The organism is Streptomyces sp. NBC_01176, from assembly GCF_045039825.1.
Taxonomy (GTDB): domain Bacteria; phylum Actinomycetota; class Actinomycetes; order Streptomycetales; family Streptomycetaceae; genus Streptomyces.
Genome location: NZ_CP108600.1, coordinates 3,901,092 through 3,957,220, shown reverse-complemented (window position 1 = coordinate 3,957,220; position 56,129 = coordinate 3,901,092). Strand labels below are relative to the sequence as shown.

The 56,129-nt window shown below is 70.4% G+C and carries 54 protein-coding genes and 2 pseudogenes (2 of these 56 cut by a window edge); 32 read left to right on the top strand and 24 right to left on the bottom strand.

Annotated features, from left to right (window positions below):
• The 13 genes from OG199_RS16870 to OG199_RS16810 all read left to right on the top strand — a co-directional run.
• Positions 1–263, top strand: the 3' end of a protein-coding gene (locus tag OG199_RS16870; RefSeq protein WP_356799755.1) for a DUF5936 domain-containing protein. It extends 628 nt beyond the left edge of the window; the window shows 263 of its 891 coding nt (coding positions 629–891); the start codon falls outside the window, past its left edge; it ends in the stop codon at positions 261–263.
• On the top strand, positions 263–1,849 hold the full coding sequence (locus OG199_RS16865) for a sensor histidine kinase (protein ID WP_405830109.1): 1,587 nt from the start codon (positions 263–265) through the stop codon (positions 1,847–1,849). Before OG199_RS16870 ends, OG199_RS16865 begins: the two co-directional genes overlap by 1 nt.
• Positions 1,842–2,573 (top strand): response regulator, encoded by a 732-nt coding sequence (locus tag OG199_RS16860; RefSeq protein ID WP_405830108.1) that lies wholly within the window; start codon positions 1,842–1,844, stop codon positions 2,571–2,573. Before OG199_RS16865 ends, OG199_RS16860 begins: the two co-directional genes overlap by 8 nt.
• Positions 2,574–2,675: 102 nt before the next feature.
• Positions 2,676–2,879, top strand: coding sequence for a hypothetical protein (locus tag OG199_RS16855; RefSeq protein WP_401799323.1), 204 nt, complete (start codon positions 2,676–2,678; stop codon positions 2,877–2,879).
• Positions 2,876–3,484, top strand: a complete 609-nt coding sequence (locus OG199_RS16850) for a pilus assembly protein TadG-related protein (RefSeq protein WP_405834567.1) — start codon at positions 2,876–2,878, stop codon at positions 3,482–3,484. The genes OG199_RS16855 and OG199_RS16850 overlap by 4 nt, the downstream gene beginning before the upstream one ends.
• A 15-nt stretch (positions 3,485–3,499) precedes the next feature.
• Positions 3,500–4,093 (top strand): hypothetical protein, encoded by a 594-nt coding sequence (locus tag OG199_RS16845; protein WP_401799325.1) that lies wholly within the window; start codon positions 3,500–3,502, stop codon positions 4,091–4,093.
• A 2-nt stretch (positions 4,094–4,095) separates the two neighbouring features.
• A complete protein-coding gene (locus tag OG199_RS16840) occupies positions 4,096–4,749 on the top strand; it encodes an OmpA family protein (RefSeq protein ID WP_329290109.1) in 654 nt (217 codons plus the stop codon).
• A 12-nt stretch (positions 4,750–4,761) separates the two neighbouring features.
• Positions 4,762–5,331 (top strand): dihydrofolate reductase family protein, encoded by a 570-nt coding sequence (locus tag OG199_RS16835; protein WP_405830106.1) that lies wholly within the window; start codon positions 4,762–4,764, stop codon positions 5,329–5,331.
• A gap of 189 nt (positions 5,332–5,520) precedes the next feature.
• A complete protein-coding gene (locus OG199_RS16830; protein ID WP_356799745.1) occupies positions 5,521–5,994 on the top strand; it encodes a hypothetical protein in 474 nt (157 codons plus the stop codon).
• 10 nt (positions 5,995–6,004) lie between these two features.
• Entirely contained in the window at positions 6,005–8,311 is a 2,307-nt protein-coding gene (locus OG199_RS16825; protein WP_356799743.1) for a hypothetical protein, read from the top strand.
• A complete protein-coding gene (locus tag OG199_RS16820) occupies positions 8,308–8,838 on the top strand; it encodes a hypothetical protein (RefSeq protein ID WP_405830104.1) in 531 nt (176 codons plus the stop codon). Before OG199_RS16825 ends, OG199_RS16820 begins: the two co-directional genes overlap by 4 nt.
• Positions 8,835–9,707: an LLM class flavin-dependent oxidoreductase gene (locus OG199_RS16815; protein ID WP_405830102.1), complete on the top strand. Its 873-nt coding sequence runs from the start codon at positions 8,835–8,837 to the stop codon at positions 9,705–9,707. The genes OG199_RS16820 and OG199_RS16815 overlap by 4 nt, the downstream gene beginning before the upstream one ends.
• 78 nt (positions 9,708–9,785) lie before the next feature.
• Positions 9,786–10,289: a GNAT family N-acetyltransferase gene (locus OG199_RS16810; RefSeq protein ID WP_401799337.1), complete on the top strand. Its 504-nt coding sequence runs from the start codon at positions 9,786–9,788 to the stop codon at positions 10,287–10,289.
• Between the two features lie 42 nt (positions 10,290–10,331).
• Here the strand turns inward: OG199_RS16810 and OG199_RS16805 are convergent, their stop codons facing one another.
• A complete protein-coding gene (locus OG199_RS16805) occupies positions 10,332–10,844 on the bottom strand; it encodes a DinB family protein (RefSeq protein WP_401799339.1) in 513 nt (170 codons plus the stop codon).
• An 86-nt stretch (positions 10,845–10,930) separates the two neighbouring features.
• Between OG199_RS16805 and OG199_RS16800 the strand changes: the two genes are divergently transcribed.
• A complete protein-coding gene (locus OG199_RS16800; RefSeq protein WP_405830100.1) occupies positions 10,931–11,707 on the top strand; it encodes a class I SAM-dependent methyltransferase in 777 nt (258 codons plus the stop codon).
• Positions 11,708–12,032: 325 nt separating this feature from the next.
• Here OG199_RS16800 and OG199_RS16795 read toward each other — a convergent pair whose 3' ends face one another.
• Both OG199_RS16795 and mgrA read right to left on the bottom strand, forming a co-directional pair.
• Positions 12,033–12,368 (bottom strand): DUF192 domain-containing protein, encoded by a 336-nt coding sequence (locus OG199_RS16795; protein WP_356799731.1) that lies wholly within the window; start codon positions 12,366–12,368, stop codon positions 12,033–12,035.
• Between the two features lie 427 nt (positions 12,369–12,795).
• On the bottom strand, positions 12,796–13,833 hold the full coding sequence (gene mgrA, locus OG199_RS16790; protein WP_405830098.1) for an L-glyceraldehyde 3-phosphate reductase: 1,038 nt from the start codon (positions 13,831–13,833) through the stop codon (positions 12,796–12,798).
• Positions 13,834–14,020: 187 nt separating this feature from the next.
• On the opposite strand from mgrA, the gene OG199_RS16785 reads away from it, so the two are divergent.
• The 4 genes from OG199_RS16785 to OG199_RS16770 all read left to right on the top strand — a co-directional run bounded on the left by OG199_RS16785 (position 14,021) and on the right by OG199_RS16770 (position 19,183).
• Entirely contained in the window at positions 14,021–14,794 is a 774-nt protein-coding gene (locus tag OG199_RS16785) for an isoprenyl transferase (RefSeq protein WP_266701122.1), read from the top strand.
• A 312-nt stretch (positions 14,795–15,106) separates the two neighbouring features.
• Positions 15,107–16,432, top strand: a complete 1,326-nt coding sequence (locus OG199_RS16780) for a PhoH family protein (RefSeq protein WP_168530006.1) — start codon at positions 15,107–15,109, stop codon at positions 16,430–16,432.
• Between the two features lie 428 nt (positions 16,433–16,860).
• Positions 16,861–17,577 carry a transglycosylase SLT domain-containing protein gene (locus tag OG199_RS16775; protein ID WP_266701123.1) on the top strand — a complete coding sequence of 239 codons (717 nt, stop codon included), beginning with the start codon at positions 16,861–16,863 and terminating at the stop codon, positions 17,575–17,577.
• Positions 17,578–17,713: 136 nt separating this feature from the next.
• A complete protein-coding gene (locus tag OG199_RS16770) occupies positions 17,714–19,183 on the top strand; it encodes an AI-2E family transporter (RefSeq protein ID WP_405830097.1) in 1,470 nt (489 codons plus the stop codon).
• Positions 19,184–19,460: 277 nt separating this feature from the next.
• On the opposite strand, the gene OG199_RS16765 is transcribed toward OG199_RS16770, so the two are convergent.
• Together OG199_RS16765 and OG199_RS16760 are read right to left on the bottom strand one after the other, a co-directional pair.
• On the bottom strand, positions 19,461–19,994 hold the full coding sequence (locus tag OG199_RS16765; protein ID WP_356799725.1) for an alkyl hydroperoxide reductase: 534 nt from the start codon (positions 19,992–19,994) through the stop codon (positions 19,461–19,463).
• A gap of 6 nt (positions 19,995–20,000) precedes the next feature.
• Positions 20,001–20,555 (bottom strand): peroxiredoxin, encoded by a 555-nt coding sequence (locus OG199_RS16760; protein ID WP_351715807.1) that lies wholly within the window; start codon positions 20,553–20,555, stop codon positions 20,001–20,003.
• A gap of 159 nt (positions 20,556–20,714) precedes the next feature.
• On the opposite strand from OG199_RS16760, the gene OG199_RS16755 reads away from it, so the two are divergent.
• On the top strand, positions 20,715–21,710 hold the full coding sequence (locus OG199_RS16755; RefSeq protein WP_356799723.1) for a LysR substrate-binding domain-containing protein: 996 nt from the start codon (positions 20,715–20,717) through the stop codon (positions 21,708–21,710).
• Between the two features lie 119 nt (positions 21,711–21,829).
• Here the strand turns inward: OG199_RS16755 and OG199_RS16750 are convergent, their stop codons facing one another.
• The 5 genes from OG199_RS16750 to OG199_RS16730 form a co-directional block, all read right to left on the bottom strand.
• A complete protein-coding gene (locus OG199_RS16750) occupies positions 21,830–24,166 on the bottom strand; it encodes an ABC transporter permease (protein ID WP_405830094.1) in 2,337 nt (778 codons plus the stop codon).
• Positions 24,163–24,852, bottom strand: a complete 690-nt coding sequence (locus OG199_RS16745) for an ABC transporter ATP-binding protein (RefSeq protein ID WP_356799719.1) — start codon at positions 24,850–24,852, stop codon at positions 24,163–24,165. Before OG199_RS16745 ends, OG199_RS16750 begins: the two co-directional genes overlap by 4 nt.
• A complete protein-coding gene (locus tag OG199_RS16740) occupies positions 24,849–25,376 on the bottom strand; it encodes a PadR family transcriptional regulator (protein ID WP_266701130.1) in 528 nt (175 codons plus the stop codon). The genes OG199_RS16745 and OG199_RS16740 overlap by 4 nt, the downstream gene beginning before the upstream one ends.
• A gap of 358 nt (positions 25,377–25,734) precedes the next feature.
• On the bottom strand, positions 25,735–25,986 hold the full coding sequence (locus OG199_RS16735; protein ID WP_356809512.1) for a hypothetical protein: 252 nt from the start codon (positions 25,984–25,986) through the stop codon (positions 25,735–25,737).
• Positions 25,983–26,954, bottom strand: coding sequence for an SPFH domain-containing protein (locus tag OG199_RS16730; RefSeq protein ID WP_356809513.1), 972 nt, complete (start codon positions 26,952–26,954; stop codon positions 25,983–25,985). Before OG199_RS16730 ends, OG199_RS16735 begins: the two co-directional genes overlap by 4 nt.
• A gap of 315 nt (positions 26,955–27,269) precedes the next feature.
• Here OG199_RS16730 and OG199_RS16725 point away from each other — a divergent pair, with 315 nt between their 5' ends.
• A complete protein-coding gene (locus OG199_RS16725) occupies positions 27,270–29,573 on the top strand; it encodes a transglycosylase domain-containing protein (RefSeq protein ID WP_405830091.1) in 2,304 nt (767 codons plus the stop codon).
• A gap of 130 nt (positions 29,574–29,703) precedes the next feature.
• On the opposite strand, the gene OG199_RS16720 is transcribed toward OG199_RS16725, so the two are convergent.
• From OG199_RS16720 to OG199_RS16690, 7 genes are all read right to left on the bottom strand, one after another.
• Positions 29,704–31,167, bottom strand: coding sequence for a catalase (locus tag OG199_RS16720; RefSeq protein ID WP_356806753.1), 1,464 nt, complete (start codon positions 31,165–31,167; stop codon positions 29,704–29,706).
• Positions 31,168–31,335: 168 nt separating this feature from the next.
• The gene (locus tag OG199_RS16715) at positions 31,336–33,486 is read right to left on the bottom strand and encodes a SpoIIE family protein phosphatase (protein WP_356806754.1); all 2,151 of its coding nucleotides are present in this window, start codon (positions 33,484–33,486) and stop codon (positions 31,336–31,338) included.
• Between the two features lie 316 nt (positions 33,487–33,802).
• Positions 33,803–34,495: a DUF402 domain-containing protein gene (locus OG199_RS16710; protein ID WP_356806756.1), complete on the bottom strand. Its 693-nt coding sequence runs from the start codon at positions 34,493–34,495 to the stop codon at positions 33,803–33,805.
• 115 nt (positions 34,496–34,610) lie between these two features.
• On the bottom strand, positions 34,611–36,014 hold the full coding sequence (locus OG199_RS16705) for a class II fumarate hydratase (RefSeq protein WP_405830089.1): 1,404 nt from the start codon (positions 36,012–36,014) through the stop codon (positions 34,611–34,613).
• Between the two features lie 227 nt (positions 36,015–36,241).
• Positions 36,242–37,081 carry a DUF2690 domain-containing protein gene (locus OG199_RS16700; RefSeq protein WP_401799359.1) on the bottom strand — a complete coding sequence of 280 codons (840 nt, stop codon included), beginning with the start codon at positions 37,079–37,081 and terminating at the stop codon, positions 36,242–36,244.
• Between the two features lie 245 nt (positions 37,082–37,326).
• Entirely contained in the window at positions 37,327–37,815 is a 489-nt protein-coding gene (locus OG199_RS16695) for an SH3 domain-containing protein (protein ID WP_401799361.1), read from the bottom strand.
• Positions 37,816–38,122: 307 nt separating this feature from the next.
• Positions 38,123–39,790: a fumarate hydratase gene (locus OG199_RS16690; protein WP_405830088.1), complete on the bottom strand. Its 1,668-nt coding sequence runs from the start codon at positions 39,788–39,790 to the stop codon at positions 38,123–38,125.
• 232 nt (positions 39,791–40,022) lie between these two features.
• Here OG199_RS16690 and OG199_RS16685 point away from each other — a divergent pair, with 232 nt between their 5' ends.
• Both OG199_RS16685 and OG199_RS16680 read left to right on the top strand, forming a co-directional pair.
• Positions 40,023–40,715: a DUF1707 domain-containing protein gene (locus OG199_RS16685; RefSeq protein ID WP_351715785.1), complete on the top strand. Its 693-nt coding sequence runs from the start codon at positions 40,023–40,025 to the stop codon at positions 40,713–40,715.
• Positions 40,716–40,915: 200 nt separating this feature from the next.
• Complete coding sequence (locus tag OG199_RS16680) at positions 40,916–41,287, top strand: WhiB family transcriptional regulator (RefSeq protein WP_148010269.1); 372 nt, start codon at positions 40,916–40,918, stop codon at positions 41,285–41,287.
• Positions 41,288–41,451: 164 nt separating this feature from the next.
• On the opposite strand, the gene glpX is transcribed toward OG199_RS16680, so the two are convergent.
• Positions 41,452–42,483, bottom strand: coding sequence for a class II fructose-bisphosphatase (gene glpX, locus OG199_RS16675; protein ID WP_153288832.1), 1,032 nt, complete (start codon positions 42,481–42,483; stop codon positions 41,452–41,454).
• A 125-nt stretch (positions 42,484–42,608) separates the two neighbouring features.
• On the opposite strand from glpX, the gene OG199_RS16670 reads away from it, so the two are divergent.
• Positions 42,609–43,127: a DUF4245 domain-containing protein gene (locus tag OG199_RS16670; RefSeq protein WP_401799369.1), complete on the top strand. Its 519-nt coding sequence runs from the start codon at positions 42,609–42,611 to the stop codon at positions 43,125–43,127.
• A gap of 148 nt (positions 43,128–43,275) precedes the next feature.
• Here the strand turns inward: OG199_RS16670 and OG199_RS16665 are convergent, their stop codons facing one another.
• From OG199_RS16665 to xseA, 3 genes are all read right to left on the bottom strand, one after another.
• A complete protein-coding gene (locus tag OG199_RS16665) occupies positions 43,276–43,866 on the bottom strand; it encodes a malonic semialdehyde reductase (protein ID WP_356801905.1) in 591 nt (196 codons plus the stop codon).
• Between the two features lie 627 nt (positions 43,867–44,493).
• On the bottom strand, positions 44,494–44,727 hold the full coding sequence (locus OG199_RS16660; RefSeq protein WP_266701144.1) for an exodeoxyribonuclease VII small subunit: 234 nt from the start codon (positions 44,725–44,727) through the stop codon (positions 44,494–44,496).
• A 9-nt stretch (positions 44,728–44,736) separates the two neighbouring features.
• Positions 44,737–45,945 (bottom strand): exodeoxyribonuclease VII large subunit, encoded by a 1,209-nt coding sequence (gene xseA, locus OG199_RS16655; protein WP_356801909.1) that lies wholly within the window; start codon positions 45,943–45,945, stop codon positions 44,737–44,739.
• A 238-nt stretch (positions 45,946–46,183) separates the two neighbouring features.
• Here xseA and OG199_RS16650 point away from each other — a divergent pair, with 238 nt between their 5' ends.
• Complete coding sequence (locus OG199_RS16650) at positions 46,184–47,233, top strand: 4-hydroxy-3-methylbut-2-enyl diphosphate reductase (RefSeq protein ID WP_356801910.1); 1,050 nt, start codon at positions 46,184–46,186, stop codon at positions 47,231–47,233.
• 29 nt (positions 47,234–47,262) lie between these two features.
• A complete protein-coding gene (gene ppgK / locus OG199_RS16645) occupies positions 47,263–48,012 on the top strand; it encodes a polyphosphate--glucose phosphotransferase (protein WP_356801912.1) in 750 nt (249 codons plus the stop codon).
• Positions 48,013–48,140: 128 nt separating this feature from the next.
• Here ppgK and OG199_RS16640 read toward each other — a convergent pair whose 3' ends face one another.
• Positions 48,141–48,752 (bottom strand): DUF6542 domain-containing protein, encoded by a 612-nt coding sequence (locus OG199_RS16640; protein ID WP_401799381.1) that lies wholly within the window; start codon positions 48,750–48,752, stop codon positions 48,141–48,143.
• Positions 48,753–48,927: 175 nt separating this feature from the next.
• On the opposite strand from OG199_RS16640, the gene ychF reads away from it, so the two are divergent.
• The 3 genes and pseudogenes from ychF to OG199_RS16625 all read left to right on the top strand — a co-directional run.
• Complete coding sequence (gene ychF / locus OG199_RS16635; protein WP_356801916.1) at positions 48,928–50,016, top strand: redox-regulated ATPase YchF; 1,089 nt, start codon at positions 48,928–48,930, stop codon at positions 50,014–50,016.
• Between the two features lie 191 nt (positions 50,017–50,207).
• Positions 50,208–50,487, top strand: a pseudogene (locus tag OG199_RS16630) (type II toxin-antitoxin system Phd/YefM family antitoxin).
• Positions 50,484–50,735, top strand: a pseudogene (locus OG199_RS16625) (Txe/YoeB family addiction module toxin); the annotation flags it as partial. The pseudogenes OG199_RS16630 and OG199_RS16625, both read left to right, overlap by 4 nt.
• 23 nt (positions 50,736–50,758) lie before the next feature.
• On the opposite strand, the gene OG199_RS16620 reads toward OG199_RS16625, so the two are convergent.
• Together OG199_RS16620 and OG199_RS16615 are read right to left on the bottom strand one after the other, a co-directional pair.
• Positions 50,759–51,868, bottom strand: coding sequence for a pyridoxal-phosphate dependent enzyme (locus tag OG199_RS16620; protein ID WP_405830084.1), 1,110 nt, complete (start codon positions 51,866–51,868; stop codon positions 50,759–50,761).
• Positions 51,869–51,898: 30 nt separating this feature from the next.
• Positions 51,899–53,107: a serpin family protein gene (locus OG199_RS16615; RefSeq protein ID WP_405830083.1), complete on the bottom strand. Its 1,209-nt coding sequence runs from the start codon at positions 53,105–53,107 to the stop codon at positions 51,899–51,901.
• A gap of 195 nt (positions 53,108–53,302) precedes the next feature.
• Here OG199_RS16615 and OG199_RS16610 point away from each other — a divergent pair, with 195 nt between their 5' ends.
• From OG199_RS16610 to OG199_RS16595, 4 genes are all read left to right on the top strand, one after another.
• On the top strand, positions 53,303–54,490 hold the full coding sequence (locus OG199_RS16610) for a DUF4190 domain-containing protein (RefSeq protein WP_405830082.1): 1,188 nt from the start codon (positions 53,303–53,305) through the stop codon (positions 54,488–54,490).
• Positions 54,491–54,637: 147 nt separating this feature from the next.
• Positions 54,638–55,390 (top strand): GntR family transcriptional regulator, encoded by a 753-nt coding sequence (locus OG199_RS16605; protein WP_405830081.1) that lies wholly within the window; start codon positions 54,638–54,640, stop codon positions 55,388–55,390.
• A 418-nt stretch (positions 55,391–55,808) separates the two neighbouring features.
• Positions 55,809–55,991: an SPOR domain-containing protein gene (locus tag OG199_RS16600; RefSeq protein ID WP_028804678.1), complete on the top strand. Its 183-nt coding sequence runs from the start codon at positions 55,809–55,811 to the stop codon at positions 55,989–55,991.
• Between the two features lie 65 nt (positions 55,992–56,056).
• On the top strand, positions 56,057–56,129 hold the 5' end (the start) of the coding sequence (locus tag OG199_RS16595) for a (deoxy)nucleoside triphosphate pyrophosphohydrolase (RefSeq protein ID WP_356801926.1). It continues 371 nt past the right edge of the window; only the first 73 of its 444 coding nucleotides appear in the window; it begins with the start codon at positions 56,057–56,059; its stop codon lies off the right edge, out of view.

Here is a 56,129-nt window from a genome sequence, read left to right as displayed (position 1 = left end):
ACTCCTCCGAACAGGTCGCCCAGTTCGTGTCGGCATTGCAGCAGGGCGAGGAACTCGGCTCCCCGATCGCCGAGACCCTGATCCAGCTGGCCACGGACATGCGCCGGACGGACGCCCAGAACGCCCGCCGCCGCGCGGCCAAGACCATCCCCAAGGCGACGATGGTCACCCTCGTCTTCATGCTCCCGGCGACGATGATCCTGATCGCCACGGGAATGTTCCTGGGGTCGGGCACGAACTTCGGCTCGATCCTGGGCCGCTGATGAACACCCGCCGTACGCCGCCACCCTGGCTGCCGCCCGCCGCGCCGCGACTGTCCCGGCCGGGTGCGCGGCGAGGCCTTCCGGGGTGCTCGCATGGCCACCCGTGGGCCCCGCCCGGCCGGCTGTGGGCCCGGCTGGTCCGGACGTGGGCACCCGAGCACTCCACGAGCCCCGCCGGGCACCCGGAGGCAGGGGGAGAGGACGCGGCAGAGCGAACAAGGGGAGCCGAGGCATCGGCGGAACGTGGGTGGGCGGGGGAAGCCGGGGAGGCGGCGGCATCGAGCTGGCCCGAGGGCGCGGGACCCGGCTACCTGGCCGACGACGCCCCCGCCCCCGGCAACGTCCGTCTCCAGCTCAACGCCCTCCAGGCCCTCTGCCGCCAGGCCTTCGCCGTCCGCCTCGCCGCGATCGCGATCGGCGCCCCCTTCGCGATGGCCAACGCGACCGACGGCCTGTCCCGCTACACGGTCCTGGCCGCCGCCGTCCTCGGCGTCATGGGCTCGTACGCCATGCTCAGGGACTGGGACCGTTTCGGCCCCCGCCTCCTCGCGCACCCCACCCTGATGGCCGTGGACCTGACCTTCGGCGCGGTGCTGCTCCTGACGGCGTCCCCCGCGTCCCCCCTCGCCTACGCGACGGTCTGCACCCCGCTGCTGGCGGGCCTGCTGTACGGCTGGCGCGGCTCGGGTGTCTTCACGGGCCTGCAGCTGATCGTCCTGGTGACGGTGTACCGGGCCTGGCAGCACCACCCGGGGGCCGGCGCCAACACCCTTCTGATCGCCGGGTTCTGCGTCGGCGCGGGCATCATCGGCGTCACCCTGCGCAACCTGATGTTCCGCTTCGGCACGGCGAGCCAGGCACTGTCCGAGGCGAACTCCCGCCTGGCCGTCGCCGAGGCCGTCGAGTCGGAACGGGCCCGCCTGGCACGCGAGATGCACGACTCGGTGGCGAAGACGCTGCACGGGCTGGCCCTGGCGGCGGAGGCGCTGGCCGCCTCGGCCTCGGCGGACGGTGCGGATCCGGGCACGCTGAAGCGCCAGGCGACGACGGTCGCGGGGGCGGCCCGCCGGGCGGCGGCGGAGTCCCGGGACCTTCTGTCGGACCTGCGCCGTCATACGAACCTCACCACCCCGGAAACGGACGTCCTGGCCGAACTCGCCCGGCAGGTCCTGGCGTTCGAGGCGCGCACCCAACTCCCCACAGACCTCCGCCACCGGGGCGAGCGCCCGGTCCTGCCCTGCGCGACCGCCCGCCACGTCCTCGCGATCGTGTCCGAGGCGCTGGAGAACACGCACCGGCACGCGCACGCGAAGGCGGTGACGGTGGAAGTGGAAGTGAACACCAGCGAAGCCGAGTTCGCGGTACGGGTGCGGGACGACGGGGTGGGCCCTCCGCCCGGCGCCACCCTCGGCGACCTGACCAGAACCGGCCACTTCGGCCTGCTCGGCATGGCGGAGCGCGCCGCCTCCCTGGGCGGCCGCATCGACCTGACCCGACCCGAGCAAGGAGGGGCCGAGGTCCATCTGGCCCTTCCCCTCGCCCCCACTCCTCCCCACACCCCCCAAGAGGAGGCCGCACATGCCTGACCAGGCAGTCATCGGCCCGCCCCTCCGTGTACTGGTGGCCGACGACAACCCCGTCGTCCGGGCCGGACTGGCCGCGCTTCTCGGTGGCCATCCGGACATCGAGGTCGTCGCCGAGGCCGCGAACGGCGAGGACGCCGTGACCGCGGCGACCGCCCATCCCCCGGACGTCGTCCTCCTCGACGTGCGCATGCCCGGCACGGACGGGCTCACCGCCCTGCCCGACCTGGCCCGGCTCGCCCCCGTGATGATGCTGACGTACAGCCGCGAACCCGAGGTCGTGGCCGAGGCGTCACGCCGGGGCGCGGTCGGTTACCTCGTCCACGGCGAGTTCACGACGGCCGAACTGATCAGCGCGGTACGGGATGTGGGGCGCGGCCCTCGTGTTCTCCCGGATTCGCTCGGTGTTTCGTACGAACCGAACGAAATCTCTTCGCATCTGCAATCGTTTGTGGGACAGTCGTCAAAGGCTCGCCCCGGTCGTGGAGCAGGGCTCCGCCGCCGTCTGCCCGACCGGCTCGACTTCGACCTGAGTGCGAGGGAGGTGGAGGTGATGGACCTCATCGCCGCCGGCATGAACAACCGTCAGATCGCCGCCGCCTGCTTCATCAGTGAGAAGACCGTCAAGAACCACATCAACCGCATCTTCGCGAAGCTGCACAGTTCCTCGCGCAGCGAGGCGATCGCGCGCTGGTTGGGGACGGCGCGGGAGGGGTGGAGCCGGTGACTCCAGCGCGCGGAAGTTGGGCCCCTGGGCCCACTCGGAGTAGGCGGGTTCTCACGTACGGTGCCCGGGTTGGTGTTGGTGTCGCGTGGGAGGACAGTGACGATGGGCAAGCTCGACAGCTGGAAGCGGACTGTCGTCTCCCGGATGCGGGGCGAACGGCGGGATGCGGGGGCCGGGTTCGTGGAGTACGCGGGCCTGATGATCATTATTGCGGGGATCTTCACGTTGATCGACCAGATCGGTCTGGACGGGTTGATCTCGGGCGCGATCCGGACCGCCGTCACCCAGGTGACCGGCGGTGGCTGAGCCGCTCTTTCCGCGGTGACCGAGGGCAGACACTCCCCATCTACATCTGGCTGACGGGGATTCTGCTCTTCGCCGCGTTGGCCTTCTTCGTGTTCGCTCAGGCAGCGTCCGCCCGCAATGGAGCTCAAACCGCGGCGGACGCTGCTGCGTTGGCGGCGGCCCAGGACGCCCGTGACGAGCTGAAGGACAAACTCGGGGCAGTCATCGGCCAGGACGACGACTGGCTCGACTGGCTCGACGGAGTGCAGTCCCCGGAGGGTACGGGGGCCACCGCCGCGGCCCAGCAGTTGGCCGCAGAGAACCGCTCGACCGTCCTAGGTGGTGCCCAACCCACCGAAGTGGACGGCCATCCCGGATACCGGGTCGACATCGAGACCACCTACACCGTCGGCGCGTCGATCATCCCCGGTACGGAGAACCAGCGGGCCAAGGCGCATGCAGTCGCCGTCATCCAGCCGCGCTGTGATTTCGATCCGGCTGCGGATCCCAAGAAGCCCGTCGAGCTGAACTGCGACGGCGAGACCCTGAACATCGACCCCGGAGATTTCGATCCGGTCGACCTTCCGGACGCGTCCGTGCTGTTCTCTGTGCATCTGGCCGAGTGAGAGGAAGCCGTACCGATGGACTTTCGGCACACCATGAAGGGCCGCAGGGCGCTGAGCGCGGTGGCGATCACGACTGGGTTGCTCCTCACGGTGGCCGGTTGCGGCGGGGGAGGTGACGGTAAGTCCGACAAGGGCTCGTCGTCCGCGTCAGCCTCCGCGACGAGCGGCGGCGGCGGTACGCCGTCAACGAAGGCGCCGGAGACGGCTCCGGCACTCGCCGAGGTGAAGGGCGGCGACATCACGCTCACCATCACGTCGGCAGTTCGTGACCAAGGTGATTTCGTGACCGTCAGCGGCAAGGTGACCAACGGGGGTGGCCAGTTCTGGATCGCTTCGAACTGGCGCGGTGACGAGCGCGAGTTGAGTGGTAACGGCGCCTCTATGGCCGGAGCGGCTCTGGTCGACAGCAAGGGCAAGAAGAAGTACCTGGTTCTCCGCGACACCCAGGGGCGATGCCTCTGCACGAAGTTCGACGGAGGTGGTGTCGAGGCCGGCCAATCGGCCGACTGGTTCGCCCAGTTCCCCGCTCCACCCACCGGCAGCGACAATGTCGATTTCCAGGTCGGCTCCATGCCCCCCGCCTCCATCCAGATCTCCGAGGGCGAGTAGCCATGGCCCTCCCGCCCCGCTCCGCCGCGACGACACTCACGGCCCTCGCCGTACTCGTCGCCCTCGGTCTCCCCGGACCGGCGTACGCCGACGGCACCGACCCCAGCGTGCCCCCGGGCAGCGTCACCACCTCGCCGCCTCCTTCGGTGGACGCCACCAGCCCCGGCCTCAAACTCGCCGACGGCGCCACCCTCGCCCCCGCCAAGGTGCTGGACATCAAGTCGGTGGTGGAGGACCTCGGTGGGGAGGAGCGGCGTGAGGACACCAACTCGGACGTGACGTTCGCGCTGCAGGCCGAAGTCCTCTTCCCCAAGGACAGTTCGAAACTGAATCCGGACGCCCGCGCCCGCATCGACGCGATCGCGGACGAGATCAAGGCCCAGAAGGCGACGACGGTCAGGGTCTTCGGGTTCACCGACAACCTCGGCTCGTACGCCCACGGCCTGACACTCTCCAAGAAGCGCGCGGAGATCGTCCACGACGAGTTGGCGGCGGCGCTCGGTTCGACGGACGTCACCTTCGAGGTGCGTGGCTACAGCGAGGACTACCCGATCGCGGACAACACCTCGGAACAGGGCCGCCGCAAGAACCGCCGCGTCGAGGTGACCTTCCCGCGCGGCGCGTCGAGCGGTACCTCGTCGGGGACCCAGAGCTGAGAGCGTGCTGTCATGAGAAAGATCGTGCTGATGATGTCGGTGTCCCTGGACGGGTACATCGAGGGACCGCACCGCGAGATCGACTGGCACCGGGTCGACGAGGAACTGCACCGGCACTTCAACGAGGAGATCAGCCGCTTCGGTGCTCTGCTGGACGGCCGGGTGACGCACGAGCTGATGGCCGCGTACTGGCCGACCGCCGACCAGGATCCCGCGAGCACTCCCCCCGAGGCCGAGTTCGCCGGGATCTGGCGGGACATCCCGAAGATCGTGTACTCACGGACGCTGGAGCGGGCCGACTGGAACACCACCGTGGTACGGGACGTCGTACCGGAGGAGGTCCGGGCGCTCAAGGAGCAGCCGGGCGGGGACCTGGGCCTGGGCGGCGCCGACCTCGCCGCCTCGTTCCTGCGGCACGACCTGGTCGACGAGTTCCGGATCTACGTCCACCCGGTGCTGATCGGCGGCGGAAAACCCCTGTTCCCGCAGGCGGACGCCCTGACCGCGCTCCGGCTCACCGGGACCCGCACCTTCGGCAACGGGGTCGTACTCCTGCGGTACGAGCGAGTGCCGGCGCGGTAAGTGTGAAGCATTGATGTGAGGTCTCTTTCGAGTGATCGACGCTCACGGCACCATTGCTACGGTAAGGACGTGGTAAGGGGGACGGCCGCTCATGGGCCGCTACCGGCTGCCGCAGCACAGGGATCACGGGGATCACGGGGATCACGGGGATCACGGGGACCGTAGGGATCGCGGGAGGGCACGGGTCGTATGGCCTGGGACGAGTGGGAGAAGCTGAAGGCCGACGCGGCCCGGCGGAGCACGACGCACATGCGGCTGAACCAGCTGCCCGCCGACCCGGGCGGTGGTGGCGGCGCCGATCTGGTGGTCAACCAGGACGACCTGGGCGCCGTGGGCCACGAAGCGTTCATCCTCTACGGAGAGCTCCACAAGAAGACGGACATCGCGGGGGCCGGCGCCGACAAGGCGGGCGCGGGCTCGACCATGCAGTCCGCCGCCGCCCTGAAATCCCACGGCTTCGAGATGGGTGGTGCCCTGGAGCTGACGGTCTCGGTGTGGACCTCCCAGGCCAAGTCGGTGCTCCAGGCGTGCGCGCACATCTCCAACCACCTCGACTTCAGCAAGAAGCTGCACGCGGAGCAGGACGCCGAGATCGCGGCCGTGCTCCAGGGCCGGGACGGCTCGGCGGAGTCGGTGTCCGAACTCGACAAGTACTTCAAGTAGGGGCGCCCGGATGGCACTCACGTTCACGGACCTCGTCGAGGTCGACCTGGGCAGGCTCGACACCGCCGTCACCGACTGGAAGAACACCGTCGACGGTCTGAAGACCCAGGCGGAGAACGCCCGCAAGGGCATGCAGGCCAAGTCCGACGCCGCCCGGTGGGCCGGGGTGAACGCCACCGTGACAAGGGAGTTCGTCGCCAAGACGACCAAGGAGATAGCCGACCTCCACACTGAGGCCAACAGCATCTACCAGGTCCTGGACGACGCCCACACGGAACTCGCGGCCCTCCAGAAGCAGATCAGGACCGCGGTCCAGACGGACGCCCCCGCTCTCGGCATCCGCGTGGAGGACATCGGCGACGGCAAGGTCCGCTGCTTCTTCCCGCACATCCGGGGCGACACGGACGAACGGACGCAGGAACAGCTCGACGCCAGGCAGGAGTTGGAGGGCCGTATCAACGGGCTCCTCGCCCACGCCTCGGAGATCGACGCCTCGGTGGCTCGCGCCCTGCGCAAGAGTCACGGCGGCGATGCGCACAACGCGGGGCACAGCGCGTACGAGTCCCTGAACGACGCCCAGGTCGAACGCGCGCTGGAACTCGCCCACAAGGGCGACAAGATGACCGACCAGGAACTGGCCGAACTCAACCGGCTGATCCGCTACAACGGGCGCGAGAAGGACGGCGAGTTCGCCACCGAGTTCTACGAGGGTCTCGGCGGGCCGGAGAAGACGCTGGAGTTCTACGCCGAGATGTCCATCGACGGGACCGGCGATGACGCGTCCAAGGTCCGGTTGGACGGCGTACGCGACCTCCAGAAGAACATGGGCTTCGCGCTGGCCAACGCCACCGACCCGGACACCGCACACCACCTGCCGGGCAGTTGGGGCGCCGACTTCCGCCGCCTCGGCACCCAGGAGATCGGCTGGGAAAAGGGCCAGTGGAACAAGCCGTACGGGTACCAGGTGCTCGGCGGACTCCTCCGGTACGGGAACTACGACGCCCGCTTCATCAACCCGATCGCGGAGCACATCACCCAGCTCCACAAGGAAGACCCCTACCGCTTCCTGAACAACAAGCCCATGGGCAGCGAGGACATCTACGGCTTCAATCCCTCCGGCAAGCTCGGCACCGGCAACGACCCGCTCAACAGCGTCCTGGAGGCGCTCGGCCACAGCCCGGAGGCCTCGGAGAAGTTCTTCACCGACCCGCCCACCGCGTACAACGAGGACGGCACGGTCAAGACGGGCGGCAAGGTCGACTTCAAGTCGTACCTGGACGTGTTCACCGACAAGGACTTCGAGTGGACCGTCGACACGAACGACACCAACATCCTGGCCGACGAGGACAAGACGAAGAAGGCGCTGGGCTACGGCCCGGAGGCCCTCGGCCACGCCCTCGAATCGGCGACGACCGGACGCCCGTACGACAGCGACGACACGGCGGACGCGATCCGGCACACTCCTGAGCGGGCCAAACTCGTCAATGACATCGTCGACAAGTTCGGCACGAACCCGGAACTGATCCGGCACAACGAGAACGGTGACGTCGACGGGGACTCAGGACCTCTCTACGCCCTGCGGGGCAGCCTGGGGGACATCACCGCGGAGTACATGGGCGACTTCCAGCGGGCCATGTACGAGGAGGGCGGCTCCAGCACGTTGTTCCCCACCTTTGGAGCCGAGGTGGGTCTCGATCCGGGCCACGCGCAGCGCTTCCTGGGCGAGGTGGGGCAGGACCCCGACGCCTATGCGGCCATCACCACGGCCCAGCAGGCCTACACGGCGGACGCGGTCGACCACGTGATCAACGGGGGCGGCTCCTCGGCCACTTCCATGGACGGTCAGTTGCGTGACGCGGTGGCGCCCGGCGCGGCCATCGCGGGCATCATGAGCGACTCCCGCGCGGACGCCATCTACGCCTACCACACGGCCTCCGACACCGACTTCAACGAGGCGGCGGCGGAGAAGCAGAAGTGGGTGGACCGAATCCTCGGCATGGGCATGGACAAGGCCGCCGAGCGCGTGCCGGTTCTCGGAGCTCCGCTGGGGTGGGCTTCCGAGGACATCCAGGAATCCATCATGAAGAGCATCGAGCAGGACACGACGACGGACGCGGAGCGAGAAGCGGGGGGCGAGTACTCCAACGGGCGCTCGCAGTCCATCCGCTCGGCCGAGGACGCGGTCTCGCGCGCGCTCGTCAACCATCAGGACATCAACCCGGACACCGCGGAAGCGCTCAAGCGCGCGGCTCGTACGGCTGCGGGCATCAGCCACTCGGACGGGGCCCAATGGAATTCGGAGAGTGACGCGAATTGACGCACGGATGGCGCGGGGTCTGTCTGTCGGTGGGCGCGATGACGATCGCGGTGGCCGGCTGCTCCGAGGAGCAGAAACGGGAGTACACGCTCCCGAAGAGTCTGTGCGGCGTCCCGGCCCCGTCGCAGGCTCTCTCCCGGCTGTTGCCGGCGGGCAAGCACCTGGCCCTCGACGAGGCCACCCCGGTGGCCGACGCGATCACGACGTGCAAGGCGACGGTCGACGGTGACCTGGTGCTCTCCCTGGAGCGGGAGAGCCGGGAGGCGGGTGCTTCGGCACGTGACATCGCGGTGAACCAACTCGGCGTCAAGCAGCCGATGTCCGCGGAACGGAACAGCGTCGCGTACGCGGACTGGGCCGCCGTGTCGGTGGTCGAGTGCCGTGGGGGAGGCACCGGCGACAAGGACATCTCCGTCGCCGTCAAGGTCCTCAAGCCGGGACACCGGGACGAGTCGGCGATGAAGGAGCTGATCGTGGAGTACACGTCCGCCTTCAAGAAGCAGCAGCCCTGCATGGAGACCCCATGACCACTCTCGGCGCGGTCCTCCGCCCCCAACTGCCCCCGGAACGCCTCCGTGACGTCGCCCGGCTCGCGGACGACGTGGGGCTGGAGGAGCTGTGGCTGTGGGAGGACTGTTTCCGGGAGGGCGGGATCTCGGCGGCAGCCGCCGCGCTCGCCTGGACGGAGCGCCTGCGCGTCGGGGTCGGCCTGCTTCCCGTACCCCTGCGCAACGTGGCGCTCGTCGCCATGGAGGCCGCCACCCTGGACCGGATGTTCCAGGGCCGGGCGGTGCTCGGTGTCGGGCACGGCGTGCAGGAGTGGATGGGGCAGGTCGGAGCGCGGCCCGAGTCGCCGCTGACCCTGCTGCGCGAGCATCTCGACGCGCTGCGCGCACTGCTCCGGGGCGAGCGCCTCACCACGCGCGGGCGGTACGTGACCCTGGACGACGTCGCCCTCGACTGGCCCCCGGCCGCCCCCGTGCCCGTCCTCGCCGGCGCCACCGGGCCGCGTACGCTGCGGCTCGCCGGGGAGGCGGCCGACGGCACCGTCCTCACCGCGTCGACCACGCCGGCCGGCGTACGGCGCGCACGCAGGCTCATCGACGAGGGACGCGCGTCCGCCGGCCGCAGCGACCCGCACCGGGTCGTCGTGTATCTCCTGACCGCCACCGGACCCGGCGCCGAAGCCCGACTCAAGGCCGAGTTCGCGTCGGAGGGCCTCGGCTCGGTCCCTGACCTCGGTGTCGCGGGAGAGGCGGGCGCCGTCGCCGAGGCCGTGGGGCGGCTCGTGGAGGCCGGGGCCGACGCGGTGATCCTCCAGCCGACGGGCGACGAACCGGATCCCGAGGGCTTCGTGCGGTTCGCGGCCGAGGAGGTGCGGGCGCTCGTTCCATAGGCCGAGCACACGACCAGCGGGCCGCAGGCCCGTCCTGCGGCAGGCCCGTTGTCAGTGCCGGGTGCCAGACTCGCGCGTATGACAACAGAGGTCAGCGTGCGGTTGCGGGACGTCGTGGAGGCCGACCTGGAGGCCTTCCTCGCGTACGAGCACGAGCCCGAGGCCCTGCGGCGTTCGAGGTTCACGCCACGGCCGCGGGACGCCTTCATGCGGCACTGGAAGGAGCGCATCCTCGGCGACGCGACCTGCCTGGTGCAGGCGGTCGTCGTGGACGAGGAGGTGGCGGGCAGCATCGTCGCCTGGTGGGAGGACGACCGGCGGTTCATCGGCTACTGGCTCGGCCGCCCGTACTGGGGCCGTGGCATCGGCGGCAGAGCCCTCGGCCTGTTCCTCGGCATCGAAAGGAACCGGCCCCTGTACGCCGACCCCTTCACCGAGAACACCGCGTCGGTCCGCCTGCTGGAGAAGCACGGCTTCCGGCACACCGGGACGGTGCGCCACGGCGCGGACGAACACGCCCTGCTCGTCCTCCCCGAGGAGCCCCGGCCGACTGCGGGGGACGCGTCGCCCGAGCACCTCTGACTGACGTCCGTGGCCGCCGGCGCGGGGGAACCGGTGTCCGTCTCAGTCCGGCCGGTGGCCCCCGGTGCTGCCGTCGATCAGCTCCCGCACGATGTCCATGTGCCCCGCGTGCCGGGCCGTCTCCTCGACCATGCGGATGAGGACCCAGCGCAGGGAGACCGTCGTGCCGTTCCACGACGTGCCCACGTCGTCGAGCGACAGCTCGGCGATCGTGCGGTCGGCGGCTGCGCGGGCGCGGCCGTAGAACTCCACGATCCGCGCCGTCGTCTCGCCCGGGCCCGCGCTCATGTCCTCCTCGGAGGCCGGGTCGAACCAGAGCGGCTCGGTCGCCCGCCCGAAGGTCGAGCAGAACCAGCCGTACTCGACGGACGCGAGGTGCTTCACCAGGCCCAGCAGGTTCGTGCCCGACGGCGTCATCGCCCGCCTGAGCCGCTCGTCGTCGAGCCCCTCGAGCTTCCAGAGCACGGCGTCCCGATGCCGGTCGAGACTCGCGTGCAGACTCTCCTTCTCGCCGCCCGTGTACGGCACTTGCCGGGTCCTGGTCTTCGTCGCCATACCCGGAACGTACCAGCGGCCACCGACACGGCCGGGCGGCGGAAAACGCCTCGCTTCCCCGGGCAGCCGTTGGGAGGATCGCCGTCATGACCGTTCCGCGTACCTTCGAAGCCCTCGTCGCCGAGGCCGCGTCCGCGTCCGTCGAGGGCTGGGACTTCTCCTGGTTCGAGGGCCGTGCCACCGAGCAGCGGCCCTCATGGGGGTACGCGCGGGCGATGGGGGAGCGGCTGGCGCGGGCCGCTGCCGCACTGGACATCCAGACCGGCGGCGGCGAAGTCCTCGCCTCCGCGCCGAAAATGCCCCCGGTCATGGTCGCCACCGAGGGCTGGCCCCCGAACGTGGCCAGGGCCACCGCCCTGCTCCGGCCACGCGGCGCCGTGGTCGTCGCCGCCCCCGAGGACGCGCCACTGCCCTTCGCCGACGGCGCCTTCGACCTGGTCACCAGCCGGCATCCCGTCAGCACCCACTGGGCCGAGATCGCCCGTGTCCTGAGCCCCGGCGGCACGTACTTCTCCCAGCAGGTCGGTCCCGCGAGCGTCTTCGAACTGGTCGAGCACTTCCTGGGGCCGCAGCCGGAGGCGGTCAGGGACGCCCGGCACCCCCACCGGGCCCGCGCCGCCGCGGAGGCCGCCGGGCTCGACGTCGTCGGCCTGCGTGCGGAGCGGCTGCGCGTCGAGTTCCTCGACATCGGAGCCGTGGTCCACTTCCTGCGCAAGGTGATCTGGATGGTCCCCGGCTTCACCGTCGAGCGGTACCGGCCCCAACTCCGCTCCCTGCACGAGCGGATCGAGGCGGAGGGACCGTTCGTCGCCCACAGCACCCGCTTCCTGGTCGAGGCGCGGAAGCCGGGGCCGCGGGAATGAGGGGCGCCGCGGTCGGCGCGGCCGTCCGGAGGGGCGGCTCGGCGAGACCCTCTGCACCACCCCGATCCGGGGGCGAACGGGATGATCGACACATGCCGGAACCGAATGACCGAAAACGCCCTGACGCGGGCCGTCATGTGCGAGATGTCGCTCCGGATGCCGGGCCGGCTCGCGGGGTTTCCGCATCGTTATCGAGGGCGGCTCGCCCTGCCTGATCGCCTCACGTAAGTTCAGACCAAGGTAATTCGCGTGAGCAAAGCCGCGCGTGTGTGGCACCGCGCGGTGGAGGGGGCTGCGCGGTGCCGCGTCCGCCCCTGACGCGGGGTCACCGGCCGTGCAGGGTGACCTGCGCCCCCCGCCGCACCCCCCACCGCTCCATCGCCCCGGCCTCCGCCTCCAGGACGTACCGGGAGCGCGGGCGGGGGAGCCCCAGCCGGCCCGGCCGCATCGTCCGCACCGCCAGGACCCGAAGTCTCCGGTCCAGGTACGCGACATCGATCGTGAACCGCATGCCCAGGGTGTGCACCGCGCTCGCCGGACCGAGCAGCAACGCCCCCTCGACCCCGTCCCGCCCGAGCAGGCCGCGGCGTCGGGCCCGCGCCGACTCGGCGACTTCCAGCGGCACGGGTTCGGGCGTCCGTTCGGTGGTGAACATGACCATGGCTGTGAAGTTAGCGCCGCCGTCAAGCGGGCGACGTGGACGCGCGTCACTCTCCCGGAGTACGCAGGGGCGGGAGGGCGCGCGGGGCGCCCGGGGACGCGGGCCCCGTGGATCGCCCTGATTCCCTGTGGATTCCTCCGAATACCGCGCGATTCCCTTTGAATCCGTTGTGATTCGGCCAAGATCACGCCCTGAATGAGGGATTCCGCGCTCACCGTGGCGTCGTCGGACGGTTTCGGAGAGTAGTTGTGGCACGCCGATGCACGCAGCATCACTTACGAAGGGTTATGGTGGAAACCCCCCCTCGGGCCGGTCCGTCTCCCCCCCACGGACCGGCCCGTTTTTTGTGCCCCGACACGGCGGCCCGCCGGACCGGCGTCTGCGCCCCCGTGCGCCCCCCTGACCTCGGGGGCACGCGTCCGGTGACTCAGTGCCGTCCGGCCCAGATGTTCGTCCCCGGCGTCGACACCGCGAAGGTGTCGATCTCCTTCAGTTCCTCGTCCGTGAGCGTCGGACCGGCCAGCGCCGCCACGTTCTCCTCCAGCTGCGCCACGCTGGACGCGCCGATGAGGGCGGAGGTCATCCGCTCGTCGCGCAGCACCCAGGTGAGCGCGAGCTGGGCGAGGGACTGGCCGCGGCGGGCCGCGATGGCGTTCAGCCCCTTCAGCCGGCGCAGCACCTCGTCGCTCAGCAGCTGCGGGTCCAGCGACTTCCCCTGCGTGGCCCGCGAGCCCTCCGGGATGCCCTGGAGGTACTTGCCCGTCAGCAGGCCCTGCGCGAGCGGCACGAAGGAGATGCAGCCCATGCCGGCCGCCTCCAGCGTGTCGAGCAGGTCGTCGTCCTCGGTCCAGCGGTTGATCATCGAGTACGAGGGCTGGTGGATGAGCGGCCGTACACCCATGGAGGTGAGGATCCGGGCGGCTTCCGCGGTCTGCTCGCTGCTGTACGAGGACACGCCGACGTACAGCGCCTTGCCCTGCTGGACGGCGGACGCGAGTGCGCCCATCGTCTCCTCCAGCGGGGTGTCCGGATCGAAGCGGTGCGAGTAGAAGATGTCCACGTAGTCGACGCCCATCCGCTGCAGCGAGGCGTCCAGGGAGGACAGCAGGTACTTGCGGGAGCCCCACTCGCCGTACGGGCCGGGGTGCATCAGGTATCCGGCCTTGGTGGAGAGCACCAGCTCGTCCCGGTACGGCGCGAAGTCCTGCTTCAGGAGCTTGCCGAAGTTGAGCTCCGCCGAGCCGGGCGGCGGACCGTAGTTGTTCGCCAGGTCGAAGTGCGTCACCCCGAGGTCGAAGGCGCGCCGCAGGATCGCGCGCTGCGAGTCGAGCGAGCGGTCGTCGCCGAAGTTGTGCCAGAGGCCGAGCGAGACGGCCGGCAGCTTGAGGCCGCTGTGTCCCGTGCGCCGGTATTCCATCGAGTCGTACCGCTCCGTCGAGGCGCGGTAAAGAGGCAGGTCGTTCATGGGTACGAACCTATGCCAGGGCGGCGGCACCCGTCGGAGGAGGCCCGCCAGGGGCCCGGGGGTGGGCTTCGGCGGGACAGGGCCGGGGGTAGGCTTCGCCCCCGGGGACCGCCATCGTGACAGGGGTTGTGCCGAGCGAGGCCGCTCGGGCGCGCCGGTCCGATCCGCACGGAGGGGCTGACAACACGTGAACCTGCGGGACAACCTGCGCCGTCTGCTGCTCAGGTTCTATACACGCAGGGTGGAGGGCCACCTCGACCACGACCAGGTGCCCAAGCACATCGGGGTCATCATGGACGGCAACCGGCGCTGGGCGAAGGCGGCCGGAAGCACCGCCGCCCAGGGTCACCGGGCCGGAGCCGACAAGATCGAGGAGTTCCTCGGCTGGTGCTCGGAGACGGATGTCGAGGTCGTCACGCTCTGGCTGCTGTCGACCGACAACTTCGACCGCCCCGCGGACGAGCTCGTCCCGCTGCTGGGCATCATCGAGGGCGTCGTGCGCACCCTGGCCGCCGACGGCCGCTGGCGCGTGCACCACGTCGGCACGCCCGACCTGCTGCCGTCCCCGATGCAGACGGCCCTCAAGGAGGCCGAGGAGGCCACCGCGCACGTCGACGGGATACTCGTCAACGTCGCCATCGGCTACGGCGGCCGCCAGGAGATCGCCGACGCGGTCCGCTCGATGCTCCTCGACGCCGCGGACAAGGGCGCCTCGCTCGCCGACGTGGCCGACTCCGTCGACATCGACCTCATCGGCAAGCACCTGTACACGAGCGCCCAGCCCGATCCGGACCTGGTGATCCGTACCAGCGGCGAACAGCGTCTGTCCGGATTCATGCTCTGGCAGACCGCCCATTCGGAGTACTACTTCTGCGAAGTCTTCTGGCCCGCCTTCCGCAAGGTCGATTTCCTGCGCGCCCTGCGTGACTACGCGGCGCGACACCGCCGCTACGGCGGCTGATCCACGGGGTCGTCCGGGGCGCCGCGAGGGACATACGTCATCCGGAGTTAACGAACGCGTGGTCACATGCTCTTGCATGGCCATGCGCGTTCGAGGGCATAAGCCATGCAGGTCGACGCCCGAACCACGGGTGTCGTATCTCAGCGGACGGCACGGGGCCGTCCGCCCGGGAGGCCCTTTGCACCAGCCCGACCGTGCGGTCACAGCACGGACGAAGTGGAGGGCCGGTCCCCGGCCCGCGCAGCGCGGCCGTCGACCGGTCCAGATCTCCTTCGTCGCTCCCCGACCTCATCCGAGGGGGTACGTCCTTCCGTGGTGACCAGCACAAAGCGCCGTATGCCAGACCGGCGCACCTATGTTCTCGACACCAGCGTCCTGCTGGCCGATCCCAATGCCCTGAGCCGCTTCGACGAGCACGAGGTAGTGCTGCCGATCGTCGTGGTCACGGAGCTGGAGGCCAAGAGGCACCATCCCGAGCTCGGCTACTTCGCCCGGCAGGCCCTCCGCCTGCTCGACGAGTTCCGGGTGCGGTTCGGCCGCCTCGACGCCCCCATCCCGATCGGGGAACTGGGCGGGACCGTACGTGTCGAGCTCAACCACTCGGACCCCAGCGTCCTGCCCAGCGGGTACCGCCTGGGGGACAACGACTCCCGCATCCTCGCGGTCGCCCGCAACCTGCAGGCCGAGGGGTACGACGTCACTGTCGTATCGAAGGATCTGCCGCTCAGGATCAAGGCCTCGTCCGTCGGTCTCCTCGCCGAGGAGTACCGCGCGGAACTGGCCATCACGGGCTCCTCCGGCTGGACCGGAATGTCCGAACTGACCCTGTCGGGCGAGCAGGTGGACCTCCTCTTCGAGGAGGGACACGTCTACGTCCCCGAGGCGTCCGACCTTCCGGTGCACACCGGTCTGACGATCCAGTCGGAGCGTGGCAAGGCCCTCGGCCGCGTCACGTCCGAGGGCAACGTCCGCCTGGTGCGCGGCGATCGGGAGGCGTTCGGCATCAAGGGCCGCAGCGCCGAGCAGCGCATCGCGCTCGATCTGCTGCTCGATCCGGACATCGGGATCCTGTCGATGGGCGGCCGGGCCGGCACCGGCAAGTCCGCGCTCGCGCTCTGCGCGGGCCTGGAGGCCGTCCTGGAGCGGCGCCAGCACCAGAAGGTGATGGTCTTCCGGCCGCTGTACGCGGTGGGCGGGCAGGAGCTCGGCTATCTGCCCGGTTCCGAGTCCGAGAAGATGAGCCCCTGGGCGCAGGCGGTGTTCGACACCCTGTCGGCGGTCACCTCGCGGGAGGTCATCGAGGAGGTCACCGCGCGCGGCATGCTGGAGGTCCTGCCGCTCACGCACATCCGCGGCCGCTCGCTGCACGACGCCTTCGTGATCGTGGACGAGGCACAGTCGCTGGAACGGAACGTGCTGCTGACCGTTCTGTCCCGGATCGGCGCCAATTCACGGGTGGTTCTCACCCATGACGTGGCACAACGGGACAACCTGCGCGTCGGCCGGTACGACGGAGTGGTCGCCGTCGTCGAGAAGTTGAAGGGCCACCCGCTCTTCGCGCACGTGACGCTGAACCGTTCCGAGCGGTCCCAGATCGCGGCGCTCGTGACCGAAATGCTGGAGGACGGACAGATCTGACCCCACCTGGCACCGCCTGCCCCCTCCTGACCGCACTTGGTCAAAGGGTGGCGGATACACGGTAGTTGGCGCCGTCCGGCAGAAGGCGAAGAGCCTAGCCGGGCGGCGTCTTCGTGCGCGCTTGTTTCCGAAAAACCGCTGGGGCAAACGGGGTGTGAGCTTTCACACGCAACTGGGAATTGCCTCGACGCGTCCGGTTGCGGCAGAGTCTCAGTCCTGTCAGGCCCCGCATACGACACACCTGTACCCCCAGCGGTACGGAACAACAGGAACCTCAGAACTCCATAGAGCCGTCGTATGCCGCCCGCGCACCATGCGGCGCTCCCCGAGAGGGAGTTGCCCACCGGGCCCGTGCCTCCCGTGACCATGCAGTGCGGAGGCCAGCGCCAGGGGCAAGATTGCGTCCGCGAGGGTCACCTAAGCGGGCGATGCTGGAAGGAAACCGTGTGAGCCGGATTTCGGTCCGGGGATTCGCAGTGGCTTCGGCCACCGCAGTCACCGCCGTCGGTGCCGTTACCGGTGTTGCCTCGGGCAGCACTGGACAGCCGTCGAACGACGCCGAGGCAACGGCGAGCGACTCGACCCTCCTCGCGGACATACCTGCGGGCCAGCAGGCCCAGGTGCAGACCGCGTCCCTGACGCAGCAGGCCGACGCACAGGCCATCGCCGCGGACGCGAGCGCCAAGAAGGACGCGGAGGAGGCCGCCCGCTTGCAGGCGGCCAAGGACGCGGTCGCCAAGCAGAAGGCTGCCGAAAAGGCCGAGAAGGACGCCAAGGAGCGCGAGGCCGCGAAGAAGGCGGCCAGCCGCTCCGCGACGCGCGACGCCTCCACCTTCTCGGTCCAGGCCTCGTACACCACCGCGCAGATCCAGGCGATGGCGTCCTCGATGGTCCCGAGCGGGCAGTTCCAGTGCTTCAGCAACATCGTGGACCACGAGTCCAGCTGGAACTACCGGGCGGTCAACGCCTCCTCCGGTGCCTACGGTCTCTTCCAGGCCCTGCCCGGCTCCAAGATGTCGTCCGTCGGTTCCGACTGGCAGACCAACCCGGCCACCCAGATCAAGTGGGGCCTCAACTACATGGACAGCCGCTACGGCAGCCCGTGCGAGGCCTGGTCGTTCTGGCAGGCCAACCACTGGTACTGAGCCCCGCGCCGCACTCCGGCCGCTCAACCTTCCGAAGCCCCTCCCCGTCCTAGGGTGAGGGGCTTCGGCCATGTACGGTCGGAGCCGACGACTCCAGGGGGGAGTGGTGGGCCGGAGCGGGGGAAGAGGACCGATCATGTCGCGAGTGCCAGGGTGGCTCGGCCGGCTCGGCGCCGGACTGACCGAGCTCGGGGAGCGGTTGGACGAACGCCGCGCCGAGGTGGAGAAGGAGTCCTCGGGCGCGCTCGACGTCGACGACGCCTTCGGCACCGGAGCCGTACGGGACGCCGGGGACTTCTCCGGTGCGTACGGGAGGCGGGACGACGGCGCCGACCCGGACGACCCGGACCGCGCGCGTACGTCCGCACCGGACTCCGCCGGTCCGCCCTCGCCCGCTCCCGGGTCCCAGCACGCGGTGCCGGTACCGACCTCGGCTCCCGTCGCCCAGGCGTACGAAGGAGCGGCGCGCCCCGATCCCTCGATGGCCGTGCCGTGGGGCGTACGCGTCGCGGCCGAGGCAGGCTGGCGGCTGCTGGTCCTCGCGGGCACCCTGTGGGTACTGATGCGCGTCATCAGCGCCGTACAACTGGTCGTCCTCGCGTTCGTCGCCGCGCTGCTCATCACCGCGCTGCTCCAGCCGGCGGTGGCGCGCCTGAAGCGGATCGGGTTCCCGAGGGGGCTCGCCACCGCGCTGACCGCGATCCTCGGCTTCGTCATCATGGGGCTGGTCGGCTGGTTCGTGGTCTGGCAGGTCCAGGAGAACATCGACAACCTCTCGGACCAGATCCAGGACGGCATCGACGAGTTGCGCAAGTGGCTCCTCAACAGCCCGTTCCACGTGACGGACAAACAGATCAACGAGATCGCCAAGAACCTGCGGGACGCGATCGGCGCGAACACCGACCAGATCACGTCGGCGGGGCTCGAAGGGGTCACGGTCATCGTGGAGGCGCTGACCGGCATCCTCCTCACGATGTTCTCGACGCTCTTCCTGCTCTACGACGGCAAGCGGATCTGGGAGTGGACGCTGAAGCTGGTGCCGGCGGCGGCGCGGCCCGGGGTGGCGGGAGCGGGGCCGCGAGCGTGGCGGACCCTGACGGCCTATGTGCGCGGCACGGTGATAGTGGCCCTCATCGACGCCATCTTCATCGGCCTCGGAATCTACTTCCTCGACGTGCCGATGGCCGTCCCGCTGGCGGTCTTCATCTTCCTCTTCGCGTTCATTCCACTGGTCGGCGCGGTGGTGTCCGGGGCGCTGGCGGTCGTGGTCGCGGTGGTGACACAAGGGGTGTTCACCGCCCTGATGACGCTGCTCGTGGTGCTCGCCGTGCAGCAGATCGAGGGCCACATCCTGCAGCCGTTCATTCTGGGGCGGGCGGTAAGGGTGCATCCGCTGGCGGTGGTGCTGTCCGTCGCCGCGGGTGGATTGGTCGCGGGGATCGGGGGGGCCGTGGTGGCGGTGCCGCTGGTGGCGGTCACCAACACGGTGGTCGGATATCTGCGGTCGTATGCGCGGGAGCCGGGGCAGCGGCATGCGCCGGAGCCGCGCGGGGCGACGGCGTCGGAGCCGCGCGGGGCGACGGCGTCGGAGCCCTCCCGGGACTGACCCCGGGTTCTCTCGCCCCCGCCGCCCCTACCCGACCCGTCCCCGAGGCTCCGCCCCGGACCCGTCCAGGGGCGCTGCGCCCCCTGGACCCCCGCCATCGCCCGAAGGGCTCGTCCTCAAACGCCGGACGGGCTGAGGATGCGGGCCCGGGCTGCAGAATTTCAGCCCGTCCGGCGATTGAGGACAAGGCTGTTCAGGCCGAACGGGGGTCTGGGGGCGGAGAACAAATACGGAAGGCCCCGTTCACCGATGTGGTGAACGGGGCCTTCCGTAGGGGCTACTGCGCGAGGACGGCCTCGGCGTCCAGCGTCGTCCCGACCGCCTGAATCACCGCAGCGATCTTGAACGCCTCCTGGATCGTCTCCCGGTCGACGCCCGCCTTGCGGAGCACCTGCTCGTGCGAGTCGAGGCACTGCCCGCACCCGTTGACCGCGGAGACGGCCAGCGACCACAGTTCGAAGTCGACCTTCTCGACACCGGGGTTGCCGATGACGTTCATCCGCAGTCCGGCCCGCAGGGTGCCGTACTCGGGGTCCGACAGCAGATGCCGCGTGCGGTAGAAGACGTTGTTCATCGCCATGACCGCGGCGGCGGACTTGGCGGCCGTGTACGCCTCCGGCGACAGGTTCGCCTTCGCCTCCGGCTCCAGCTCACGCAGCACCCGCGGCGAACGGGACGCGATCGCGCACGCCAGCACCGTCCCCCACAACTGCTGCTGCGGAAGATCGGAGTTGCCGATGACCGAGCCGAGGTTGAGGCGCAGGTCCTTCGCGTAGTCCGGTACGGCGGACTTCAGTTCATCGAGGGCCATGGAGGGTCACTCACCCGCCAGGAGCGCCACCGGGTCGAGGGTGTTCTCGCCCTTGGTCCAGTTGCACGGGCACAGCTCGTCCGTCTGGAGAGCGTCCAGGACCCGCAGGACCTCCTTGGGGTTACGGCCGACGGAGCCGGCGGTCACCATGGAGAACTGGATCTCGTTGTTCTGGTCGACGATGAACACGGCACGCTTGGCGAAGCCGTCCTCACCCTCGATGCCGAGGTCCCGCATGAGCTCGTGCTTCGAGTCGGCCATCATCGGGAAGGGCAGGTCACGCAGATCGTCGTGGTCCTTGCGCCAGGCGTGGTGCACGAACTCGGAGTCGCCGGAGAAGCCGAGCACCTGGGCGTCGCGGTCGGCGAACTCGTCGTTCAGCTTGCCGAAGGCGGCGATCTCGGTCGGGCACACGAAGGTGAAGTCCTTGGGCCACGCGAAGATGACCTTCCACTGACCCTCGTAGGTCTTGTGGTCGATCTGCTGGAACTCCGCGCCCTTCTCCAGCGAGACACAGGCGGTCAGATCGAACTCGGGGAACTTGTCACCGACAGTGAGCACGCGCTCTCCTTGCAGCGAGGGAACGCCCCTTTTGAGGACCTTTCCCTTGGGTTGGACGCTGCCGATCGTGGCACACGCTGCATTGATTAGTGAAATTGGTACACTCTGTCGTGTTGATTGGATGCAACTATCAGTGACGATGAGTGAGAGGCGGCCGCCATGGTGAGCCCTGTCGGCGGCCGAGCGAGCGCCAAAGGCACCGGAGTTCCGAAGGGGAACGGCCGCCGCCAGCCCACCCTCGCCCAGCTGCGCGCCTTCGCCGCCGTGGCCGAGCATCTGCACTTCCGGGACGCCGCCGCGGCGATCGGCATGAGCCAGCCCGCACTGTCGGGCTCGGTCTCCGCCCTGGAGGAGACGCTCGGGGTGACCCTGCTGGAGCGTACGACCCGCAAGGTGCTGCTCTCTCCCGCGGGCGAGCGTCTCGCCGTACGCGCCAAGGCCGTACTGGACGAGGTCGGCGCGCTCATGGAGGAGGCCGAGGCTGTCCGGGCGCCCTTCACCGGGGCCCTGCGGCTGGGCGTCATCCCGACCGTCGCGCCCTACCTCCTGCCCACGGTCCTCGGGCTGATCCACGACCGCTACCCGGACCTCGACCTCCAGGTCCACGAGGAACAGACGGCCAACCTGCTGGAGGGGCTGGCGGTCGGGCGGCTCGATCTGCTGCTTCTCGCCGTGCCGCTCGGCATGCCCGGCGTCGTCGAACTCCCGCTGTTCGACGAGGACTTCGTGCTCGTGACACCGCTGGACCACGAGCTGGGCGGGCGGCAGGGGATCGCGCGCGAAGCCCTGCGCGAGCTCAACCTGCTGCTGCTCGACGAGGGGCACTGCCTGCGGGACCAGGCCCTCGACATCTGCCGGGAGGCGGGGCGCGCGGACGCCCCCGTCACCACCACCGCCGCGGGGCTGTCCACCCTGGTCCAGCTCGTCGCCGGAGGGCTCGGGGTGACCCTGCTGCCGCGAACGGCCGTCAGGGTCGAGACGACCCGCAGCGACCAGCTCCTCACCGGGTACTTCGCGGACCCCGCGCCGACCCGGCGGATCGCGCTGGTGATGCGCACGGGGGCGGCGCGGGGGGCGGAGTACGAGGAACTGGCCGCGGCCCTGCGCGAGGCGCTGCGACCGCTGCCGGTAAGGGTGTTGGGCCAAAACGCCTGAACGCCTGAACGCCTGAACGCCAGAACGCGCAAACGCCTAACGCCCTAACGCCCTAACGCGCCAACGCCCGAACGTCATGACGGTCCCCGCCCGGACAGGGCGGGGACCGTTCCGTACGGCTATTCCGTTCGAAGGCCGTCCGGTCTCATCAGACGCAGCAGCGCCGGCAGGCTGAGGGCGGTCACCAGCAGGACGACTCCCGCACCGATGCCGGTCATCGACAGCAGGCTCGACCAGTCCACGTGCACCGAGACGCCCGTCATCTTCTGCAGGACCCCGCCCAGGGTCAGACCGACCACCGACGCGAGCACGAGACCCAGCGCGATGGGGATCGCGGTCTGCCACAGCACCGACAGGCTCAGCGTGCGGCGCCGGGTGCCGAAGGCGACCAGGACGGAGAGCAGTTTCTTGCGCTCGCGCAGCTGTTCCAGCTGGGAGATCAGCAGGCTCGCGCCGATCAGGAACAGGACGCAGGTGGCGCCGACGGACAGGCCGGTGCGGATGGACGTGTAGCGGTTGTCCTGCTCGGTCGACGCCCATGTCCAGGCGTGGGCCAGCGGGCTGAGCTTCGCCGTGGCGTTGCGAACGAGGTCGTAGACGTCCGGCGCCGACTGGTCGATCTGCAGGTAGACGTTGCCCTCGACCGCCTCCATGCCCCGCGAGGGCAGTGCGCTCGGAGTGAACAGGATGCCGCCGGTCAGACCGTTCGTCGCGTCGGCGCGGACCTTGGCTTCCTTGATGTCCTTCGGCACGGTCCAGGCGACCTGCCTGCCCACGAAGCTCTGGTCGTAGGAGGGGTCGAGGTAGAGGGTCCGGCCGGGTTCGCCGAGCTTCAGCGCGTCCGGGTCGGCGTCGGCGCCCTTGATCAGGAAGACGTCGCCGTCCCGGCATGTCGGCAGCGTGGCCACCTCGCGCAGCGAGGCGCAGTTGCCGACGGTCATGGACGTGGTCGCGCCCGGATCCCGCTTCTTGTCACCCAGGGAACCGGAGCCGATCGCGGCGACCTGCCGTACGCCCGCGGTCCGCGCGTACTGCTCGCGGGCATGGTCGAGCGGGACGTCGTACGGCAGGCGGACCTGCATCTGAGCCCGCTGGACGTCGTTCGTCGAATCCTTGGTGTAGTCGCCCTCGACCCCGGCGAACAGCATTTGCAGGGCGATGGCGCCGGCCACCGCGACCGCGATGCCGTTGACCATGCGGGCCGCCGTTCCGGTGCTCAACTGGAGTCTGCGGATGGCGAGTTGCCAGGACACCGAGCCGGAGCCGAGCCGGGTGACCACCGCTTCGACGATCCAGGGCAGCAACGCCGTGACGCCGATCAGGAGCAGCAGGACGCCGCCGATCACCAGGTACTGGTTGAAGTTCCCGTTGCTGTCGCCCTTGCCGATCATCGGGTAGAGCATCGCGAGTCCGGCGATGGGCAACAGCAGCCGCCACCACAGCCGGCGCCGTGCGGGTTTGGCCGCACGCACCACACCGAGCGGCTCGATGACGACCCCGCGCAGCGCGAGCAGGGTGACGACGACCGCGGCCGCGGGCACCGCGACGGCGACCAGGGCGGCCAGTGCGGGCGTGGGGTTCAGATAGCTCGGGAACACGCTCTTGCCGAAGATCTCCACGGACCCGGCCAGTTGACGGGCCAGCAGGAAGAAGACCGTGCCGAAGGCGAGCCCGAGGACGGCGCCGGCGAGGGCCTCGCCCGCGGCGATCCGCCGGGTCATCCGGCTGTCGGACCCGACCAGGCGCAGTGCCGCGAGCCGCCGGTCGCGCCGCTCGCCGCCGAAGCGTACGGCCGCGGCGATGAAGACACCGACCGGGAGCAGCAGCACCACGAAGACGACGATGATCAGCAGGACGAGTACCGGGTCCAGGCTGTCGGGCGGTCCGAGGGGCTGCCCGAAGTGCTCGATACGGGTCACCCGGGAGCCGTCGATCCTCGGGGCGAGGTCGTCGGCGCCCGCGTAGAAGGCGAGTTCGTTCGCGCCGACGAGACCGGGCTCCCCGATCGTTCCGATGACGCGGTACGGCAGCCGTTCGCGCAGCAGTTTCCCGTCGCCGGACTTCAGCAGGTCCGCCAGTGCGGGGGACACCACCATCTCACCCAGTGCCGGGTTCTTTTTCACCCCCGGCGGCACGGGCGCCCGGGACCCCTCGGGCTGCACCTCGCGGCCGCGGATGTCCTTGTCGCGGTAGGTGTCGTCGACGGACGCGACGAGCAGGGTCCGGTCGGACGCCTTGGGGATGCCCACATCGCTGAACGTGATGTCCGTACGGGCCTTCTCGCGGTCGCTGCGCGCCTGGAGCGCACTCGGTATCGCCGTGGTGAGCAACAGCAGTGCCACGCCGAGCCCGACCCCGACGGCCGTGAGGACCGCGCGGGTCCAGCCCTCACGTCCGCCGGTGAAGGCGAACCTGGCGCCCATGGCCAGGTCCCTGGACCACTGGCGCACGTTCATATGACGCGCTCCATGTCACGGGACTTGCCGTCGCGTACGACGATCTCGCGGTCCGAGTAGGCGGCCACCCGCGCTTCGTGCGTGACGAGGACGACGGCGGCGTTGGTGGAGCGGGCGGCCTCGGTGAGCAGTTCCATCACGCGCTCGCCGTTGAGCGAGTCGAGTGCGCCGGTCGGCTCGTCGGCGAACAGCACGCGCGGGCTGGTGACCAGGGAGCGGGCCACGGCCACGCGCTGGCCCTGACCGCCGGAGACCTCGCCGGGCCGCTTGGACCTGAGGTCGTCGACCTCCAGGCGTTCCATCCAGGTCAGGGCGGTGCGCTCGGCCTCCTTGCGGCCGGTGCCGTTGAGGCGCAGCGGAAGGGCGACGTTCTCGACGCAGGTCAGTTCGGGTACGAGCTGGCCGAACTGGAAGACGAAGCCGAACTCGCTGCGGCGCAGGGCGCTGCGCTGCGCGTCGTTCATGGTGGCCATCTCGCGTCCGGCGTACATGATCGAGCCGGAGTCGGGCGGCACGATGCCGGCGAGGCAGTGCAGCAGGGTGGACTTGCCGGAGCCGGAGGGGCCCATCACGGCGACGACCTCGCCGGGGTGGATGGAGAACTCGGCGCCGTCCAGGGCGGTGGTGGGGCCGTAGCTCTTACGGAGTTCCGACGCGGTCAGCAGGGAGCCGGAGGGGGCGTTCATCGGGTCGTCACCGCCTCGCGGAGTTTGTCGAGGCGGGCGGCGGTGAGCTCCAGCCACCGCAGGTCGGCCTCGAGGTGGAAGAGTGCGTGGTCGCAGATCAGCTGGTCGGCGAGGTCGCCCCGGCGCTTGCGGTCGGTGAGGATGCGCATCATGCGCAGGTGTTCCGAGCGCTGGGTGTCGAGGATGTCGGCCGCGTCGCGGCCGGTGAGGAGGGCGAGGACGATCTTGGTGTAGAGGGTCGACTGGAGGTACGGCTCGGGCTTCTCGGGCGTGGCGAGCCACTGCTGTACGTCGGTGATGCCGGCGTCGGTGATCGCGTACCGCTTGCGTTCGGGTCCGCCGCCCGCCTCTATCCCGTCGACCTCCACGAGGCCGTTCTTCAGCAGTCGCGACATCGTCGAGTAGACCTGGCCGTAGTGCAGCGGCCGGTCGTGACCGAACTTCTCGTCGAAGGCCCGCTTGAGGTCGTAGCCGTGGCGGGGCCCGGACTCCAGGAGTCCCAGGAGGGTGTGACCGATGGACATGCGGAGCACTCTACACACGGGGTATACACCGTGCGTATACATGCTGCGCATAGGCCATGGCAGGGAGCGATGGTGTCCAGGTCAGCGGCCATTGTCACGGTTCTGTCACCGGGGCCGCCCGTCCCCTGGGGGCTGCCGCCCCCAGACCCCCGCTTCGGCCTGAACGGCCTCGTCCTCAAACGCCGGACGGGCTGGAGAAGCGGGCCCGCGCTGGAGACGGGCCCGCACTGAAGGCGCCGGCGCGGCGGGTGTTTTTAGGGGCGCGGGGAACTGCGCGACCAGCCCCCGTCCACCCGCGCCCGAAGAACTCGCCGCCCGGGGTCGCGGGGCGAAGCCCCGAGGGGCGGGCCGGGAAGGGCTACGGGTCCCGCTGGTCGGGGGCCGGCGGACGCCCCCGCCGCGGCATCGGTCCCGTGCCCCCCGGCAGTCGCCCCGCCTCGGACAACGCCCTGCGCAGCAGGAACTCGATCTGCGCGTTGGCGGAACGCAGTTCGTCACCCGCCCAGCGGGCCAGCGCCTCGTACACGAGCGGATCCAGCCGCAACAGCACCTGCTTGCGCTGCTGCGGCGGCCGCCGCTGGGCCCCCGCCTCCCCGGATGGCTCCGTCACTGGTAGAGGGACCCCGCGTTCAGGACCGGCTGCGGAGCCCGGTCACCGCACAGCACCACCATCAGGTTCGACACCATCGCCGCCTTCCGCTCCGAGTCCAGCTCGACGATGTCCCGCTCGGTGATCCGGGCGAGCGCCGCCTCGACCATCCCGACCGCACCGTCGACGATCTGCCGCCGTGCCGCCACGACCGCCCCCGCCTGCTGGCGCTGGAGCATCGCGGAGGCGATCTCGGGAGCGTACGCGAGATGCGTGAAGCGCGACTCGATGATGGAGACGCCGGCCGCGTCCACCCGCGCGCGCAGTTCGACGGCGAGCTTCTCGGTGATCTCCTCCGCGTTGCCGCGCAGGGAGAGCCCCTCCTCGTCGTGGGCGTCGTAGGGGTACTCGATCGCGATGTGCCGGACGGCCGCCTCGGTCTGGGTGGCGACGAACTCCAGGAAGTCGTCGACCTCGAAGCTGGCCTGTGCGGTGTCCTCGACCCGCCAGACCACGACCGCGGCGAGCTCGATCGGGTTGCCGTAGGCGTCGTTGACCTTGAGGACCGCGGTCTCGTGGTTGCGTACCCGGGTCGAGATCTTCACCCGGGAGGTGAAGGGGTTCACCCAGCGCAGGCCGTCCTGACGGATCGTCCCCCGGTACCGCCCGAAGAGCTGCACGACCCGGGCCTCGCCCGGCGCCACCGTGTTCAGCCCGCACATCGCGATGAACGCGGCGAGGCCGACCAGGATGCCGGCGACGATCAGCGCCGCCTTGCCCCCGGCCGCGGTGACGGCCGTGGCGCCCACGATCATCGCGGCTCCGAGCAGCAGTCCGACCAGCCCGAGCAGCAGCGCGAGTCCGCCCCCGATGCTGTGCGCGGCGAACTCCCGCACCCGCGGGGCCGGTATCGGCGGCACGTCGGCGACGGGTGTGGGGCCGGCGGTGGAGCCGTGGCCGGAATGGTTCGCGGAGTCGTGTGCGGACATGGTGAGCCCCCGTCTCGTATGGCTTAGCGTTAGTCTAGCTAAGTGATATCACTTTACCCCGCACGGCAACCTTCCACTCCTCTCGTACGTCGGTTCTGGTGGGGCTGATGCGCATTGCGTGCTGATTGTCACGTCCGTGGAAGTGTCGATCGGCGGGACTTTGTCCCAGCACGTGGTGTTAGTTTGCTGAGCTGACCTCAGCGAAGAACCTGTGTGCGGCACCAGAACGAACGCGGCACCGGACGCGTGAGTGAACCCGGCAGGACACGCGTACAAGAGAGCGCGACCCGAGACCGAAGCGGAGCGGACGGAGCCATGGGACGAGCGGACGAGAGACGAGCGCGGCAGCGCGGTGGCCGTCGCGCCGCGGCCGGGGGCTCCTCCGGGACCAAGCCCCGCCGCAGCGGCATACGCAGGTTCCTGAACTGGAAGACGATCCTCGGTACGTTCCTGGGCTTCTGCCTGCTGGGCATGGGCGCCTTCCTCGTGCTCTACATGGTCGTGTCCATACCGCAGGGCAACGCGGCGGCGCAGCAGCAGAGCAACGTCTACAAGTACAGCGACGGTTCGACCCTGGCCCGTACCGGCAAGGTCAACCGAGAGATCGTGGGTCTGGACAAGGTGCCCAAGCCCGTTCAGTTGACCTTCGTCGCCGCGGAGAACAAGTCCTTCTACAAGGACTCCGGCGTCGACCTGCGGGGCACGGCCCGCGGCCTGCTGAACACCCTGTCCGGCAAGGGCAAGCAGGGTGGCTCGACGATCACCCAGCAGTACGTCAAGAACTACTACCTGACCCAGGACCAGACCGTCACGCGCAAGCTGAAGGAACTGGTCATCGCGCTGAAGGTGGACCGTCAGCAGACCAAGGACGACGTCCTCGCGGGCTACATCAACACCAGTTACTACGGCCGCAACTCGTACGGCATCCAGGCCGCGGCGCAGGCGTACTACGGCAAGGACGCGAGCGACCTCACGGTCGAGCAGGGCGCCTACCTCGCCTCGCTGCTGCAGGCCCCGAGCCAGTACGACTGGGGCGTCGCCACCGACACCGGCAAGCGACTGGTCACGGCCCGCTGGAACTACACCCTCGACAACATGGTCGAGGAGGGGTGGCTGGACGCGGCCAAGCGTCAGACCATGAAGTTCCCGGTGCCGCAGGACCCCAAGGGCGTCCCCGGCATGCAGGGACAGACCGGCTACCTCGTGGACGCGGCGAACAGCGCGCTGGCCAACCGGCTCGTCGCCCAGGGCTCCGCCGCGAACTACGAGGACGCCAAGGCGATCGTCGACGCGGGCGGCTGGACGATCACGCTCAACATCGACAAGAAGAAGCAGACGCAGCTGGAAGTCGCCGTCAAGACGAAGCTGAGCAGCAAACTGGACGAGAAGAAGCGGCGGGTCGACGGTGACGTCGAGGCCGGCGCCGCGTCCGTGGACCCCAAGACGGGCAAGGTCGTCGCGATGTACGGCGGCGAGGACTACTTCAAGCACTACGTCAACAACGCGACCCGCCCGGACTACCAGCCGGCGTCCACCTTCAAGCCGCTCATCTTCGCCGCGGCCCTGGAGGAGCAGGCCAAGACGCAGGACGGCCAGGACATCACGGCGAACACGATGTACGACGGAACGAGCGGTCGTGCCGTCAAGGGCAGCACCATCGGGTTCGCGCCGCCCAACGAGGACAACCAGAGCTACGGGCCCGTCACCGTCCAGACGGCGATGAACAAGTCCATCAACTCCGTCTTCGCGCAGATGGGCGTCGACGTCGGCATGGACAAGGTCCTCAAGGTCGCGGGCGATCTCGGGATGCACACGGAGAAGCTGCAGCCGGTGCCCGCGCAGACGCTCGGCTCCATGGGCGCGAGTCCGCTGGAGATGGCGGGGGCCTACGCGACCCTCGACAACCACGGACGCAAGGTCACCCCGGCCGTCGTCGCCTCGGCCGAGCACAAGGACCGTACGGTCTCGTTCCCGAACCCGGTCGGCGGCCAGGTCATCAGCTCCGAGGCGGCCGACACGGTGACCTCGGTGCTCACCGGCGTGGTCAACGACGGTACGGCCCAGGTGTCGGTGGCGCAGGCGTCCGACCGCGACGGTCAGCAGGTCGCGGGCAAGACGGGTACGTCCGACAACAACAAGTCCGCCTGGTTCACCGGCTACACGCCCAACCTGGTCACCTCGGTCGGCCTCTTCGGCGAGGTCCCCAAGGACCGCAAGGACTCGAGCGGCAAGACGGTCAAGCAGGGCACCCAGGTGTCGCTGAAGGGCGCCGCGGGCGGCGGTCGTGTCAACGGCGGTGGCTTCCCCGCCCAGATCTGGGCCGCGTACACCTTCAACGCGATGGGCAGGGTCACCGCCTTCGACCTGAACACCACCCAGGGCGCGGCGATGGAGCCGACGCCGAGCGACACGCCGAGCCGGACGCCGAGCGAGACGCCGTCGCAGACGCCGACCACCGAGAAGCCGACGACCCGGCCGCCGACGAGCAGCAGCCCGCCGACCAGGACGTCCGAGCCCCCGACCGCCCCGACGACGACGGCGCCGGTCTCGCCGAGCGGAACGCCGACCGGCGAGAACTCGACGGACCCGTTCGACCCGGAGGACCAGCAGCGGCCATAGACGGGCCGGCGGGCCCACGGCTCACGAGAAGGGCGCCCGGTGAACCACCGGGCGCCCTTCCCTCCGTACGGGACTCGTCGGGACTCGTACGGGACCGCGATTCCGCCGGCCGTCGCCGGAGGCGGCCGGTTCAGCCGCCGTTGACCTCCTTGGCGATCCGGTCGCCGATCTCCTTGTCGACGTTGCGCCAGTACTGGACCGCGCGGTCCAGGACCGGGCGGGACACACCGGCCTTCAGGTGGCCACTGACGTTCGACACGAGACGGTCGCGGGCCGCGGCGTCGAGGACCTGGCGGACCATCGTGCCCGCCTGACCCCAGTCGTCGTCCTCGCGGTGCGGCTTGTACGCCTCGCGCACCAGCTCACCGGCGGTCTGCCAGCTCGCCGGGTCGCCGAAGCGGGAGAAGTCGGCCGCGGGCCCGCCGTAGGAGTTGGGGGCGTACGGCCGGGCCGCGTTCGACGGCTCGTAGCGCATCGGCCCGTCCTTGGCGTACGAGCTCACCGGGGAGTGCGGCCGGTTCGGCGGCAGCTGCGCGTAGTTCGGGCCGATCCGGTACCGGTGGGTGTCCGGGTACGAGAACAGCCGGCCCAGCAGCATCTTGTCCGGCGAGGGGCCGATGCCCGGCACCAGGTTGGACGGCTCGAAGGCGGCCTGCTCGATGTGGATGAAGTAGTCCTCCGGATTCCTGTCCAGCGTCATCCGGCCGACGTCGATCAGCGGGTAGTCCGCGTGCGGCCAGACCTTGGTCAGGTCGAAGGGATTGAAGCGGTAGTCCGCCGCGTCCTCGAACGGCATGATCTGGACCTTCAGGCTCCAGGTCGGCGCGTTCCCGGACTGGATCGACTCGAACAGGTCCCGGCGGTGCTTGTCCGCGTCCGACCCGGCCAGCTCGTCGGCCTCGGACTGGGTGAGGAACTCGATCCCCTGGTCGGTCTTGAAGTGGTACTTGACCCAGAACCGCTCACCGGCACCGTTGATCCACATGTACGTGTGCGAGCTGTACCCGTTCATGTGGCGGTAGGTCTTCGGGACACCCCGGTCGCCCATCAGCCACGTCACCTGGTGCGCGGACTCGGGGGAGAGGGTCCAGAAGTCCCACTGCATGTCGTTGTCGCGCAGTCCGGTCACGGGGCTGCGCTTCTGCGAGCGGATGAAGTCCTGGAACTTGATCGTGTCACGGACGAAGAAGACCGGCGTGTTGTTGCCCACCATGTCGTAGTTGCCGTGCTCGGTGTAGAACTTCAGCGCGAATCCCCGGGGGTCGCGCCAGGTGTCGGGCGAACCCTGTTCGCCGGCGACAGTGGAGAACCGGGCCAGCATCTCGGTACGTTTGCCCGGCTGGAACAGGTCAGCCTTGGTGAACTGGCTGACGTCATTGGTGACTTCGAAGAATCCGTACGCGCCACTGCCCTTGGCGTGCACCACACGCTCGGGGACCCGCTCCCGGTTGAACTGGGCCATCTTCTCGATGAGGTAGTGGTCCTGGAGCAGAATCGGGCCGTCGGGGCCGACGGTCAGCGAGTGTTCGTCGCTCTCCACCGGAATTCCGACGTTGTTCGTGGTGTACGGAACCTTCTGGGGTGCCTGCGTCACGAGCGTCCTCCCGTCGAATAAGAGGCTCTTTAGGTCGCTTCGTCCACCCCAGCAGTCAACTCCGCCGACGGGATGTCGGCAACATCTGGACACGGTCCAGCTCTGGTCCGGTTCCGGAGCCTGTACCGAAACGGGCCGCCCCTGGGGTGAGGACCGGCGAGTACCCCGTCATCCCCGGTTCAACTCGAACCAGACCACCTTTCCGGTGCTCAGCCGGGTCGCACCCCACCGTCTGGCCAGTTTGTTGACCAGGTAGAGGCCGCGACCGCCCTCGTCCGTGGCGCGCGCCTGCCGCAGCCGCGGCAGCTGGGGCACGTCGTCGCCGACCTCGCAGCGCAGCACGTCCGTCCGCAGCAGCCGCAGCGTCACGGGGCGCGAGGCGTAGCGCACGGCGTTGGTCACCACCTCGCTGACCAGCAGCTCGACGGAGTCGCTCATGTCCTCCATGCCCCAGCGGGAGAGCGCGCGGCGGGCGAGGCGCCGGGCCCGTCCGGGGGCCGCGTCCTCCGGCTCCAGGTACCAGTACGCCACGTCGCTCGGCGCGATCCCGTCGAAGCGGGCGGCGAGCAGCGCGATGTCGTCGTCCCGGTCGCCCGGACCGAGCATGTCCAGCACCTCGTCGCACAGGGCTTCGAGGGGCGGCGGATGGTCGGGTCCGGTCAGCTGCGCGGTGGCGGCGAGCTTCTCGCGCAGCTGCTCTATCCCGGTCCACACGTCCCTGAGCCGGGACTCGACCAGGCCGTCGGTGTAAAGCAGCAGCGTGGCCCCGGCGGGCGCGTCCAGCTCGACCGCCTCGAAGTCCACCCCTCCTACGCCGATGGGGGCACCCGGCGGCACCCGCAGCACCTCGGCCCGGCCGCCCAGGTGCAGCAGGACCGGTGGCGGATGGCCCGCGTTGGCGATGGTGATCCGGTGCGAGACCGGGTCGTAGACGGCGTACAGACAGGTCGCCATGCGGTCGGTGCCCAGCCGCTGCGCCTGTTCGTCCAGGTGGTGCAGTACCTCCTGCGGGGGCAGATCGAGCCCGGCGAGGGTCTGCGCGGTCGTCCGCAGCTGGCCCATGATCGCGGCCGAGGTCATCGAGTGGCCCATGACGTCCCCGACGACCAGGGCGACACGGCTGCCCGGCAGCGGGATCGCGTCGTACCAGTCGCCACCGACCCGTGCGGTCTCCGCGGCCGGCAGATAGCGGGACGCGAGCCGTACGCCCGTGGGCCGCGGCAGGGTCTCGGGCAGCATGGTGCGCTGGAGCTCGTCGGCGATGTAGGCCTCGCGGCCGTACAGCACCGCCTTGTCGATGCCGAGCGCGCTGTGCGTGGCGAGCTGGGCCGCGACGAGCAGGTCGTCGGGCTCGAAGGCCATCCGCTCGGGACGGCGCACGAAGAGCGCGGCCCCGATCACCCGGCGCCGCCCCCGCAGCGGAGCCAGGATCGCGCGCTGGCCGCTGGGCACGGCCAGCTCGTCGCCCAGCAGCTCGGGCAGCGCGGCCCGCGCGGCGGGCGCGTCCGCGAAGACGGGCCGTACCCCGCGCAGCACCTCGGCCAGCGCGCCACCGGGACGCACCTCGCACAGCTCGGCCGTCATCGCCGACAGCTCGCTGGGCTCGGGCCGCAGCGCGGGCATGAAGCCGTTCTCGGTGTCGCGTTCCTCCGGGATCCGGTCGGTACGCCGCAGCCGCAGCACCAGGGGCCCGGTGGGCCGCTCGTCGCCGACCGGCAGCGGATCGCGCAGATAGACGAGGATCGCGTCCGAGAAGGTCGGCACGGTGGCGCGGCACAGGCCCATCACGATCTCGTCGAGATCGATGCCGCGGGCGATGCGCCGGGTCGCCGCGCCCACGAAGCGCAGCCGGTCCCCGTCGCGCCGCATCGGCATCGGGCCCGCGTGCGGCAGGCCCTGCCCGGTACGCCGGTCCTTGCCGCCGCTCCCGGGCGCGCGGTCCTTGTCGACCGGCTGGGCCGGGATGCCCTCGGGCGCGGGGCGCGGGCGGTGCGGATCGGGCTCCGCGGCCGACGGCTGGGAGTGCTCGGGGCCGGGGGAGGCGGACGGTGTCGGCGCGCCGGTGCCGGAGGGCGACGGCGCGTCGGTGCTCGCGGAGGTCTGGTTGCCCGGCGTCCCGTGCTGGCCGTAGGGCGCGCCAGAACCGGCCGAGGCGTCACCCGTGCGGGCCGGCTGCGCGGGTAAGGCGCCCGGCGCGCGCAGCGCCTCCGGGGTGTGCAGGAGCGCCCCGCGAGGGTCCGCGGGGGTGGAGGGCCGGCCGGCGCCGCTCTGGCGGCGCTCGTGTGAGGTGGGGTGCTCCGTCACGCGTGTCGAATCCATCCGTCCGGGGCTGCGCGCCGTGCGTGCAGTTCGTCCCGCAGCCCCGATACCCGGAATGTGTGCCCCAGGAACGGAATCTGCGCGTCGTGCGAGCCGGGCCCGGCAGGTGCCGACGGGAACGCCGTCGCCCCAGCGGGTCCGCGCGACCCGTCGGGCCGTCCGCCGACCGTACCGCCGTGGCTCTCGTACCCCTCGCTCACGTCCTGCCGCCCCTCGGTGACGTATGGTCAAGCCCAGCGCATGCTGCGGTAGTTGCTGCTGTGCGCCCTTGCGGAGGACGATCCTACGGTTGTACCACGGGGGCGCATCAAGGGTCTCATGAGGACACGTGCGCGGGCGTACGGTCCCAGTCATCGGGCAGGGCGGGAACCGGCCACGACGGATCCGGGCGCCAGTGCTGCCAGCCGTCCGCGAACGGCGTGCCCCAGGCACGGATCACCTCCACCGCGCGCAGCCCCGCCTCCCTCACCTGCGCGGCCAGTCGAGTATCCATCAGTCCGGCCCGCTGCGCCTGTGCGAACTCGTCCTCGTCGAGCCAGCACCAACTGCGGTCCGGGTGTACGGAGATGTCCAGGAAGTGGTCCTCGGAGTCGACGCCGCCCTCCCAACGGGTCAGCGGTGCCTCCAGGTTCACGTACCAGTTCTTGAAACGCCACCCCGGTTCCCAGAACAGCCACACCGACCAGGGGTCGCCGGGCCGCGCCAGCTTCAGCACCCCGGTGCCGAACCATCGGTCCCGGAGCACCGAACGAGCCTTGGTGTAGCGCGACTCCAGCGGTTCTCCGTGCACCGGGGTGCCGTCGGCGAGCACCGGCTTGACGCACTCCGTGCCCGGCGCCATCCACACCGCGAGCAGTTCCGCGTCGTCCCGTACGACGGTCACGGGGCGGCAGATGTGGACGCGCTCGCCGGCGTTCTCCCGGTACCGCCACAGGATGTGACTCCCGGGGGCCCAGTACGCCGTCGACCCACCCGTTGTCACTCGTCTCACCGCTCCACCCTCTGCCATGAACAGATATTAGGTGCCCCGGGCATACGACGCTGCGGTGCGCGTCACGGTTCGCGCCATGGCGCGCATGACGTAACGGAGGTGTCATCCGGCGTTCGCCGGTGCGGGCGCGGTGTCACGGATGCGTCATCCGCAGGACATCCAGCGCCTCGTCCAGCTGCTCCAGGGTGAGGTCGCCCCGCTCCAGGTACCCGGAGTCGAGGACGACCTGGCGGATGGTCCTGCGCTCCGCCAGTGCCTTCTTGGCCACCTTGGCGGCCTCCTCGTACCCGATGTACTTGTTGAGCGGTGTCACGACGGACGGTGACGACTCGGCGTACTCGCGGGCCCGTTCGCGGTGCGCGACGATCCCGTCGACGGTGCGGTCGGCCAGCAGCCGGGAGACGTTGGTGAGCAGCCGGACGGACTCCAGGACGTTCTTCGCGATGACCGGAAGCATCACGTTGAGCTCGAAGTTGCCGGCGGCCCCGGCGACCGCGACCGTCGCGTCGTTGCCCATCACCTGGGCCGCGACCATCAGCACGGCCTCGGGAATGACGGGATTGACCTTGCCCGGCATGATCGAGGAACCCGGCTGGAGGTCGGGCAGGCTGATCTCGGCCAGGCCGGTCCGCGGTCCGGACGCCATCCAGCGCAGGTCGTTGGAGATCTTCGTCAGCCCGACCGCGATGGTCCGCAGCTGGCCGCTCGTCTCGACGATCCCGTCCCGCGCGCCCTGTGCCTCGAAGTGGTCGCGGGCCTCGGTGAGCGGCAGTCCGGTGTCCCGTGCCACCTCCGCGATCACGGCGGCGGAGAACCCGGGGGGCGTGTTGATCCCGGTGCCCACGGCCGTCCCGCCCAGCGGCAGTTCGGCCAGCCGGGGCAGTGAGGCGTTCAGCCGTTCGATCCCGTAGCGCACCTGGGCCGCGTAGCCGCCGAACTCCTGTCCGAGTGTGACGGGGGTGGCGTCCATGAGGTGGGTGCGCCCCGACTTCACGACGTCGGCGAACTCCTGCGCCTTGCGCTCCAGGGCGGCGGCGAGGTGGTCGAGCGCCGGGACGAGGTCCCGGGTCACCGCGGCGGTGGCGGCGATGTGGATCGAGGACGGGAAGACGTCGTTCGACGACTGCGAGGCGTTCACGTGGTCGTTGGGGTGGACGTCGCGGCCGAGCCGCTCGGTGGCGAGCGTGGCGATGACCTCGTTGGTGTTCATGTTCGAGGACGTGCCGGAGCCCGTCTGGAAGACGTCCACCGGGAAGTGCGCGTCCCAGCGCCCCTCGGCGACCTCGGCCGCGGCCTCCTGGACCGCCTCGGCCACGTCCTTGTCGAGCACCCCGAGCCGGGCGTTGACCTTGGCGGCCGCCCCCTTGATCCGTGCGAGTGCCTCGATGTGCGCGCGTTCGAGCCGCTGCCCCGAGATGGGGAAGTTCTCCACGGCCCGCTGGGTCTGGGCCCGCCACTTCGCGTCCGCGGGCACCCTGACCTCACCCATCGAGTCGTGCTCGATCCGGTACGGGGCTGCTGCCTGTTCATCGGCCATTGCCGGTCACCTCCAGTGGGGACAGCATCGCGGACGTGCCCGGTGTTCCCGGACGTCCGGGGCTGTGTTCCCCGTGTGCCCCGTGCGCCCCGTATGGTCCGTACGGCCCGCGCGGCCGGTGCTCGGGGTGTGCCCGTCGCGGGTGTTCCCCGGTGTTCCCGGTGTTCCCCGTGTTCCCGGTCCGGTGTTCCTGGTGTACCCGCTACGGCCCTCGTTCCCGGCGGGAGTCAGTGCCGTGCGCCGCCGACGGGGGCGGTGCACGCGAACTGCCCGGCCACCTCGGCACAGGCCTCCGCGCCGCGCGGGCTCGCCGCGGCCAGCATCGGACTGCTGTAGCCGTCCCCCGGGTCGCCCGGGTAGGCGGCGGACAGCTCGTCCCGCCCTGCCCGGACCGAGATCTCCCGCGCGCCGCCGGTCCGGGTACGGACCTCGGACCAGACCGTCGCGCACGACGCGGAGAAACGCAGCACTACGACCTCTCCCGCGACCGCGACCGCGCTCTCCGTACGCGCGTCACGGCCGCAGGTCTCGGAGGTCGGGAACTGTCCCTGGCAGCCATGGCCGCGGCAGGAGGCGGCCGCCGCGGGCGCCGGGGCGAGGTCGGTGTCGAGGACCTCGGCGGCGCCCGCGGTGACCGCCATGGTGGCGGCCGCCACCGCCGCGAGGGCGATGACGGCCCGGTTCGGCGGCCGGACGCGCCGGCCCCGAACCGGCGCGTCCGGGGCCGGGCCCTGTGCGGACGGGACCCGTGGGGGCAGGGCCTGCGCGGGCAGGCCTACCGCCCCGCACCGGCTCCTGGACACGGCGTCCCACAGGGAGAGCAGGGGACCGGGATCGGTCTGCGCGAGCCGGCCGAGGGACTCGACCGCCGAGCGCGGCGGGAACTGGGTGCCGTTCAGATAGCGGTGCCACGTCGACTTGCTGAACGGGGTGACGGCGGCCAGCGCGGCCAGGCTCAGCCCCGTCCGCTGCCTGAGGCCGCGCAGCCGCTCCACCAGGAGGAGTTCCTCGTCGAGTCGTTCCGCGTCGTCCAACGAGTCGGGCAGCGGCTGTCTCTTGACCGTCACGTGGCTCTCCATCTCGCTCCCTCGCCGTGCCGGGGTGGCCGCCTGATCCGTTCCCTCTCCGTGTGCCCGCGCACACCCGGATCGCCCGAATGCGAACGGGATGATGAGAGGGAGTTGACCTGCGGTTCCGGCACCGGTGGGGTGGTCGGGTGGTCGGCTGATCGACTCGTAGGACCTCCTGACGGGGTGGACCCCCACCCCGTCAGGAGGCGTCGGGACTCAGGGGCCGGGCGCCGGCCCGCCCGTCAGCACCAGCGGACGGCGCCGCCGGTGCGGACGTAGTGCGCGGACACGTACCCCCGGTGGTGGGCCAGGCGGTACCAGTGGTGGTTGCCCCGGACGGCGGAGCCCCGCTTCTTGCAGGAGACGACCACCGCTCGTCCGTCCGGACGCGAGCCGACGATCCGGTAGGCCGTGCCCGGTCCGGAGCGGACGAGCAGCCGCATGTGGTGGGTCGTCACACGGCCCCATACGTGACGGACGACGTGGTGGCGGGCGTGGTGGCGGGTGATGACGCGGTACCGGGCGTGGGTGGAGACGTGGTGCCGGGCGCGGACCGGCACATGGCGCCGGACGCTGCCCTGCCCCGGCACCTGGTACCAGCTCGACGTGGCGGCCGGTGCGGGCGCGGAGCCCTGGCCGGGAAGGTGCGCGGCCGGGCCGGCGGAGGCGACGGCCGTGACCGGGAAGACGGCGACAGCCGCGATCGCGGCCACGAGGCCGTTGCGCAACATGCGACTCATCATGCTATTTCCCTCCGAGATGACCTGCGGATCACAGGCTGTGATCCGGTCATTGCGGAGTGTTCACGGCAAAGCGCGCAAAGATGCCGTCCCACTGTTCCTGGGACGAAGTGGGACATCGGGCAGCCGCGTGGGCGACGTGGCGCGGTCGTCCCGGGACGACCGCTCGGGCCGTCCGGCGGCGCGGGACGAGACCCGTCGGGCCGCCGGTGCGGAGTTCCCGGGACGGCGCGGCCGGGGCCGGCGGGGCGACGTCCACCCCGGCCGCCCCGGAGGAGCTCCCGACGCCCCGGAGGCGCTACGCGAGCCCGGGACCCCGCACCGGGATGTGGGTGAACGTCGGCTCGGGGGCCGGGTTCTGGAAGAAGTCGTTGCCCTTGTCGTCGACCACGACGAACGCCGGGAAGTCCTCGACCTCGATCTTCCAGACGGCCTCCATGCCGAGCTCCTCGTACTCGACGACCTCGACCTTCTTGATGCAGTCCTGGGCGAGACGGGCGGCGGGGCCGCCGATCGAGCCGAGGTAGAAGCCGCCGTGCGCGTCGCACGCCTGGGTGACCTGCGCGGAACGGTTGCCCTTCGCGAGCATCACCTTGGAGCCGCCCGCCGCCTGGAACTGCTCCACGTAGGAGTCCATGCGGCCGGCCGTCGTCGGGCCGAAGGAGCCGGAGGCGTAGCCCTCGGGCGTCTTCGCGGGACCGGCGTAGTACACCGGGTGGTCCTTCAGGTACTGCGGCATCTCCTCGCCCGCGTCGAGCCGCTCCTTGATCTTGGCGTGCGCGATGTCACGGGCCACGACCAGCGGACCGGAGAGCGAGAGGCGGGTCTTCACCGGGTACTTGGTCAGCTCGGCGAGGATGTCGTCCATCGGCTGGTTGAGGTCGATCCGGACGACGTCGCCCGACTCGTCGAGGTGCTCGTCGGTCGTCTCGGGCAGGAAGCGCGCCGGGTCCGTCTCCAGCTGCTCCAGGAAGACGCCCTCGGCGGTGATCTTCGCGACGGCCTGGCGGTCCGCGGAACACGACACGGCGATCGCGACGGGGCAGGACGCGCCGTGCCGGGGGAGGCGGACCACGCGCACGTCGTGGCAGAAGTACTTGCCGCCGAACTGCGCTCCGATGCCGATCTGCTGCGTCAGCTCGAAGACCTTCTGCTCCAGGTCCTTGTCCCGGAAGCCGTGGCCCAGCTCGGAGCCCTCGGCCGGGATCTCGTCCAGGTAGTGCGCGGAGGCGTACTTCGCGGTCTTCAGGGCGTACTCGGCGCTCGTCCCGCCGACGACGATCGCCAGGTGGTACGGCGGGCAGGCGGCCGTGCCGAGCGAACGGATCTTCTCCTCCAGGAACTTCATCATGGAGGACTCGTTGAGAACGGCCTTCGTCTCCTGGTACAGGAAGCTCTTGTTCGCGGAGCCGCCGCCCTTGGCCATGAAGAGGAACTTGTAGGCGCCGCCGTCGGTCGCGTACAGCTCGATCTGCGCCGGCAGGTTCGAGCCCGTGTTCTTCTCCTCCCACATGGTGAGCGGAGCCATCTGCGAGTAGCGCAGGTTCAGGTTCTTGTAGGCGTCGTAGATGCCGCGGCTCAGGGCCGACTCGTCCCCGCCCTCGGTGAGGACGTTCTGGCCGCGCTTGCCCATGACGATCGCCGTGCCGGTGTCCTGGCACATGGGCAGGACGCCCGCGGCCGCGATGTTCGCGTTCTTCAGCAGGTCCAGGGCGACGAACTTGTCGTTGGCCGACGCCTCGGGGTCGTCGATGATCCGGCGCAGCTGGGCCAGGTGCGCGGGCCGCAGATAGTGCTGGATGTCGTGGATGGCCTCCGCGGCGAGCTTGCGCAGCGCCTCCGGCTCGACCTTGAGGAACGTCCGCCCGTCGGCCTCGAAGGTGGAGACACCCTCGGAGGTCACCAGCCGGTAGGGGGTGGTGTCCTCTCCCTGGGGGAGCAGATCGGTGTACGCGAACTCAGGCATCTTCGCCCATTCCTCACTTGATTTCTTGGGGCTCGGTTCGCCTCCGGGGCGCCGAGACCCTTGCCGGGAGCCCGACCACGCTCACTCGGCGGAGGCCGGCCTCCGTCGGCGGGCGTCCACCAGCCTAGAACCTGGTGCGGACAGCGAGCCTGTGAGGTAGGGCTCAGTTCGCTGTCCACATCTTTATCCACACCCCTAGTCGCGATCTATCGCGTTTGGGTACGCTGCTGCCGTGGACCTTCAGAAGCGCACCGAAACCCGTGCCGCCGACGCCGAACTGCGCGCGTCGGACGCCGACCGCGACCGGATCGCCGACATCCTGCGCGAGGCCCTCGCCGAGGGGCGCCTCACGGCCGACGAGCACGCCGAGCGGGTCGAAGGAGTGCTGGCCACCAAGACGGTCGGTGAGCTCGACCAGTTCGTCCGGGACCTGCCGGCCGCCCACGCGGGCCGCGCGGTGCCCGCGTACGCGACCGCGCCCAACCGCCCCCGGCTGGGCGCCATCCCGGCGGAGGCCGACGAGAACGTGGTGGCGGTGTTCAGCACCGCGACGCGCAAGGGCCGCTGGCGCGCGGGCCGTCGTGTTCATGTGTACGCCGTCTTCGGCAGCGTCGAGATCGACCTCAGTGAGGCGATCTTCGAGTACCAGCAGGTCGCGATCAGGGTGATCTCGGTCTTCGGCAACGTGGAGATCCGCGTCCCGGAGAACGTGTCGCTGCGCAGCAGCGGAGGCGGGGTCCTCGGCAACTTCGAGGCGGACACGCTGGATTCGGGCGACCCCGACGCGCCCGTGATCTACGTCGAGGGCCTGGCGATCCTGGGCAACGTCGAGGCGCGGCCCAAGCGCGGCAAGCTGGTCGCGGACATCCTCGACCGCGCGATGGACCGGGTGGACCGGAGTCTGCGCAAGCACCTGGATCGCTGACGCCCGTGCATCCGACGGCGTCCGGGGCGCCCCGGCGCGGTGCCGCGCGCGCTCCGTCGTGAACGACGGGCTCCGCTCTTGGGACTCAGTGCATAGGCGCGCGCACAGCGGGTAGGCCTTGCTGCATCGTCTCTTGGAGGGCGCTGCGGGAGTTCCCGCGGTGCCCGGCACGCTCGCGAAGCCGTCGTCAGGAGTAGACCGTGCTGCAACCGCCGCATCAGTCCCTGCAGGTAGCTGCCGTTCCGGCCCAGCGGGCGCCAGTGCGGGACAGGGATCAGGAAGCCCCATGGCACACGGAGGCGGTGTGCCGGCGGGACGAGGCCGGCCTGTTCTTCGCGCCTTCCAAGGAGCCCACGGCGTCCCGGCTGTCCCGCGAGGAGGCGGCCAAGCGCGTCTGCGCCCGCTGTCCCGTGATGGTCGAGTGCCGTGAACACGCGCTGCTGCAACCCGAGCCGTACGGAGTGTGGGGCGGCCTCACCGCCGCCGAGCGCCGGGTGGTGCTGGCCCGGCGCCGCCGCCGTGACCTGGAGCTCAAGAAGGCCGCGCGAGGCCCGATAGCAGCGGCCGGCTAGCCGGCACGCACGGGAAAGGGGCGTCCCCTCCGCACAGGGGGCGCCCCTTTTCCGTATGTACGGCTCCGGTCTCCGCGGGTACCGCTCCGGACGTTCTGCGGAGACGCTGCCCCACAGGTGCTTCCGGGGCACGTCCGGGCGGGGTGACCCCGCGGTCCGCGGAACTACTTCGCGCGATCGAAGTCGATCGCGCTGTACGCCCGCAGCTTGCTCAGCCGGTGCTCGGACGTGATCTGCCGGACCGTGCCGGACTTGGAGCGCATGACGATCGACTCGGTCGTCGCCACCTCGGCGCGGTAGCGCACCCCGCGCAGCAGCTCGCCGTCGGTGATGCCGGTCGCGACGAAGAACACGTTCTCGCCGGAGACCAGGTCGTCGGTGAACAGCACACGGTCGAGGTCGTGGCCCGCGTCGAGCGCGCGCTGCCGCTCCTCGTCGTCCTTGGGCCACAGCTTGCCCTGGATGGTGCCGCCCAGGCACTTCACGGCGCAGGCCGAGATGATGCCCTCGGGTGTGCCGCCGATGCCGAGCAGCAGGTCGATGCCCGTCCCCTCGCGCAGCGCGAGGATCGAGCCCGCGACGTCGCCGTCGGAGATCAATTTGATCCGGGCGCCGGTCTCGCGGATCTCCTTGATGATCCCCTCGTGGCGCGGCCGGTCGAGGATGACGACCGTGACGTCCTCGGGGGTGGACTTCTTGGCCTTGGCGACGCGGCGGATGTTCACCGACACGGGCGCGTTGATGTCGACGAAGTCGGCGGCCTCCGGGCCGGTGACCAACTTGTCCATGTAGAAGACCGCGGACGGGTCGAACATGGTGCCGCGGTCGGCGGCGGCCAGTACGGCGATCGCGTTGGTCATGCCCTTGGCGGTCAGCGTGGTTCCGTCGATCGGGTCGACGGCGATGTCGCACTCGGGACCGGTGCCGTCGCCGACACGCTCCCCGTTGAAGAGCATCGGGGCCTCGTCCTTCTCGCCTTCACCGATGACGACGACGCCGTTCATCGAGACGGTGGAGACGAGGGTCCGCATGGCACGTACGGCGGCGCCGTCGGCGCCGATCTTGTCGCCGCGGCCGACCCAGCGGCCCGCGGCCATCGCGGCGGCCTCGGTGACCCGGACGAGTTCCAGGGCGAGATTTCGGTCGGGGGCCTCGGAGGGCACCTCGAGTTCGGACGGCAGATGATGCTCGGTCATCGGAGCGCACCTTTCTGATACGACGACGGCCGGATGAGGGTGTGCCCCGACTCTATCGCCAGACCGACAAAATGAGCAGGGGGCCCCACGGATGAGCAGGCCAGGGCACCTGCGACGATAGGGGGGTGGCAGGTACGAAAGGCAAGCAGACGGTCCGGGACATGCTCCTCTCCCTGGGCCTGATCGGGATCATGGCGGGCGTCATCTACATCTTCATCCCGCACGACGACTCCGAGCCTCCCCTCAAGCGCGTCGACTACCGTGTCGAGCTGCTCACGGCGCGTCGCGCGGCGTCGTATCCGGTGGCGGCCCCCGAGGGGCTGCCCGGCACGTGGAAGGCGACGTCGGTGCGGTACGACGGCGCCGAGTTCGACGCCTGGCACCTGGGCTTCCACGACCCCGAAGGTCAGTACGTGGCGATCGAGCAGTCCACTCAGCGGGCGCCCGTCTTCATCGACTCGGCCAGCCAGGGCGCCGCGGCCACGAAGGTCACCGAGCGGATCGGCGACCGGACGTGGCAGCGGTACAAGGGCGACAAGTACGACGCCCTCGTGCTGCAGGGCAAGGGGTCGACGACGGTGGTGACCGGGACGGCGTCGTTCGGACAGCTCGCGAAGATGGCCGGGGCGCTGAAGATGTCGTAGTGACGTCGTCGTGACGGGAGCGTCTCGGCGGACTTACGAGAGCTGACGCACGAGAGCGGACATACGAGAAGGGCCCCCGGCGCCATTGGCGGGGGCCCTTCTCGTATGTCCGCGTGAGGCGGACGGTCACGACGGCGTGGTCGACCGATCAGACGGTCGTGACGACGTCGTCGAAGCCCAGGCGCGGGGAGCGCGGGAACCAGGCGTCCTCGCCCGGCTTGCCGATGTTGACGACCATCAGCGGGGTGTGGTCGCCGTCCAGGAACTCCTTCTGGACGCCCGCGAAGTCGAGGCCGGTCATCGGGCCGGCGGCGAGACCGGCGGCGCGGACGCCGATGATGAAGTACGCGGCCTGCAGCGCGGCGTTCAGGGCGGCGGCACCCTCACGGGCCGGACGCTCGGCGAAGAACACGTCCTTGGCGGCCGGGAAGTGCGGGAAGAGGGCCGGCAGCTCCTCGTGGAACTCGTTGTCCGCGGAGAGGATCGCGACGAGGGGGGCGGTGGCGGTCTTCGGCTGGTTGCCCTCGGCCATGTGCTGCACCAGGCGCTCGCGGGCCTCGGCGGAGCGGACCAGGGTGATGCGCAGCGGCGACTGGTTGAAGGCGGTCGGGCCGTACTTGACCAGGTCGTAGATCGCCTGGACCTGCTCGTCGGTCACCGGCTCGTCGGTGAACGTGTTCGCGGTGCGGGCCTCGCGGAACAGCAGGTCCTGGGCGGCGGGGTCAAGGACAAGAGACATGGGGGAAACCTTCTCGGAACGTGCGGTGGATCCATGGGGATCAGCTGGCAAGGACGACAGTACCCGAGAATATTTAAGCTTCAACCAAAAAGGCGGCCGGGTGATCCGCTTCACAAGATCGGAAAGCCCCGCGAAAGGTCGCCGCGGTGAGCGAGAAAAGGGTGCCGCGGCGCTCTCACCAGGGAGAATCACCGGACCTGCGCGGCGCGTGGCGTCCGGCGCGCGACGGGGTGCCGGCGAGGGGGCTGTGGCGCCGGAGGGCCGACCAGGGCGGCGAGGCACCCCGAGGGGCGACCGCGGCGGGGCGGTGCCCGAGGGGTGACTACCGCGGGCGGCACCCGGACGCCGGGCCCGGCGTCACTCCCAGGTGTCCGGGGTCACGCGCGAGAACCCCGCGTCACACCCACGAACCCCGCGTCACACGCGCCGCGTCACACCCACGAATCCCGCGTCACGCGCGCCGCGTCACACCCACGAACCCCGCGTCACGCGCGCCGCGTCACACCCACGAACCCCGCGTCACGCGCGCCGCGTCACACCCACGGACCCCGCGTCACACGCGGCGGCCGGTGCCGGGCGCGGCGGGTCCGGCCTTCCCCCATGGGTGTCCCGCGTGGCGGCCCGGCGTCACTCGGCGCCAGCGTCCCCGTCCTCCGACTCCTCCTCCGCCAGGGCCGCGTCCAACCGCGCCCGGGCGCCCTCCAGCCAGCGGCGGCACACCTTCGCGAGTTCCTCGCCGCGCTCCCAGAGGGCGAGGGACTCCTCCAGGGTCGTACCGCCCGCCTCCAGGCGGCGTACGACCTCGATCAGCTCGTCCCGCGCCTGCTCGTACCCGAGCGCCTCGTCCACCTTGCCGGTCATACGCCCACCCTATGCATCCACTCGTACGGAGAATTCACCCTCGGCGACCCGCGCCCGCAGCGTCTCGCCCGCCGCCACCTCGTCCGGATCCCGGACCACCTGCCCGTCGGCCTGCTGCAGCACCGCGTACCCCCGCCGGAGGGTCGCGGCGGGGGAGAGGGCCACCACGCGCGCGTGGGTGTGCGTCAGCTCCGAGTCCGCGCGGTCCAGGAGGTGCCCGACCGTGCGCCGGCCGCGGTCCAGGAGCGACGCGACCTGGTCCGCCCGCTCGTCGACCATCCGGTGCGGATCCTCTATCGAGGGCCGGGCCAGCGCCTGCGCGAGGCCGCGCTCCTCGCGCTCGACGAAGGACCGGACGCTGCGCCGCGCCCGGTCGCGCAGGAACCGCACCCGCTCGTACTCCTCGCCGACGTCCGGTACGACCTTCTTGGCCGCGTCGGTCGGCGTGGACGCGCGCAGGTCGGCGACGAGGTCCAGCAGCGGGTTGTCCGGCTCGTGCCCGATCGCCGAGACGACCGGCGTACGACAGGCCGCGACCGCCCGGACGAGCTGCTCGTCCGAGAAGGGCAGCAGATCCTCCACACTGCCGCCGCCCCGCGCCACGACGATCACGTCCACGCCGTCGAGCGCGTCGAGCTCCTTCACGGCCTGCACGACCTGCGGTACCGCGTGCACCCCCTGTACGGGGACGTTGCGCACCTCGAAGCGGACGGCGGGCCAGCGGTGCCGCGCGTTCTCCAGCACGTCCCGCTCGGCCGCGGAGGCCCGCCCGCACACCAGGCCGATGAGCTGTGGCAGGAAGGGCAGCGCCTTCTTCCGATCGGCGGCGAACAGGCCCTCGGCCGCCAGGGACTTCTTCAACTGCTCCAGCCGGGCCAGCAGTTCACCGACGCCCACCGGCTTGATCTCGGTGGCGCGCAGCGACAACTGCCCGCGCGGCGCGTACCACTCGGGCTTCGCGAGGACGACGACGCGGGCGCCCTCGCTCACCACGTCCGACACGGCATCGAACACCTGCCGGTAGCAGGTGACGCCCACCGAGATGTCGTACGACGGGTCGCGCAGGGTCAGGAAGACGACACCGGCGCCGGGGCGCCGCGACAACTGTGTGATCTGCCCCTCGACCCACACCGCGCCGAGCCGGTCGATCCATCCCCCGATGAGCCGCGACACCTCGCCGACGGGCAGGGGAGCGTCCGCGGACGTGTTCAGAGCCATGCGCCCGAGCGTAGTGGCAGGGTCGGACAACCCGGCCGGGCGCGGGTCGGCGGCTCCGGCTCTCCGACCGGCGCCGTGGGTTTCCCGGCCGCGGCCGGGACCGAGGTCTCCGGCCCGCCCCTCCAACTCCCCTTACCGGCTTCCCGCCGTGCTCGCGCCGGCTCTCCTTCCCGTTTTCCCGTTTCTCCCTCTCTCTCGCCAAGGAGGCGATCTTCGGCCTGTCGGGCGCGGCCTTACGATGGGGTGCATGACTGCTTCGCCTGGCCGCCGTGTCCTGCTCGCCGCCCCCCGTGGCTATTGCGCGGGTGTGGACCGCGCCGTGATCGCCGTCGAGAAGGCCCTCGAGCAGTACGGGGCCCCGATCTATGTCCGTCACGAGATCGTCCACAACAAGTACGTCGTGCAGACGCTGGAGAAGAAGGGCGCGATTTTCGTCGAGCGGACGGCGGAGGTCCCCGAGGGGTCCATCGTCATGTTCTCGGCGCACGGAGTCGCCCCGGTCGTCCACGACGAGGCCGCGGCCGGCAGGCTCGCCACCATCGACGCGACCTGCCCGCTGGTCACCAAGGTCCACAAGGAAGCGGTCCGCTTCGCGAACGAGGACTTCGACATCCTGCTGATCGGGCACGAGGGCCACGAGGAGGTCATCGGCACCTCCGGCGAGGCGCCCGACCACATCACGCTCGTGGACGGCCCCGGTGACGTCGCCAAGGTCGAGGTCCGTGACCCGTCCAGGGTCGTCTGGCTCTCCCAGACCACGCTGTCGGTCGACGAGACGATGGAGACGGTCGACGCCCTGAAGGAGAAGTTTCCGCAGCTCATCTCCCCGCCCAGCGACGACATCTGCTACGCGACGCAGAACCGTCAGCTCGCCGTGAAGCAGATGGGCGAGGAGGCGGACCTCGTCATCGTGGTCGGCTCGAAGAACTCCTCCAACTCCGTACGCCTCGTCGAGGTGGCCAAACTCGCGGGCGCGCGCGACGCGCACCTCGTGGACTTCGCCGGCGAGATCGACGAGGCCTGGCTGGACGGCGTGACCACCGTCGGGGTCACCTCCGGCGCCTCCGTCCCCGAGGTCCTGGTCGAGCAGGTCCTGGAGTGGCTCTCCACCCGTGGTTTCGAGGACGTGGAGATCGTCAAGGCGGCCGAGGAGTCCATCACCTTCTCGCTGCCCAAGGAGCTCCGCCGCGACCTGCGCGCGGAGGCGGCGGCACTGGTGGACCAGCGGACGAACGGGGTGTCCGGTTCCTCCGCGGTGTCCGCCGTTCCCGATAATTCCGAGAAGTGACTGTCAGTCGTACGACGTAACGTAGGGCCATGCAGATCTTCGGTGTGGACATCGGCGGATCCGGGATCAAGGGCGCCCCTGTGGACCTGGACCGCGGCGATTTGACGGAGGAGCGCCACAAAGTGCTCACTCCTCATCCGGCGACGCCTGACGCGGTGGCGGACGGTGTGAAGGAGGTCGTCGGGCACTTCGGCTGGACAGGGCCCGTCGGTATCACCTTCCCCGGGGTGGTCGCCGACGGCGCCACCATTCGTACGGCCGCGAATGTCGACAAGGCCTGGATCGACACCGACGCGCGCGCCCTGCTGGGCGACCGGCTCGGCGGCCTCCCGGTGACGGTGCTGAACGACGCGGACGCGGCGGGCGTCGCCGAGATGCAGTTCGGTGCCGGCCGCGACCGCCGGGGCACGGTCCTTCTGCTCACCTTCGGCACGGGGATCGGCAGCGCGCTCTTCGTCGACGGCGAGCTCGTCCCGAACACGGAGCTGGGCCACCTGGAGCTCGGCGGCCACGACGCGGAGAAGCGTGCCTCCACGAAGGCCAAGGAGGACCACGAGCTGACCTGGGAGCACTGGGCGCGCCGGGTCACGAAGTACCTCGCCCACGTGGAGATGCTCTTCTCCCCCGAGCTGTTCATCATCGGCGGCGGCGTCAGCCGCAAGGCGGACAAGTTCCTGCCGCTGCTCGAGGGCATCAAGGCGGAGATCGTTCCGGCACAGCTGCAGAACAACGCGGGGATCGTGGGCGCGGCGATGAGAGCGGCGAAGACGGCGTCGTAGGTCCGGCTTCCGGGATGCGGGGGCGCGGGGGGCGCGGGGTGCGGGTCGTCCGACCCGCCCGCCTCCCGAAGCCCCTACCGCCTGCCCCCTACCGCCTGCCACCCCTCCCGCCCCACCTCCTGTCGCTCCTAGCCGAGCTGTCCGGCCGACCTCGACCGAGGGGTGGTGGCGGGGGTGGCGTCCCGGCCGGACGCGGCGGCCCGGCTCCGCCGCTGCGCGGCCCGGCGGGTCATCTGCCGTGCCTTGCGCACGGTCGAGATGACTCCCGCGACCAGCGTCCCCCCGTACAGCCAGCCCGCCTGGGTGGCCAGCGCGGTGACGAGCCCCATCAGACGGCCACTGAGGCCGCCGCCCCCGCCGGCCAGCGGCAGCAGCCCGAACGTGAACGCGATCGGCACGACCACGGGCGCGCTGACGAGGTCTCCGCGCCGCACCCAGAGCGCGGTCAGCGCGCTGACGGGCAGGAACAGCACGCCGTACAGCGTCGGCGACGCCCCGAACAGCAACTGGTCGACACAGGCCAGGACGAACATCGACACACCGCAGAACAGTCCGCTGCCGAGTCCGGTGAGCCTGGGGTTCGGCAGCCGCGGCCCGCCCGGCGCGGGCAGCGGCGCGGGCCGTCGCGCGGGCGGCGCGCCCTTCTGAACGCCGACGGACGCGCGCCGCGCGGCCTGGGCGGGAAGAGGCGCGTCGCGTCGCTGCCGGTACTGAGGGGGGCGCGTCCTGTGTTGCTCCACTGGACCAACTTAGGTCGGTTTATGTGCGGAATGGCTCCTCAGACACGCCGATGAGCGGACCTTGGCCATGCGTTCGACAGGTCGCCGGTACGGGAGCGCGCACGCCGTAGACTGGTGGATCGGCCCGAGCAGTCCCAGGGCCCTTCGCCCATCCTCACGTACGGGAAGTCGCAACGTGTCGCTCACGATCGGAATCGTCGGTCTGCCCAATGTCGGCAAGTCGACCCTGTTCAACGCCCTGACCAAGAACGACGTGCTCGCGGCCAACTACCCGTTCGCCACGATCGAGCCGAACGTCGGCGTGGTCGGCGTCCCCGACGCCCGGCTGACCAAACTGGCCGAGATCTTCGCCTCGCAGCGCGTCCTCCCGGCCACGGTGGACTTCGTCGACATCGCGGGCATCGTGAAGGGCGCGTCCGAGGGTGAGGGCCTGGGCAACAAGTTCCTCGCGAACATCCGCGAGTCGGACGCCATCTGCCAGGTCATCCGTGCCTTCAAGGACGAGAACGTCGTGCACGTCGACGGCAAGGTCTCGCCCAAGGACGACATCGAGACGATCAACACCGAGCTGATCCTCGCGGACCTCCAGACGATCGAGAAGGTCCTTCCGCGCCTCCAGAAGGAGTCGCGCATCAAGAAGGACATCGTTCCCAAGGTCGCGGCGGTCGAGGCGGCGAAGGAGATCCTGGAGAAGGGCGACACCCTCTTCTCGCAGGGCATCGTCCAGGGCTCCGGCAACGAGGAGCTGCTGCACGACCTGCACCTGCTCACCACCAAGCCGTTCCTCTACGTCTTCAACGTCGACGAGGACGAGCTCGTCGACGAGGACTTCAAGACCGAGCAGCGCGCTCTGGTCGCCCCCGCCGAGGCGATCTTCCTCAACGCCAAGCTGGAGCAGGACCTCGCCGAGCTCGACGAGGAGGACGCGATGGAGCTCCTGGAGTCGGTCGGCGCCGAGGAGCCCGGCCTCGCCACCCTGGCCCGCGTCGGCTTCGACACCCTCGGCCTGCAGACCTACCTCACGGCCGGCCCCAAGGAATCCCGCGCCTGGACGATCAAGAAGGGCGCCACCGCCCCCGAGGCCGCCGGAGTCATCCACACCGACTTCCAGAAGGGCTTCATCAAGGCCGAGGTGATCTCCTTCGGCGACCTCGTCGAGACCGGCTCGGTCGCCGAGGCCCGCGCCAAGGGCAAGGCCCGCATGGAGGGCAAGGACTACGTGATGCAGGACGGCGACGTGGTGGAGTTCCGCTTCAACGTGTAGGGAGTGACCTGTCACCACCACGCTGATCCGGCGAAAGTGCAGGTCGGGAGGGGTCCACTCTGCCGGGAGCGGACCCCTGGCTCTTCCCGTGCCGGATCGGTGCAGGGGTGGCTGACCATCAGTCGCTTCCTCCTCCTGGAGGCATCGAGAGTGGTGCGTTATCAGGTGCCACTTGATGGAGAGGTCAGGTCATGTCCATAGCCGCGAGTGAAGCCCGCAAGGAACTCTTTCCGCTGATCAAGTAGGTCAACGAGAAGCAGGAGGCCATCGAGATCGTCGAAGCATGGCAACGCCGTGCTTGTCTCGGCCGAGGACTACGCGGCACTGCGCGAGGGCTCGTACTTGCTGCGCTCGCCGGCGAACGCCCGGCGGCTGCTCAAGGCGTACGAGAATGCCCTGCCCCCCATCAACGTGTCGGAGCGTGAGCTGATCGATCCGGACCCGGCGGACGCCGGTGCGGGTGCTGCGTGAGGCCTGCCTTCGAGGACCAGGGCTGGGAGGACTACACGTCCTGGCTCAAGAACGACCGCAAGACGCTTGCTCGGATCAACAAGCTCATCGAAGACGTCAGGCATGATCCCTTCTCGGGAATCGGCAGGCCTGAGCCGCTCAAGTACCCCTTGCCGGGGGCTTGGTCGCGACGGATCGACGACGAGCACCGCCGCGTCTACTTGGTGACGGACAAGAAGATCGTCGTCCTCGCAGCCCGGTACCGCTACAGAACGCTTCCCCGCAGGCGGCCCTACCCCCCGGCCAGTCCCGTCTTCGCCCCCGCCCCGCACAGCGGTACCACCGCCGTCCGTGTCCCGAGGACGCCCTCCCGTACGGCCGCCCAGCACGCCACGCCCGTCGACTCGACGTAGAGGCCCTGCGACGCCAGGTCCCGCTGGGCGTGCCGGATCTGGTCCTCCGTCACGGTCAGGAAGGCGCCGCCGGAGTCACGGACCGCACGCAGGATCTGGCGGGCCCGCGGCGGGCGCGGTACGGCGATGCCCTCGGCGAGGGTGGGGGCCGTCGGGGTGGCGTCCACGAGGTCGTCCGCGCCCTCCTCCCAGGCGTGCGCCAGCGGTGCCACGGCGGCCGCCTGGACCGCGTACAGCGCCGGCCGCCGGTCGATGAGGCCCGCGCCGTGCAGCTCGGCGACGGCGAGGGCGGCGCCGAGGAGCAGCGTCCCGTTGCCGACCGGGACGACCAGGACCTCGGGGAGGCGCCCGCCGAGGTCCTCCCAGAGCTCGTGCACGTACGTCTTCGTGCCGTGCAGGAAGTACGGGTTGAAGACGTGCGAGGCGTAGAAGGTGCCGGGCTCGTCCGCCGCCTCGCGCGCCGCCAGGGCTGCCGTCTCCCGGTCCCCGTCCACGACGCGCACCTGTGCCCCGTGCGCGTCGATCTGCTCCAGCTTCTTCGGCGACGTTCCTTCGGGGACGTACACCGTGCAGGGCAGCGCGGCCCGCGCGCAGTAGGCCGCGATCGCCGTTCCCGCGTTGCCGCTGCTGTCCGCGAGCACCCGCTGGGGTTCGAGCCGCAGCGCCAGTTCGGCGAGCAGGACGGCGCCGCGGTCCTTGAACGACAGCGTCGGCATCAGGAAGTCCAGCTTGGCCGAGACGGCGCCCTCGCGCAGCGTCACCAGGGGGGTGCGGCCCTCGCCCAGACTGACCGTGGGCGCGGCGAGCGGCAGGCACTCCGTGTACCGCCAGAGCGAGTTCACGCGCCCGGTCAGGGACTTGAGCGTCGCGGGGGTCGGTGCGAAGTCCAGGTCGAGCGGGCCGCGGCAGACCGGGCAGCACCAGTCGAGCGAGCCGCCGGGGACGCGCGTACCGTCCGCCGGGCAGAAACAATCCGGCAAAGCTGTCATGACCGCAGGTTAGGCGCGCACGACGGCAGGTCACGGCAGGGCTCTCGCACCGTCCCCGTCCTCCTCGAACGGCTTCGGTTCGGTGACCCACCCGGCCGCGAGGACCAGGCGTGAGGTGCGGTGCAGGGCGAGGAAGCCGAAGGGGCGGTCGAACACGGCCTCGATGGTGGTGGTGACGTGGCGCAGGTCGGGGACTCCCGCCGCCACTCCGGTGACGGCCGTCGCCGCCGCGGCGCGGAAGCCGAGGGCGCCGAAGACCGCGGTGGCGGACTGCCGGGCCGCTCCGACGCACAGCGGCCGGTCGCTGATCCCCGGGAAGTGCGGGCGCAGGTCGTCCCTCGCCGAGCCGAGACCGAACAGCTCGTGCAGGTCGAGGAGATCGTGGTACGCGCAGAGGTCGAAGGCCACGGTCCTGACGTCCAGGGACGGTGGGCGCGGCACCGTGGACCGCTCGCGTGCCACCCGCAGACCGGGGCCCGCCTCGCCGTACGGCAGGTCGTGCCCGGGAACCGTCGCGAGCCGGCGTGCCAGGACGTCCACGCCCGCGCCCAGGACCTGACCCGGGCTCATCCGCTCCTCGCCGAGCAGGAGATGGACGTCGATGCCGGTGGTGCCGAGGACCTTCAGCTCGGTGACCGTACCGTTCGGTGTGTCGGCCACACCGACCCGGTCCAACAGGGCGGTGTCGCGGTGGAGTCCGTGCAGCGTCCGGTCCCGCCACGGGCCGGCGGAGGGTTCGAGAATTCCGTCGGTGAACGGCCGGAACCACTCGGTGCGCAGAGCGAACGCGCTCGCGACCACCAACTCGGTGGACCGGCTGAGGCCGACCGGGAGCCGGGAGATCCGTCCGTCCGTATGCTTCCTCACCCAGGCGTCCAGCGCCGTCGCGTCGGCCTCGGGCCGGCCGGTGAGCACCCCGTGCGCCTCCGCGGGCAGGCCCGCCTCCCACTCCTCACGCAGCTCCAGGGTCCGCTCGGTCCACAGCCCGAGCGCCGAGTCGAGGCCCCGCATCTCCCGCAGGCCGGCCAGCAACTCGCGCCCCGCGGCCGCCGCTTCACCGGCCGGCAGTCCCACCGCCTCCGCGAGCTCCGTGCGCGCCGCGCCGCCCGCCCCGTCCGCGAGGAAGGTCAGCAGCGGCCAGACCCCGGCCGCCGAGAACACCGTTCCGTCGGACACCGCTCCCGCCCAGCGGGCTGTCAGCCCGTTGACCGCCCGGATCGTCGCGTTCGTGATCCGCATTCCGCCCCCGCCCCCACCACGCTTACGATGCGCCCAGCCGCCGTACAACGGTCACATGTTCCTCGGACATCAGTACTGAGGCGGCTCGCTTTTTCAAGGTCATCGTTTTTTCACGCCACTTCCCGTGTCGGCTCCGCCCGACTTCCCCCGCGTCGGCTCCGCCCGACCTCGTCCGGACAAGGAGCGACGTCACCCGTGGCCATACCCCCGCCGCCCGGGCCCCATGAGCCCGAGGGCCCGTATCCACCGCCGGGCCAGGGGCCGTACCCGCCTCCCTACCCGCAAGCCTCGTACCGGACCTGGGGCCAGGGCTACTCCCCGTACAACCGTCCCGCGCCCTTCAACGGGCTCGCGATCTCCGCCCTCGTGCTGGGCGTCCTGTGCTTCCTGCCGGCCGTCGGTCTGGTGCTGGGGATCGTCGCCCTCGTGCAGATCAGGAAGCGGGGCGAGCGGGGCACGGCGATGGCGGTGACCGGCATGGTGATGTCCACGCTCGGCATCGCGGTGTTCGTGCTCGCCCTCGCCACCGGCGGCCCGCGCGACTTCTGGGACGGCTTCAAGGAAGGCGTGGGCGACTCGGCGGGCAGTGCCTTCTCGCTCCGCAAGGGCGACTGCTTCGACGCGCCGGGCGGCTCTCTGGAAGGGCTGGCGTACGACGTCGACAAGGTGCCGTGCGCCGGGCGGCACGACGCCGAGGTGTTCGCGGAGTTCAGGATGAGCGGCGGGAGTTACCCGGGCGACAGCGAGGTCGTCGACGCGGCCGACACCCGGTGCTACGCGCTCCGGGCGTCGTACGCGATGGACACCTGGGCCGTCCCGGACAACGTCGACGTGTACTACTTCACGCCGACCCGGGAGAGCTGGAGCGGTGGCGACCGCGCGGTCACCTGCCTGTTCGGCAACACGGACGGCAAGAGCGGCCTGACGGGCTCGCTGCGCAGGGACGCGCTGACGCTGAACGCCGATCAGACCGCGTATCTGCGGGCCGCGGACGTACTCGACCAGGCGATGGACACGGCACCGGAGAAGGCGTACGTCGAGGACGACCTGCCGGGTCACAAGGCATGGGCGGTCAGGGTCTCCGGCGCGCTCGACGAGCAGGCGCGCCTGCTGCGCGGCCATGGCTGGTTCCCCGCCGCGGACAAGCCCGTCGCGGCCCTCGTCGAGGACATCGAGGCGTCGCGCAAGGAGTGGACGAAGGCGGCGGCCGCCCCCGACGCGGACACCTTCTACGCCCACTACGAGAAGGGCCTGAAGCTCATCGACCCGAGCAGGACAGTCACGGCACGCAAGGTTCTGGGTCTGGCCACCACTCCGCCGTCGGACGGTACGAACGGGGACGGACAGGGCGACGAGTCGGGCGGCAGCGGCGCCGAGGTGTGACTCGGGCTACAGCGGGGAGAAAGTGCCTGGGTAAAGCCCTCGGCAGTCACAGGTAATCACATCGAGTGATTCTCTGGCCTTCGCTTGCATGGCACAACCCACGGTTGCCAGGCTGTTGCTGTCTGTACAATCTGATGGGAGCGGCCAGTGACTTTCGGTGAGCAGCCGGCGTACCTGCGCGTCGCGGGTGATCTCCGCAAGAAGATCGTCGACGGTTCACTGCCACCACACACCCGTCTCCCGTCGCAGGCCAGGATCCGCGAGGAGTACGGGGTGTCGGACACGGTCGCGCTGGAGGCACGCAAGGTGCTGATGGCGGAGGGCCTGGTCGAGGGGCGCTCGGGGTCGGGGACCTATGTGCGGGAGCGGCCGGTGCCGCGCCGGGTCTCCCGGTCCGGGTACCGGCCGGACAGCGGTGCCACCCCGTTCCGGCAGGAACAGGCCGACCTGACCGCGCGCGGCACCTGGGAGTCGCGCAGCGAGCAGGCCGAGGCGAGCGGGGCGATCGCGGAGCGGCTCTCGATCCGGCCCGGCGACCGCGTGATGTGCACGAAGTACGTGTTCCGCGACGCGGGTGAGGCGATGATGCTCTCCACGTCCTGGGAGCCCCTCGCCGTCACGGGGCGTACGCCGGTCATGCTTCCCGAGGAGGGTCCGCTCGGCGGCATGGGTGTCGTGGAGCGGATGGCCGCCATCGACGTGATCGTGGACAACGTCACGGAGGAAGTGGGTGCCCGCCCCGGTCTCGCCGAGGAGCTCCTCGCGCTGGGCGGAGTGCCCGGGCACGTGATCGTCGTCATCCAGCGCACGTACTTCGCCTCGGGGCGTCCGGTCGAGACGGCCGACATCGTCGTGCCGGCGGACCGTTACCGCGTCGCGTACCACCTGCCGGTGAAATAGCCGCAGCCGGAGACGCGGCGGCCGCATCAACCATGACCGGAGCGGCCGGGCGGTCGCCTCCTGCGTCTCCGCCCACGTCTTCCTCGCCGTCTTCGTCCAGGTCTGCGCCGTCCCCGGCGCCTCCGCCTCCGCGGCCGCGTCCGTCGCCAAATGGCGCCGATGCGCCGCCGGTTGGAATCTGGCCGTTCTCAAATGCCGTGCCGGGGGCGGCGTTCGCGCTGCCTGACGGGCGCACGGAGGGCGGTCGACGGCGCACCCGCAGGCACGCGCCCCCTCCGTACTGGCCGGTTGCGTACCTCTTTGTGAAAAGCCGTATTCGCTGCGTGAAGGTTAGGCGTAGGCTCGGGCATATGCGGAGTGCGGTTTCGTTGGGGTGCGGATTGCGGCGCGGGCCGGGGGCGGGAAGTGGAGGGGCTCGATGAACGACGGCACGATCACTCTTCCCTGGCTCGTCATACGGCAGGACGACAACGGCAACCGCTATCGCGTCGGCAGGTACGCGACCAGGGCCGAGGCCCAGAAGATCGCGGACAGCCTCGACGACCGCGGGCACAAGCAGCTCTACTGGGTCGAGCGGATCGGGCAGAACGGGAGCAGGTGACGGCCCGTCCCCGGCGCTGATCCGCACCGCCCGGGGCCGGTGTGACCTGTCGTAGGCTCCGGCGCATGGACGAAACGATCGTGGTCGTGGGGGGAGCCCTGCTGCGCGACGGACGCCTCCTCGCCGCGCGCCGTAGTG

Excerpts from the sequence above, each read along its gene's own strand:
- OG199_RS16865 (WP_405830109.1), top strand. The coding sequence starts at position 263 with ATGAACACCCGCCGTACGCCGCCACCCTGGCTGCCGCCCGCCGCGCCG.
- OG199_RS16860 (WP_405830108.1), top strand. The coding sequence starts at position 1,842 with ATGCCTGACCAGGCAGTCATCGGCCCGCCCCTCCGTGTACTGGTGGCC.
- OG199_RS16855 (WP_401799323.1), top strand. The coding sequence starts at position 2,676 with ATGGGCAAGCTCGACAGCTGGAAGCGGACTGTCGTCTCCCGGATGCGG.
- OG199_RS16845 (WP_401799325.1), top strand. The coding sequence starts at position 3,500 with ATGGACTTTCGGCACACCATGAAGGGCCGCAGGGCGCTGAGCGCGGTG.
- OG199_RS16840 (WP_329290109.1), top strand. The coding sequence starts at position 4,096 with ATGGCCCTCCCGCCCCGCTCCGCCGCGACGACACTCACGGCCCTCGCC.
- OG199_RS16835 (WP_405830106.1), top strand. The coding sequence starts at position 4,762 with ATGAGAAAGATCGTGCTGATGATGTCGGTGTCCCTGGACGGGTACATC.
- OG199_RS16830 (WP_356799745.1), top strand. The coding sequence starts at position 5,521 with ATGGCCTGGGACGAGTGGGAGAAGCTGAAGGCCGACGCGGCCCGGCGG.
- OG199_RS16825 (WP_356799743.1), top strand. The coding sequence starts at position 6,005 with ATGGCACTCACGTTCACGGACCTCGTCGAGGTCGACCTGGGCAGGCTC.
- OG199_RS16815 (WP_405830102.1), top strand. The coding sequence starts at position 8,835 with ATGACCACTCTCGGCGCGGTCCTCCGCCCCCAACTGCCCCCGGAACGC.
- OG199_RS16810 (WP_401799337.1), top strand. The coding sequence starts at position 9,786 with ATGACAACAGAGGTCAGCGTGCGGTTGCGGGACGTCGTGGAGGCCGAC.
- OG199_RS16805 (WP_401799339.1), bottom strand. The coding sequence starts at position 10,844 with ATGGCGACGAAGACCAGGACCCGGCAAGTGCCGTACACGGGCGGCGAG.
- OG199_RS16800 (WP_405830100.1), top strand. The coding sequence starts at position 10,931 with ATGACCGTTCCGCGTACCTTCGAAGCCCTCGTCGCCGAGGCCGCGTCC.
- OG199_RS16795 (WP_356799731.1), bottom strand. The coding sequence starts at position 12,368 with ATGGTCATGTTCACCACCGAACGGACGCCCGAACCCGTGCCGCTGGAA.
- mgrA (WP_405830098.1), bottom strand. The coding sequence starts at position 13,833 with ATGAACGACCTGCCTCTTTACCGCGCCTCGACGGAGCGGTACGACTCG.
- OG199_RS16775 (WP_266701123.1), top strand. The coding sequence starts at position 16,861 with ATGCTGGAAGGAAACCGTGTGAGCCGGATTTCGGTCCGGGGATTCGCA.
- OG199_RS16770 (WP_405830097.1), top strand. The coding sequence starts at position 17,714 with ATGTCGCGAGTGCCAGGGTGGCTCGGCCGGCTCGGCGCCGGACTGACC.
- OG199_RS16765 (WP_356799725.1), bottom strand. The coding sequence starts at position 19,994 with ATGGCCCTCGATGAACTGAAGTCCGCCGTACCGGACTACGCGAAGGAC.
- OG199_RS16755 (WP_356799723.1), top strand. The coding sequence starts at position 20,715 with ATGGTGAGCCCTGTCGGCGGCCGAGCGAGCGCCAAAGGCACCGGAGTT.
- OG199_RS16750 (WP_405830094.1), bottom strand. The coding sequence starts at position 24,166 with ATGAACGTGCGCCAGTGGTCCAGGGACCTGGCCATGGGCGCCAGGTTC.
- OG199_RS16745 (WP_356799719.1), bottom strand. The coding sequence starts at position 24,852 with ATGAACGCCCCCTCCGGCTCCCTGCTGACCGCGTCGGAACTCCGTAAG.
- OG199_RS16740 (WP_266701130.1), bottom strand. The coding sequence starts at position 25,376 with ATGTCCATCGGTCACACCCTCCTGGGACTCCTGGAGTCCGGGCCCCGC.
- OG199_RS16730 (WP_356809513.1), bottom strand. The coding sequence starts at position 26,954 with ATGTCCGCACACGACTCCGCGAACCATTCCGGCCACGGCTCCACCGCC.
- OG199_RS16725 (WP_405830091.1), top strand. The coding sequence starts at position 27,270 with ATGGGACGAGCGGACGAGAGACGAGCGCGGCAGCGCGGTGGCCGTCGC.
- OG199_RS16715 (WP_356806754.1), bottom strand. The coding sequence starts at position 33,486 with ATGGATTCGACACGCGTGACGGAGCACCCCACCTCACACGAGCGCCGC.
- OG199_RS16710 (WP_356806756.1), bottom strand. The coding sequence starts at position 34,495 with ATGGCAGAGGGTGGAGCGGTGAGACGAGTGACAACGGGTGGGTCGACG.
- OG199_RS16705 (WP_405830089.1), bottom strand. The coding sequence starts at position 36,014 with ATGGCCGATGAACAGGCAGCAGCCCCGTACCGGATCGAGCACGACTCG.
- OG199_RS16695 (WP_401799361.1), bottom strand. The coding sequence starts at position 37,815 with ATGTTGCGCAACGGCCTCGTGGCCGCGATCGCGGCTGTCGCCGTCTTC.
- OG199_RS16690 (WP_405830088.1), bottom strand. The coding sequence starts at position 39,790 with ATGCCTGAGTTCGCGTACACCGATCTGCTCCCCCAGGGAGAGGACACC.
- glpX (WP_153288832.1), bottom strand. The coding sequence starts at position 42,483 with ATGACCGAGCATCATCTGCCGTCCGAACTCGAGGTGCCCTCCGAGGCC.
- OG199_RS16665 (WP_356801905.1), bottom strand. The coding sequence starts at position 43,866 with ATGTCTCTTGTCCTTGACCCCGCCGCCCAGGACCTGCTGTTCCGCGAG.
- OG199_RS16660 (WP_266701144.1), bottom strand. The coding sequence starts at position 44,727 with ATGACCGGCAAGGTGGACGAGGCGCTCGGGTACGAGCAGGCGCGGGAC.
- xseA (WP_356801909.1), bottom strand. The coding sequence starts at position 45,945 with ATGGCTCTGAACACGTCCGCGGACGCTCCCCTGCCCGTCGGCGAGGTG.
- OG199_RS16650 (WP_356801910.1), top strand. The coding sequence starts at position 46,184 with ATGGGGTGCATGACTGCTTCGCCTGGCCGCCGTGTCCTGCTCGCCGCC.
- ppgK (WP_356801912.1), top strand. The coding sequence starts at position 47,263 with ATGCAGATCTTCGGTGTGGACATCGGCGGATCCGGGATCAAGGGCGCC.
- OG199_RS16620 (WP_405830084.1), bottom strand. The coding sequence starts at position 51,868 with ATGACAGCTTTGCCGGATTGTTTCTGCCCGGCGGACGGTACGCGCGTC.
- OG199_RS16615 (WP_405830083.1), bottom strand. The coding sequence starts at position 53,107 with ATGCGGATCACGAACGCGACGATCCGGGCGGTCAACGGGCTGACAGCC.
- OG199_RS16600 (WP_028804678.1), top strand. The coding sequence starts at position 55,809 with ATGAACGACGGCACGATCACTCTTCCCTGGCTCGTCATACGGCAGGAC.